This is a genomic window from Arthrobacter sp. 4R501, assembly GCF_002929755.1.
GTDB lineage: Bacteria > Actinomycetota > Actinomycetes > Actinomycetales > Micrococcaceae > Arthrobacter.
The window spans coordinates 1-53,193 of sequence record NZ_PJIW01000007.1 but is presented as its reverse complement, the minus strand read 5'-3'; the positions used below and the strand labels follow the sequence as shown (position 1 = coordinate 53,193).

64 protein-coding genes and 1 riboswitch (1 of these 65 only partly in view) are annotated in these 53,193 nt (G+C 66.1%); of the genes, 36 read left to right on the top strand and 28 right to left on the bottom strand.

Features of this window, described 5'->3' with window-relative positions:
- Window positions 1-843, bottom strand: the 5' portion of a protein-coding gene (locus tag CXR02_RS08465) for a LysR family transcriptional regulator (protein ID WP_104061574.1). It extends 9 nt beyond the left edge of the window; the window shows 843 of its 852 coding nt (coding positions 1-843); its start codon is at window positions 841-843; the stop codon falls past the left edge of the window.
- Window positions 844-928: 85 nt separating this feature from the next.
- On the opposite strand from CXR02_RS08465, the gene CXR02_RS08460 reads away from it, so the two are divergent.
- Entirely contained in the window at window positions 929-1,825 is an 897-nt protein-coding gene (locus CXR02_RS08460; protein ID WP_104061573.1) for a DMT family transporter, read from the top strand.
- Window positions 1,826-1,870: 45 nt separating this feature from the next.
- Here CXR02_RS08460 and CXR02_RS08455 read toward each other — a convergent pair whose 3' ends face one another.
- Complete coding sequence (locus tag CXR02_RS08455) at window positions 1,871-2,872, bottom strand: formimidoylglutamate deiminase (RefSeq protein WP_258060876.1); 1,002 nt, start codon at window positions 2,870-2,872, stop codon at window positions 1,871-1,873.
- A gap of 24 nt (window positions 2,873-2,896) precedes the next feature.
- Between CXR02_RS08455 and CXR02_RS08450 the strand changes: the two genes are divergently transcribed.
- From CXR02_RS08450 to CXR02_RS08435, 4 genes are all read left to right on the top strand, one after another.
- A complete protein-coding gene (locus CXR02_RS08450; protein ID WP_104061711.1) occupies window positions 2,897-4,366 on the top strand; it encodes an aromatic amino acid lyase in 1,470 nt (489 codons plus the stop codon).
- Window positions 4,367-4,489: 123 nt separating this feature from the next.
- The gene (locus tag CXR02_RS08445) at window positions 4,490-4,963 is read left to right on the top strand and encodes a sensor histidine kinase (RefSeq protein ID WP_104061572.1); all 474 of its coding nucleotides are present in this window, start codon (window positions 4,490-4,492) and stop codon (window positions 4,961-4,963) included.
- Window positions 4,964-5,484: 521 nt separating this feature from the next.
- Window positions 5,485-5,619: a hypothetical protein gene (locus CXR02_RS22865; protein ID WP_256468737.1), complete on the top strand. Its 135-nt coding sequence runs from the start codon at window positions 5,485-5,487 to the stop codon at window positions 5,617-5,619.
- A gap of 147 nt (window positions 5,620-5,766) precedes the next feature.
- The gene (locus CXR02_RS08435; protein WP_104061571.1) at window positions 5,767-6,426 is read left to right on the top strand and encodes an SRPBCC family protein; all 660 of its coding nucleotides are present in this window, start codon (window positions 5,767-5,769) and stop codon (window positions 6,424-6,426) included.
- Between the two features lie 172 nt (window positions 6,427-6,598).
- Here CXR02_RS08435 and CXR02_RS08430 read toward each other — a convergent pair whose 3' ends face one another.
- Window positions 6,599-7,546, bottom strand: coding sequence for an SMP-30/gluconolactonase/LRE family protein (locus CXR02_RS08430; protein ID WP_258060875.1), 948 nt, complete (start codon window positions 7,544-7,546; stop codon window positions 6,599-6,601).
- Window positions 7,547-7,757: 211 nt separating this feature from the next.
- Between CXR02_RS08430 and CXR02_RS08425 the strand changes: the two genes are divergently transcribed.
- Both CXR02_RS08425 and CXR02_RS08420 read left to right on the top strand, forming a co-directional pair.
- On the top strand, window positions 7,758-8,096 hold the full coding sequence (locus CXR02_RS08425) for a hypothetical protein (RefSeq protein ID WP_104061570.1): 339 nt from the start codon (window positions 7,758-7,760) through the stop codon (window positions 8,094-8,096).
- 65 nt (window positions 8,097-8,161) lie between these two features.
- Window positions 8,162-8,815, top strand: a complete 654-nt coding sequence (locus tag CXR02_RS08420) for a LysE family translocator (protein WP_104061569.1) — start codon at window positions 8,162-8,164, stop codon at window positions 8,813-8,815.
- A gap of 62 nt (window positions 8,816-8,877) precedes the next feature.
- Here the strand turns inward: CXR02_RS08420 and CXR02_RS08415 are convergent, their stop codons facing one another.
- Window positions 8,878-9,264, bottom strand: a complete 387-nt coding sequence (locus tag CXR02_RS08415) for a hypothetical protein (RefSeq protein WP_104061568.1) — start codon at window positions 9,262-9,264, stop codon at window positions 8,878-8,880.
- A 135-nt stretch (window positions 9,265-9,399) separates the two neighbouring features.
- Between CXR02_RS08415 and CXR02_RS08410 the strand changes: the two genes are divergently transcribed.
- Window positions 9,400-9,996 carry an AAA family ATPase gene (locus tag CXR02_RS08410; protein WP_104061567.1) on the top strand — a complete coding sequence of 199 codons (597 nt, stop codon included), beginning with the start codon at window positions 9,400-9,402 and terminating at the stop codon, window positions 9,994-9,996.
- Window positions 9,997-10,042: 46 nt separating this feature from the next.
- On the opposite strand, the gene CXR02_RS08405 is transcribed toward CXR02_RS08410, so the two are convergent.
- Window positions 10,043-10,441, bottom strand: a complete 399-nt coding sequence (locus CXR02_RS08405) for a cupin domain-containing protein (protein ID WP_056341140.1) — start codon at window positions 10,439-10,441, stop codon at window positions 10,043-10,045.
- A gap of 317 nt (window positions 10,442-10,758) precedes the next feature.
- On the opposite strand from CXR02_RS08405, the gene bcp reads away from it, so the two are divergent.
- Together bcp and CXR02_RS08395 are read left to right on the top strand one after the other, a co-directional pair.
- A complete protein-coding gene (gene bcp, locus CXR02_RS08400; RefSeq protein ID WP_104061566.1) occupies window positions 10,759-11,238 on the top strand; it encodes a thioredoxin-dependent thiol peroxidase in 480 nt (159 codons plus the stop codon).
- Window positions 11,239-11,278: 40 nt separating this feature from the next.
- Entirely contained in the window at window positions 11,279-11,851 is a 573-nt protein-coding gene (locus tag CXR02_RS08395) for a GNAT family N-acetyltransferase (RefSeq protein ID WP_104061565.1), read from the top strand.
- A gap of 246 nt (window positions 11,852-12,097) precedes the next feature.
- Here the strand turns inward: CXR02_RS08395 and CXR02_RS08390 are convergent, their stop codons facing one another.
- Window positions 12,098-12,391, bottom strand: a complete 294-nt coding sequence (locus CXR02_RS08390; RefSeq protein ID WP_146072494.1) for a hypothetical protein — start codon at window positions 12,389-12,391, stop codon at window positions 12,098-12,100.
- A gap of 236 nt (window positions 12,392-12,627) precedes the next feature.
- Between CXR02_RS08390 and CXR02_RS08385 the strand changes: the two genes are divergently transcribed.
- From CXR02_RS08385 to purM, 7 genes are all read left to right on the top strand, one after another.
- Complete coding sequence (locus CXR02_RS08385) at window positions 12,628-13,740, top strand: PP2C family protein-serine/threonine phosphatase (protein WP_104061563.1); 1,113 nt, start codon at window positions 12,628-12,630, stop codon at window positions 13,738-13,740.
- On the top strand, window positions 13,737-15,707 hold the full coding sequence (locus CXR02_RS08380; protein ID WP_104061562.1) for a glycosyltransferase: 1,971 nt from the start codon (window positions 13,737-13,739) through the stop codon (window positions 15,705-15,707). The genes CXR02_RS08385 and CXR02_RS08380 overlap by 4 nt, the downstream gene beginning before the upstream one ends.
- Window positions 15,697-16,029 (top strand): STAS domain-containing protein, encoded by a 333-nt coding sequence (locus tag CXR02_RS08375; protein WP_104061561.1) that lies wholly within the window; start codon window positions 15,697-15,699, stop codon window positions 16,027-16,029. Before CXR02_RS08380 ends, CXR02_RS08375 begins: the two co-directional genes overlap by 11 nt.
- Entirely contained in the window at window positions 16,022-16,447 is a 426-nt protein-coding gene (locus CXR02_RS08370; protein ID WP_104061560.1) for an ATP-binding protein, read from the top strand. The genes CXR02_RS08375 and CXR02_RS08370 overlap by 8 nt, the downstream gene beginning before the upstream one ends.
- 100 nt (window positions 16,448-16,547) lie before the next feature.
- Window positions 16,548-16,862 (top strand): hypothetical protein, encoded by a 315-nt coding sequence (locus tag CXR02_RS08365; protein ID WP_104061559.1) that lies wholly within the window; start codon window positions 16,548-16,550, stop codon window positions 16,860-16,862.
- Between the two features lie 86 nt (window positions 16,863-16,948).
- The gene (gene purF / locus CXR02_RS08360) at window positions 16,949-18,628 is read left to right on the top strand and encodes an amidophosphoribosyltransferase (RefSeq protein ID WP_104061558.1); all 1,680 of its coding nucleotides are present in this window, start codon (window positions 16,949-16,951) and stop codon (window positions 18,626-18,628) included.
- Window positions 18,625-19,785: a phosphoribosylformylglycinamidine cyclo-ligase gene (purM, locus tag CXR02_RS08355; RefSeq protein WP_104061557.1), complete on the top strand. Its 1,161-nt coding sequence runs from the start codon at window positions 18,625-18,627 to the stop codon at window positions 19,783-19,785. Before purF ends, purM begins: the two co-directional genes overlap by 4 nt.
- Window positions 19,786-19,840: 55 nt before the next feature.
- Here purM and CXR02_RS08350 read toward each other — a convergent pair whose 3' ends face one another.
- Both CXR02_RS08350 and CXR02_RS08345 read right to left on the bottom strand, forming a co-directional pair.
- Window positions 19,841-20,620, bottom strand: coding sequence for a VOC family protein (locus tag CXR02_RS08350; protein WP_104061556.1), 780 nt, complete (start codon window positions 20,618-20,620; stop codon window positions 19,841-19,843).
- 230 nt (window positions 20,621-20,850) lie between these two features.
- Entirely contained in the window at window positions 20,851-21,084 is a 234-nt protein-coding gene (locus tag CXR02_RS08345; RefSeq protein WP_056341155.1) for a DUF3073 domain-containing protein, read from the bottom strand.
- A gap of 275 nt (window positions 21,085-21,359) precedes the next feature.
- Between CXR02_RS08345 and CXR02_RS08340 the strand changes: the two genes are divergently transcribed.
- Complete coding sequence (locus tag CXR02_RS08340; protein WP_104061555.1) at window positions 21,360-22,001, top strand: septum formation family protein; 642 nt, start codon at window positions 21,360-21,362, stop codon at window positions 21,999-22,001.
- Window positions 22,002-22,018: 17 nt separating this feature from the next.
- Complete coding sequence (locus tag CXR02_RS08335; RefSeq protein WP_104061554.1) at window positions 22,019-22,705, top strand: SDR family NAD(P)-dependent oxidoreductase; 687 nt, start codon at window positions 22,019-22,021, stop codon at window positions 22,703-22,705.
- A 530-nt stretch (window positions 22,706-23,235) separates the two neighbouring features.
- Here CXR02_RS08335 and CXR02_RS08330 read toward each other — a convergent pair.
- The 4 genes from CXR02_RS08330 to CXR02_RS08315 all read right to left on the bottom strand — a co-directional run bounded on the left by CXR02_RS08330 (window position 23,236) and on the right by CXR02_RS08315 (window position 25,173).
- Window positions 23,236-23,697: an ATP-binding protein gene (locus CXR02_RS08330; RefSeq protein WP_219816396.1), complete on the bottom strand. Its 462-nt coding sequence runs from the start codon at window positions 23,695-23,697 to the stop codon at window positions 23,236-23,238.
- Window positions 23,698-23,760: 63 nt separating this feature from the next.
- Window positions 23,761-23,997, bottom strand: coding sequence for a hypothetical protein (locus tag CXR02_RS08325; RefSeq protein ID WP_146072493.1), 237 nt, complete (start codon window positions 23,995-23,997; stop codon window positions 23,761-23,763).
- A gap of 86 nt (window positions 23,998-24,083) precedes the next feature.
- Window positions 24,084-24,602: a hypothetical protein gene (locus tag CXR02_RS08320; protein WP_146072492.1), complete on the bottom strand. Its 519-nt coding sequence runs from the start codon at window positions 24,600-24,602 to the stop codon at window positions 24,084-24,086.
- Between the two features lie 97 nt (window positions 24,603-24,699).
- On the bottom strand, window positions 24,700-25,173 hold the full coding sequence (locus CXR02_RS08315; RefSeq protein ID WP_104061550.1) for a DUF1990 family protein: 474 nt from the start codon (window positions 25,171-25,173) through the stop codon (window positions 24,700-24,702).
- Between the two features lie 406 nt (window positions 25,174-25,579).
- Here CXR02_RS08315 and CXR02_RS08310 point away from each other — a divergent pair, with 406 nt between their 5' ends.
- A complete protein-coding gene (locus CXR02_RS08310; protein ID WP_308470670.1) occupies window positions 25,580-26,002 on the top strand; it encodes a DUF664 domain-containing protein in 423 nt (140 codons plus the stop codon).
- Window positions 26,003-26,046: 44 nt separating this feature from the next.
- Window positions 26,047-26,439, top strand: coding sequence for a hypothetical protein (locus CXR02_RS08305; protein WP_104061549.1), 393 nt, complete (start codon window positions 26,047-26,049; stop codon window positions 26,437-26,439).
- Window positions 26,440-26,529: 90 nt separating this feature from the next.
- Here the strand turns inward: CXR02_RS08305 and CXR02_RS08300 are convergent, their stop codons facing one another.
- On the bottom strand, window positions 26,530-27,048 hold the full coding sequence (locus tag CXR02_RS08300) for a GNAT family N-acetyltransferase (RefSeq protein ID WP_104061548.1): 519 nt from the start codon (window positions 27,046-27,048) through the stop codon (window positions 26,530-26,532).
- A 68-nt stretch (window positions 27,049-27,116) separates the two neighbouring features.
- Here CXR02_RS08300 and CXR02_RS08295 point away from each other — a divergent pair, with 68 nt between their 5' ends.
- The gene (locus tag CXR02_RS08295; protein WP_104061547.1) at window positions 27,117-27,266 is read left to right on the top strand and encodes a CopG family transcriptional regulator; all 150 of its coding nucleotides are present in this window, start codon (window positions 27,117-27,119) and stop codon (window positions 27,264-27,266) included.
- The gene (locus CXR02_RS08290; RefSeq protein WP_104061546.1) at window positions 27,263-27,658 is read left to right on the top strand and encodes a VOC family protein; all 396 of its coding nucleotides are present in this window, start codon (window positions 27,263-27,265) and stop codon (window positions 27,656-27,658) included. The genes CXR02_RS08295 and CXR02_RS08290 overlap by 4 nt, the downstream gene beginning before the upstream one ends.
- A 27-nt stretch (window positions 27,659-27,685) precedes the next feature.
- Here CXR02_RS08290 and clpB read toward each other — a convergent pair whose 3' ends face one another.
- Window positions 27,686-30,343, bottom strand: a complete 2,658-nt coding sequence (gene clpB / locus CXR02_RS08285; protein WP_104061545.1) for an ATP-dependent chaperone ClpB — start codon at window positions 30,341-30,343, stop codon at window positions 27,686-27,688.
- A 63-nt stretch (window positions 30,344-30,406) separates the two neighbouring features.
- On the opposite strand from clpB, the gene CXR02_RS22345 reads away from it, so the two are divergent.
- Complete coding sequence (locus tag CXR02_RS22345; RefSeq protein WP_181037168.1) at window positions 30,407-30,664, top strand: YciI family protein; 258 nt, start codon at window positions 30,407-30,409, stop codon at window positions 30,662-30,664.
- 76 nt (window positions 30,665-30,740) lie between these two features.
- Here the strand turns inward: CXR02_RS22345 and CXR02_RS08275 are convergent, their stop codons facing one another.
- From CXR02_RS08275 to CXR02_RS08250, 6 genes are all read right to left on the bottom strand, one after another.
- Window positions 30,741-31,493, bottom strand: coding sequence for a trypsin-like serine protease (locus tag CXR02_RS08275; protein WP_104061543.1), 753 nt, complete (start codon window positions 31,491-31,493; stop codon window positions 30,741-30,743).
- A gap of 185 nt (window positions 31,494-31,678) precedes the next feature.
- Window positions 31,679-32,344, bottom strand: coding sequence for a hypothetical protein (locus tag CXR02_RS08270; RefSeq protein WP_104061542.1), 666 nt, complete (start codon window positions 32,342-32,344; stop codon window positions 31,679-31,681).
- Window positions 32,345-32,412: 68 nt separating this feature from the next.
- A complete protein-coding gene (locus CXR02_RS08265) occupies window positions 32,413-33,474 on the bottom strand; it encodes a sulfate/molybdate ABC transporter ATP-binding protein (RefSeq protein ID WP_104061541.1) in 1,062 nt (353 codons plus the stop codon).
- Complete coding sequence (locus tag CXR02_RS08260; RefSeq protein WP_104061540.1) at window positions 33,471-34,334, bottom strand: ABC transporter permease; 864 nt, start codon at window positions 34,332-34,334, stop codon at window positions 33,471-33,473. The genes CXR02_RS08265 and CXR02_RS08260 overlap by 4 nt, the downstream gene beginning before the upstream one ends.
- A 22-nt stretch (window positions 34,335-34,356) precedes the next feature.
- Window positions 34,357-35,166 (bottom strand): molybdate ABC transporter substrate-binding protein, encoded by an 810-nt coding sequence (gene modA / locus CXR02_RS08255; RefSeq protein WP_258060874.1) that lies wholly within the window; start codon window positions 35,164-35,166, stop codon window positions 34,357-34,359.
- The gene (locus tag CXR02_RS08250; protein WP_104061539.1) at window positions 35,163-35,573 is read right to left on the bottom strand and encodes a molybdopterin-binding protein; all 411 of its coding nucleotides are present in this window, start codon (window positions 35,571-35,573) and stop codon (window positions 35,163-35,165) included. The genes modA and CXR02_RS08250 overlap by 4 nt, the downstream gene beginning before the upstream one ends.
- Window positions 35,574-35,754: 181 nt before the next feature.
- On the opposite strand from CXR02_RS08250, the gene CXR02_RS08245 reads away from it, so the two are divergent.
- Genes CXR02_RS08245 through CXR02_RS08235 form a run of 3 tightly spaced genes read left to right on the top strand, consistent with a single transcriptional unit; the run spans window position 35,755 to window position 38,511 of the window.
- A complete protein-coding gene (locus CXR02_RS08245; protein ID WP_104061538.1) occupies window positions 35,755-37,089 on the top strand; it encodes an FAD-binding oxidoreductase in 1,335 nt (444 codons plus the stop codon).
- A gap of 58 nt (window positions 37,090-37,147) precedes the next feature.
- The gene (locus CXR02_RS08240) at window positions 37,148-38,017 is read left to right on the top strand and encodes a DUF4031 domain-containing protein (protein WP_104061537.1); all 870 of its coding nucleotides are present in this window, start codon (window positions 37,148-37,150) and stop codon (window positions 38,015-38,017) included.
- A 59-nt stretch (window positions 38,018-38,076) separates the two neighbouring features.
- Window positions 38,077-38,511 (top strand): VOC family protein, encoded by a 435-nt coding sequence (locus tag CXR02_RS08235; RefSeq protein ID WP_104061536.1) that lies wholly within the window; start codon window positions 38,077-38,079, stop codon window positions 38,509-38,511.
- Here the strand turns inward: CXR02_RS08235 and CXR02_RS08230 are convergent.
- The 3 genes from CXR02_RS08230 to CXR02_RS08220 all read right to left on the bottom strand — a co-directional run bounded on the left by CXR02_RS08230 (window position 38,508) and on the right by CXR02_RS08220 (window position 40,543).
- Window positions 38,508-38,909, bottom strand: coding sequence for a YccF domain-containing protein (locus tag CXR02_RS08230; RefSeq protein WP_104061535.1), 402 nt, complete (start codon window positions 38,907-38,909; stop codon window positions 38,508-38,510). The two genes, CXR02_RS08235 and CXR02_RS08230, sit on opposite strands and share 4 nt — an antisense overlap.
- Before the next feature lie 104 nt (window positions 38,910-39,013).
- Window positions 39,014-39,613: a phosphoribosylanthranilate isomerase gene (locus CXR02_RS08225; RefSeq protein WP_104061534.1), complete on the bottom strand. Its 600-nt coding sequence runs from the start codon at window positions 39,611-39,613 to the stop codon at window positions 39,014-39,016.
- A 90-nt stretch (window positions 39,614-39,703) separates the two neighbouring features.
- A complete protein-coding gene (locus tag CXR02_RS08220; RefSeq protein ID WP_104061533.1) occupies window positions 39,704-40,543 on the bottom strand; it encodes an aminoglycoside phosphotransferase family protein in 840 nt (279 codons plus the stop codon).
- Window positions 40,544-40,616: 73 nt separating this feature from the next.
- Between CXR02_RS08220 and CXR02_RS08215 the strand changes: the two genes are divergently transcribed.
- The 7 genes from CXR02_RS08215 to CXR02_RS08185 all read left to right on the top strand — a co-directional run bounded on the left by CXR02_RS08215 (window position 40,617) and on the right by CXR02_RS08185 (window position 45,237).
- Complete coding sequence (locus CXR02_RS08215) at window positions 40,617-41,285, top strand: HutD family protein (protein ID WP_104061532.1); 669 nt, start codon at window positions 40,617-40,619, stop codon at window positions 41,283-41,285.
- Between the two features lie 66 nt (window positions 41,286-41,351).
- Window positions 41,352-41,882, top strand: coding sequence for a ferritin (locus CXR02_RS08210; RefSeq protein WP_104061531.1), 531 nt, complete (start codon window positions 41,352-41,354; stop codon window positions 41,880-41,882).
- 74 nt (window positions 41,883-41,956) lie between these two features.
- Window positions 41,957-42,022: riboswitch (guanidine-III (ykkC-III) riboswitch) on the top strand.
- Between the two features lie 9 nt (window positions 42,023-42,031).
- Entirely contained in the window at window positions 42,032-42,355 is a 324-nt protein-coding gene (locus CXR02_RS08205; RefSeq protein ID WP_104061530.1) for a multidrug efflux SMR transporter, read from the top strand.
- Window positions 42,355-42,759: a multidrug efflux SMR transporter gene (locus CXR02_RS08200; RefSeq protein ID WP_104061529.1), complete on the top strand. Its 405-nt coding sequence runs from the start codon at window positions 42,355-42,357 to the stop codon at window positions 42,757-42,759. Before CXR02_RS08205 ends, CXR02_RS08200 begins: the two co-directional genes overlap by 1 nt.
- Before the next feature lie 95 nt (window positions 42,760-42,854).
- Window positions 42,855-43,514, top strand: a complete 660-nt coding sequence (locus CXR02_RS08195; RefSeq protein WP_104061528.1) for a nucleoside/nucleotide kinase family protein — start codon at window positions 42,855-42,857, stop codon at window positions 43,512-43,514.
- 66 nt (window positions 43,515-43,580) lie between these two features.
- On the top strand, window positions 43,581-44,576 hold the full coding sequence (locus CXR02_RS08190) for an aldo/keto reductase (protein WP_104061527.1): 996 nt from the start codon (window positions 43,581-43,583) through the stop codon (window positions 44,574-44,576).
- Between the two features lie 10 nt (window positions 44,577-44,586).
- Complete coding sequence (locus CXR02_RS08185) at window positions 44,587-45,237, top strand: MBL fold metallo-hydrolase (RefSeq protein ID WP_104061526.1); 651 nt, start codon at window positions 44,587-44,589, stop codon at window positions 45,235-45,237.
- 133 nt (window positions 45,238-45,370) lie between these two features.
- Here CXR02_RS08185 and CXR02_RS08180 read toward each other — a convergent pair whose 3' ends face one another.
- The 3 genes from CXR02_RS08180 to CXR02_RS22575 form a co-directional block, all read right to left on the bottom strand.
- A complete protein-coding gene (locus tag CXR02_RS08180; RefSeq protein ID WP_104061525.1) occupies window positions 45,371-47,338 on the bottom strand; it encodes a DEAD/DEAH box helicase in 1,968 nt (655 codons plus the stop codon).
- Between the two features lie 304 nt (window positions 47,339-47,642).
- On the bottom strand, window positions 47,643-48,518 hold the full coding sequence (locus CXR02_RS08175; RefSeq protein WP_219816395.1) for a transposase family protein: 876 nt from the start codon (window positions 48,516-48,518) through the stop codon (window positions 47,643-47,645).
- Between the two features lie 33 nt (window positions 48,519-48,551).
- On the bottom strand, window positions 48,552-48,860 hold the full coding sequence (locus CXR02_RS22575) for a hypothetical protein (RefSeq protein ID WP_219816394.1): 309 nt from the start codon (window positions 48,858-48,860) through the stop codon (window positions 48,552-48,554).
- 167 nt (window positions 48,861-49,027) lie between these two features.
- Here CXR02_RS22575 and CXR02_RS08170 point away from each other — a divergent pair, with 167 nt between their 5' ends.
- Window positions 49,028-49,753 carry a cyclopropane-fatty-acyl-phospholipid synthase family protein gene (locus CXR02_RS08170; RefSeq protein ID WP_104061524.1) on the top strand — a complete coding sequence of 242 codons (726 nt, stop codon included), beginning with the start codon at window positions 49,028-49,030 and terminating at the stop codon, window positions 49,751-49,753.
- A gap of 66 nt (window positions 49,754-49,819) precedes the next feature.
- Here the strand turns inward: CXR02_RS08170 and CXR02_RS08165 are convergent, their stop codons facing one another.
- Window positions 49,820-51,196 (bottom strand): MFS transporter, encoded by a 1,377-nt coding sequence (locus tag CXR02_RS08165; protein ID WP_104061523.1) that lies wholly within the window; start codon window positions 51,194-51,196, stop codon window positions 49,820-49,822.
- 1 nt (window position 51,197) lies between these two features.
- Window positions 51,198-52,529: an MFS transporter gene (locus tag CXR02_RS08160; protein ID WP_258060873.1), complete on the bottom strand. Its 1,332-nt coding sequence runs from the start codon at window positions 52,527-52,529 to the stop codon at window positions 51,198-51,200.
- 173 nt (window positions 52,530-52,702) lie between these two features.
- Between CXR02_RS08160 and CXR02_RS08155 the strand changes: the two genes are divergently transcribed.
- Window positions 52,703-53,098 carry a hypothetical protein gene (locus CXR02_RS08155; RefSeq protein ID WP_104061521.1) on the top strand — a complete coding sequence of 132 codons (396 nt, stop codon included), beginning with the start codon at window positions 52,703-52,705 and terminating at the stop codon, window positions 53,096-53,098.
- Window positions 53,099-53,193: the final 95 nt, after the last annotated feature.

The window sequence follows — 53,193 nt, the reverse complement described above, 5'->3', positions numbered from 1 at the left end:
GAGCGCCGCGAGCAGCTCGACGACGCCCTGCGTCCCCGCAGGCGGGTCGGTCTTGGACCAGGCGACGTAAACGGGGACCGGGGCGGCATCACGCACGTGCCGGTACACAACACCCTTGCGCCGGTACTGATGCGCCGTTGATTCCGCAGTGATGCCCCGCGCCTTGCCGCTGCCGATCACGGTCAGCCAATCGTCGACGTCGTCCGTGGCGATAGTGCGCTGGGGCTGCTGTCCTTCCGGCCACAGGTCCAGGCGCGTGCTTCCGGTGCGCCGGTCCAGGGCAATCGGTTTGGTCGCGGCTTCGGCGAGGGTAATGCTTCGCTTGCCTGAAAGCGCGTCATCGGCGGCCATGGCGCAGAAGCGGCTCTCCAGTCCGATGAGGACAAGGCTGATGGCCGCCGTGTCGGGGACCCGCCGCAGGATGGCGAAGTCGCTGTTTCCTTCCGCCAGTCCCGCCGTCGGGGTGTTGGTCCGGATGAGGCGCAGCTCGGTGTTGGGGAACGTGTCCGCCCACCTGCGCTGGAATTCCGTGGTGTGCCGGCCCAGCGCGGACCAAGCGTAGCCGATCCGGACTGTGCCGCCGCCGTCAGCCGCCTCGTGCTGGATGGCCTCCAGAATCGAGAGAACACGGCGCGCATGCCGGACGGTCCGGTCGCCGGCGGCCGTGAATTCAATGCTCCTGGTGGTGCGGTGCATGAGTCGCACGCCCAGGGCGCGCTCCAGCGCAGCGATGTTGCGTGACACCGCCGCCTGCGACATGCCCAGCTCAATGGCGGCGTCAGTAAACGTGCCCGCTTCGGCCACCCCAACGAGGCACCGCAGGTGCCGTAGCTCCATGTCCATAAGCTCATTCTATTCATACGCTGGACGCATAAGAGAGCCTGTCTATGCATTTTGGACGAACCCGTTGCGGCCCCACACTCCAAGGATGGACAACACATTAACTGCCGGCCGAGGCCGGGCTGGCGCCATCCTGGTGGCGAGCGCGCTCTCCAACCAGCTGGGTGCGGCCAGCGGTTCACTGGCCTTCCCCGCAATCGGCCCGGTGGGCGTGGTCGCAGCGCGGCAGCTCATTGCTGCGGCGGTGCTGCTGCCCGTTGTCCGGCCACGCATCTTCTCCTTCACCCGCCACCAGTGGTGGCCCGTTCTTCTGCTGGCGTTGGTGTTCGGGACGATGAACCTCTCCCTGTACGCGGCCGTGGAGCGAATCGGGTTGGGCCTCGCGGTCACGCTCGAATTCCTGGGCCCCCTCGCCCTCGCCCTGATCGGTTCACGGACCAAAGTGAGCGCCGCCTGCGCCCTCCTTGCCGCTGCCGGGGTTGTGGCCATCACACAGCCGGAGGCGTCCACGGACTATGTGGGCATCGGCCTGGCGCTGGTTGCCGCCTGTAGCTGGGCCGCCTACATTCTCCTGAACAGGACCGTGGGCAAGCGGATCCCGGGCATCCAGGGGACGGCCGCCGCAACCGGCCTCTCCGCCGCGCTCTTCCTCCCCGTGGGGCTGGTGACGTTCATCAACCATCCGCCGGACGCGTTCACCGTCCTCTGCGCAGCAGGCGCCGGCGTGCTGGCGTCCGTGGTCCCGTACGTCGCGGACGTGATCACCCTGCGCCGCATCCCCACCAGCCTGTTCGGTGTCCTGATGAGCATCAACCCCGTCTTTGCGGCATTGGTCGGGGCGCTGGCTCTGGGTGAAGCGCTGGGGATCGTGCAGTGGGCCGGCATTTTCCTGATCGCAGCGGCAAACGCGGCACTGACTGCCGGGGCCGGGCGGCGCCCACCAGTGCCGCAGATGCCGGCGGCAAACGGAACCCCCACGTTGTGACCAGAGCCCCTGAACCAATGGACGAGAGCAGCTAGGAGTCCCCGGTCAGGAGAAGTGCTTCAGGGCTGCCGTCAGCAGGCTCCCAGGCGCTCCCAGGCGGTGATGCACGCCGTCGGACGCCACCAATTCCCCGTTGATGACCACCGATGTGACGTCGGCGGCGGTGGCGCTCAACGGGAGCTGCTGCGGCTTCGATCCTGCGGTCCGTGCCGAACCGGTGGACACAGCCACCAGATCGCAGACAGCACCAACCCGCAAGGCCTCCGGCGCCACCGGCGTGGCCATGGATCGGACTGCCCCCTCCGTGGCGGCGTGGAGCAGCTCCTCCGGAGAGAATCGGCCGCGCTCTCCGGAGCCCAGGCGTTCCCCGTGCTCCAGGGCCCGCATCTCGATCCAGGGGTCGATCACGGCATGCTGGTCAGTCCCCAGCGCGATCGAGGCCCCGGCGTCGGCCAGCGCCCGGGCGGGCCCGATGCCGTCGGCCAGGTCCGCCTCGGTGGTGGGACAGATGACCACTGTTGCCCCGGCGTTTCCGAGCAAGGTGATGTCTTCAGCCGTCAGGTGCGTGCAATGGACTGCAGACAGGCGCCGGCTGAGCAGGCCGTGCCGGGCAAGGAGTCCTGTGGGCGTGAGCCTGTGCGCTGCCAGGCACGCCGCGTTTTCGGCGGGCTGCTCGCTCAGGTGGATGTGCAGCGGCAGGTCGTGCGGCAGCTGTTCGGCCACCACGGCCAGGTCCGCCTTCGGTACCCCTCGGACGGAATGGAGCGCCGCCCCCACACTGACCATGCCCGGCGGGAAGGTCCCGGCGATGTGGGTCCGAAGGGAGGCCAGCCGGTCAAGCCACGCGTGTACGTCAGCGTCACCGAACCTTGCCTGCTCCTGGCTCAGCGGCATGCCAATGCCGCCGGCCAGGTACAGGGTGTCCAGGAGCGTCAGCCGGATCCCGGCGGCAACAGCAGCCTTGGCCAGGGCAAGCTCCATGGCATGCGGTTCCGCGTACGGCTGGGCGACTGTTGTCGAAATCCCGGTTTCGACAAGCTCAACCACCGGCCCCAGAGAAAGAATCAGTCCATGATCCAAATCGACGGCACACGGCTGCGTCTGGCCGATATCACCAAGGTGGCTGCCGGGGGCACCCGGGTGACGCTGGCGCCGTCGGCCGTTGAACGGATGGTTGCATCCCAGCGGTCGGCGCGGGCAACCGCCCGAGCCCGGCCCGTTTATGGGCGTTCCACTGGGGTCGGCGCCAACCGCTCCGTCAACCTGGATCCAACGGATACAGGGATGGACCTGCATGGGCTGAACCTCCTGCGCAGCCATGCGGTGGATGCCGGGCGGGCCCTCGACCGTGAAACCGTGCGGGCGATGCTGGTGATCAGGCTCTCCCAACTGGCGGCAGGTGCCTCCGGCATCAACCCGGCCATAGCAGAAGCGCTCGTGGAGATGTTGAACGGTGATGCTTTGCCGGAGGTGCGGGAATTCGGCGGCATCGGGACGGCCGACCTGCCGGCTTTGGCCGGGACCGCACTGACACTCCTGGGCGAGCGGCCAACCATGGGCGGCGGCATCATCCCCGAAGCGCTCGACGGCTGGGGCACGGAGGACGCCCTGCCATTCATCAGTTCCAGCGCGCTCACCGTTGTCCAAGCTGTGCTGGGCCATCAGAAACTTGCCGTCCTCATGGACAACCTCACGCTGGTGAGTGCTCTATCCTTCACCGCGATGTCAGGCAATCCGGAAGCGTTCAGCCCTGAGGTGGCCCGGGCGTCCGATTCGCCTGCCGTGGGGGAAATGGCGACGACACTTCACGGGCTGGTGGCCGGTACCGGTGTGGCCGCCCGGATCCAGGATCCGTACTGTCTGCGCACTTTGCCGCAGGTCCTCGGGGCGGTCACGGAGGAGCTTGCCTCGCTTGAATTGCTCCTGAACCGGCTTGTGGTTGCCGGCCACGAGAACCCGATGGTCTTCGGCTCTGAGACCGACGGGACCAACGGGGTGGCCCATCACGGCCTCTTCCAGATGACAACCCTTGCCAGGCGGATAGACGCACTGCATTTGGCCCTGGGGACGGCCTGCGCCACCAACCTCCGCCGGATAGACCTGCTCTGCGACCCCGCGTTCACGGGTCTCAACCGGTTCGTGGCAGCCGACGATTCGGGCCAATCCGGCGTCATGATGCTCGAATACGTTGCTGCAGCCGCCGCGGGGCTTGTACGCGCCAACGCCCAGCCCGCGAGCCTGCAGACGGTGGTCCTGTCCCGCGGCGCCGAGGAAGACGCCAGCTTCGCCAGCCTGGCGGCATCCCGGCTGGACTCTACCGTCCAGGCGCTGGCGACCGTGACGGCCGTTGAATTAGTGTGTTCAGCGCGGGCACTGCGGATGCAGGGACGCAAAACGTCCGAGTTCAGCAGTCCACTGCTCAGGAGAACCCTCGAAACCGGATTCACGCTACCGGCGGCCAGCCAGGACCGCGACCTCCGCCCCGACGTCGATGTGGCGTTGAAACTCGTCCGGCTGCCGGCCTTGGGACGACACCGGTAAAACAACACGGAATCTTCCCCGAAAAATTGATCCAACCTTGAGCCAACCCTTGGCAACTCATGCAGTTCGCGGTCCACGCTGGATTTATCACCACAAGAGAACGGCGGGGAAGCAGGAAGATTCATGGGGAAGGAATCAGCTCTGGACGAGGTCGTCGCGGTGGGAGGACTGATCACTGATCACCACCCGCTCGACTTCCACACCTTGGGGCTGGCCGGTTGCATTGACCGGCTGACCGGACCCCTCCGTCAGCAAGGAACGGCAGTCCGCTGGGATACTCCGCACTGGGGCATCGAGATCCCGGCGGACTGCGCGTCCCTCCTCTACCAATCGGCCCGCGAAGCGCTGAGCAACGCCTTCAAGTACTCCGACGCCGCCGCGCTCACCGTCCAGTTGTCCGCCGTTGACCACGGCATCCGTCTTGTAGTGTCCGACGACGGCACGGGCTTTGACTGCAACCTCGCGTTAAGCGGCAAGAACCACGGCTATGGGCTGCGGCTGATGTCCGTGGCAGTACACGAGGCCGGCGGCACCGTCAGCGTCTGTTCGAAGCCAGGGGAGGGCACCACCGTGACGGTCACCCTTCCCCTGGACTGACGCCGTAACTTACCGGGACAGCTTCTCCGGGTCCGGCTCGAGGTCACCGATGTGGCCCGGGGCGTTCGCTGCCAGCACGCGCTCCACGAACGCGGCATATTCCTCCATGTAGTGACGCAGGAACTTGGCTGTGCCTTCATCCCGGAACTCGCCGTCGTCGCCGAAGACGCCCCGGTTCGAACGAGACGTAGGCTTCCGGGGCGTTCAATTGGGGGCGTCCAGGAAGCTCAGCACACTCCGCATGGAGGACTGCATCATAGCCGTGCGGAAAATCGGCGTCGTAGTCGTAGCTGTAGAGGGGCAGGTCCTTCAATAGGGATCTCGGTGAGATTGTTCCTTCCCAACAGCCGGCAGAACCGGCTGGCCGTAGAGCTTTACAGGATGAGGCGGGCACAGTGCGTCCCCAGTCCAGCACAGAACACGTGCCGCGGCCAGAGCGCTGGAATGGATATTGACACCCCGCTTCGGGAGGCGCTGAATGATGGTTGAGGCACATTCCACACACCATAGGAGCGGTTGAGATGAAGGAAAAACCAGTCGTGGCGCAGCGCATCCACAGCGAGGCTCCGGCCGAAGGGGACGAGTTGGCGGACCCCACCGACATCCGAGTGCACTCCCAGGAACCCGCCGAAGGCGCCGACACTGACGACGACTAACCGCCGCCTCCCTCCCCTCTGGCTCGCCCCGCCCCTGAAGCCTTGCCGCTGACGCCTTGCCTCTGACGCCTTGCCCGCAACGGCGATAGGTAAGCATACTGACTGTATTCAGTTTGTCATCAGACCGTTCCAGTCAAAGGAGACCTTGTGAGCAGCAAAGTCGAGAAGCGGATTGTGGTTGACGTGCCGGTCAGCACCGCCTACAACCAGTGGACCCAGTTCGAGGATTTTCCGCAGTTCATGGGTGGAGTGGAGAGCGTGACCCAGCTCAGTGCCGACCGCCTGAAGTGGGTGGCCCATATCGCCGGGGTCCGCCGTCAGTGGGAAGCCACCATCGTGGAGCAGATCCCGGACCGCAGGATCGAGTGGGCGTCCACCGAAGGGGCCACGAACTCCGGTGCCGTGGAATTCTCCGACGCCGGCGGCAACAGGACCGAGCTCTCCCTCACGCTGGAGTACCAGCCGGAGGGCATGGTGGAGAAGGTGGGCGACCTGCTCCACGTCGTGGCCCGCCAGGCGGAGCACGACCTGAAGAAGTTCAAGGAATTCATCGAACACGAGGGCCATGCCACGGGCGCCTGGCGGGAATCCGTCCCCACGGGCGAGCCGTCGGCGTACAACCGGTACACGCACCCGTTCGACCAGACCGGCGGGAGGGTCGATCTTGAGGGCGAGTCGGACGGCTCGGCAGAGGGCGAGATCCGCAGCGCCGCCCAACGCAAGGTCAAGAAACCGGACGACGGCGGCACCCTCCCGCCGCTCGACGGCACCCTCCCGCCGCTCGGCGGTACCCTGGGCGACCGCTGACTGGCGGAGGCGCAGACTGGCGGAGTCGAACCTAAGGTGCCGCCCGCCGTCGTACGTTGCAACAGCAGTACGCGGCATCAGCTGCCCTGCCCCATACAAGCTGCCCTGCCCCGCACGAGCGGTGCTGCCCCGGACCGCTCAAGCGGGGCAGCACCGTCCCTACGTGATTCGCCTAATTGCGGGCCGCCGGCACCAGCACCACTTCGTGGGGGCTGGTCGGCCGCATGAACTGCGCATTCACGGCAGCCAGCGTGTTCCCGAAGCGCGCCACCGTCGTGGGGACATCGAAAGCGGGGCTGGTGATGGTGTCCTCGATCTCGCCGGACGAGAGATCGTCGGAGAGGTCGATCCGGACGATCTGGTTCAGGAAGTTCTGCACCGCCCAGACTGTGTGGCCCCGGACCAGGATGCCGTCAACATTCGGTACATCCACATCCTCTATCAAGGCGCTGTCGCCGGTCTCCGGGTCGACGGTGTAGAGGGCCCTGTTGTTCGAATGAGCCACAATCAGTACCCGGTCGCCGTTGGCGGCAGCAATGCCGTTGAGGTTGAAGGGTCCGGTCAGCCCGGCGGCAGGCCCGCACAGCGGAAGGGTCTCAACATCGCCCAGTTCGCCGTGCCTGCCCACGGGGAGGAAGTAGAGCTCGCCAGCGGCCGAGTTCGTGAACCAGGCGCCGTCCCGCGTCAGGGCGACGTCATTAATGAACCCCGGAGCCAGCGTGAAATCATCCACCGGCTCGCCTGATTCAGTGTCATAGACGAAGGCCTTGCCGGTCGCGCCGCCCGCTACAAACAGCAGATCGTTGCGGGTATCGGCCTTCATACCGACGGCGGCCCTGGGCTGCGAATCAAAGTCCGATACGTCGATGAACAACCGCGCTTTGTCTGTACGGATGTCGCCGCGGTAAATGTCTCCAAGTGCCAGGTCCCCGGCGTAGAAGGTGGTTCCGCTGCCGGCGGCGATCCCCTCGGCGGAGGTGGCGCCCTTGAGCACAATGACTGAGTCTTCCGGCGGCGACGCCGAGGCCGGGAGGACAGGTGCCAACAGCCCCATCAGTGCAATGAACCCAATGGCGGTACGGCGCTGTACTTTTCCTGAATTCTGGGTTGTGCGGGCCATGATTCTTCCTTGAATTTAGGTGATCCGCACGGGCCAACCTGCGGCAGGCCCGCACGATTGTCCTGCCAGTCTATGCACCCTGAGAACCGGACCGCCAGAGTCCGGGGCCCCCTCTCTGCCGGGTCACACTCCGCCCTCCGGAGCCCCCGGAGCGGCAAGGCGCCGCGGTCTCTGCTTACAATCGAAGCCTCAATCAACTACTGAGGGACCCATGAAGAAACTCGCCACCGCCCTGATCGCTGCCGGCCTCGTACTGTCCGCTTCTGCGTGCACCACGCCCACCAAACTTTCCACCCCCGAAACCTGCGACCGCGTCAAGGCTGTCCTGGCGAACCCCGCGAACAACGTGGGCAAGACCGGCCTGGTGCGTCTCTCCAACCAGATCCGGCCCACCGAAGTTGTGGCATCGGATGACCTCAAGCCTGCGCTCCGATCCATCATCGAGTACACGGACGAGTCCGCCAAGGAAGCCCCGGACGAGGCCAAGCTCGCCGAACTGGAGCCCAAGTACCGTGAAGCCGGCGCCGCCTTCACGAAGCACTGCAGCTAAGACGCCTCCCGCGTTAACGTTCGACGGCGGCCGGTTGGCCGCCGTCGTTGGCTTATCCTTGGCTCGTGGATCTCTATCAGTCACTGCTCTCGTTCGGCCTTGTGGCCGGACTCCTGACGCTGGTTCCGGGCATCGACACTGCGCTGGTGCTCCGTTCGTCCCTCGCCAGGACGCGCAGTTTCGCCTTCGCCACGGCCCTGGGCATCTCCACCGGACTGATGGTGTGGGGAATCGCGGCGGCTGTGGGCGTCTCGGCGCTGCTGGCAGCATCTGAACTGGCCTACCGGGCGCTCACCATCGCCGGTGCCGCCTACATGGTCTGGCTTGGCGCTTCCCTGCTGTGGAAGAGCCGGGCCAAGGACCTGTCGTCCGACTCGCCCGATGCCGAGGTTGGAGTGCCCGCAGCTTCCCGACATCAACTGTTCCAGGGCTGGCTGACCGGAACAGGCACTAATCTGCTCAATCCGAAGGTCGGCGTTTTCTACATCGCCACGATTCCCCAGTTCATCCCGCCAGGGACACCTCCGCTGCTGATGGGAATTTTGCTGGCCGGCGTCCACTGCGTCCTGGGCCTTGCGTGGCTGACCTTCCTGATTTTCGGAACAGGTTTCGCCTCCAAATGGCTGAAAAGCGCCCGCAGCATCCGGATCATCGACCGCATCACCGGCACCGTCCTGATCGGATTCGGGCTGCGGCTCGCCCTCGAACCACAGCACTGATACGAGTCACCTGAGACCGGCTCCCCTGGCACGGGTCCCTGTGGCCGGTCCGCGTGCCGACCTTAGTTCAGGGACAGGGCCAGGTAGAGGGCCGTCAGGATCACCACTGTGGGAGTCATGACCAGGCGCTCCGGTTTGCTGCGGGAGATGCCGTTCAGCACGATGCCCACCGCGAAATAGGCCGTCAGCACCCAACAGAAGACGTCCGTGAAGCCTTGGTTCACCAGCGGGGCCGCCATGCCGGCCTTGGACAGGGCAACATAGGCGAAGAGGACGTAAAGGATGATCGAGGTGGCGCTGCCGATCCGCAGCTTGGTGGGCAGGACGTTGTGCTGGCCTCCCCACGCGAACCGTCCCAGTGGTGCTCCCGCCATCAGGGCGGCCTGAAAAACCGCGAGCGCGGCCAAAAGTACACACGCGGCAATCGCGGCTAGCTGGGCTAACTGCATCGAATATCCCCATTCCCCGTGGTGGCCGCCGGCCTGTTGCAGGCACCGTCCGGACGTAAGCTTAATGTGACCTCCGCCTCATGATGGGACGATCACGCTGTCCCTTCCGTTAAACCATTGGCGAAAGGAGGCCAAGTGCTTATTGTCTTAACCGGAATCGACGGCTCGGGAAAATCCACGGCCGCCCGCGCCTTGGTAGATGCGGCCCAGGCTGACGGCGAAAACGCCCTGCTACTCAGCAACCATGCCGGCAGGCGGAGCATGTCCGTGCTGGCTGAACGGCTGGGCATCCGATGGCCCCGCCGCCTGGCCGACGCCGTGGAAACCACCCTCCGCGTGGCCAACGTGCTGGTGTCCCATGCCCGGGCAAGCCGCGTCGACGGACTGGTGGTGATGGACCGGCACCTCCACTGCCAGCTGGCCCTGCGCGCGGCCAAAGGACTGCGGCGTGGCCGCCTGCTCCCCTGGCTGATTTCGTCCCTGCCGGTGCCTGACGCCGTGGTGCACCTGGACGTTGAGCCTGTGTTGGCACACGATCGCATTATGGCCCGCGGCACCGATTCGGAGACCCTGGCTGATCTGGTGGACTTGCGCGACGCCTACCGCGCCATGCCGGAATACGCGGCTTTCGTACAGCTCGACGCCGACTGCCCGCCGGCCGAGGTTGTGGCCAGGCTTAAGCGGATCGTGCACAAGCGGCTCGTGCGCGCGGAAACTGCCGTGGCTGTATAGCCCCACCCAAGCCCCGGCAGGCCAGCTCCGGCTCAAATCAGCAGGCTCAAATCAGCGCGTGCGATCCCCTGCTCCGCGGCCGACCGAAGGACGCCGTACCCAGGAATTCAATGGCGACGAACGGCTCGGAGCCAACCACCCACTCATCGTGCCCGGGAGGCAACGCATAGGTGTCATGGGCGCGGATGGTGGACCTCACGCCGTCGGACGTTTGAATCTCCAGGCTCCCGGACACACAGTAACCGAGGTGGTTGTGCTCGCAGAAGTCTGTCAGTTCAGTGGGCTTGGCGGACTCGGACCAGCGCCAGCCTGGAGCGAGGATGAGGCGGGCCACCGAGTAGTCGTCAACGGTGACGAGATCGAACTCGGCCTTGTCCGGACACCGTTTCTTGTCCGGGATGTCAAGGGATTTTACGGCCAGTGCTCTAATGAAATTTGCGGTCATGGGGAAACAGCCTTGGGATCATTTGCGGTGGGCGCTTAGGGCTGGGACCAAGCGGTTGTGCGTGGATGCCGGCTAGCGGCTACGTAGTGCGGATCACGTACTGCGGAGACCAGAAGTGCGTACCTCTAACCGTATCCATCCGGCGCCTCAAGTCAATGGACCGCCGGACATTCACGGGGCCGAAAAGGGCCCCCTGCACAGGTCCCGGCCCCGGACCAGCCGGAATACTTCAAATGACGCCGGAGTTGTTGATTAAACTGGAAAGCCGATTCACTGGTTTCCTGTCTTTTGCCATCAGAGTCTCCCGAAGGAACGCCATGAGCCCCCAACTGATCATCAAACTTCAGCCAGGTACCCAGGCCCCCGAGTTCACGCTGCAGGACGCCGACGGCAAGGAAACCTCACTGGCCAACTACCGCGGCAAGAACGTCATCGTGTACTTCTACCCGGAGGCGGCAACCCCCGGGTGTACCACCGAGGCCTGCGATTTCCGCGACAGCCTCTCATCCCTGCAGGGCTCAGGTTATGAAGTCCTGGGCATCTCCCCCGACGCCCCGGAGAAGCTGGCTAATTTCACCGGCGACTTCAACCTGACCTTCCCGCTGCTCTCCGACGAGGACCACGCAGTTGCCCTGGCCTACGGCGCGTGGGGCGAGAAGCTGGTCGACGGCGAGATCGTCGAAGGCCTCGTCCGCTCCACCGTGGTGGTGGACCCCGACGGCAACGTGTCGCTGGCCCAGTACCAGGTCAAGGCGCAGGGCCACGTGGCAGCCCTCCGGGAGTCCTTGGGGGTCTAGTCTGGCGGGGCACAGGAAGCCCACCAATCGGGAGTCAGGCATGGCGATCGAAGTCCGTCCGGGAACGCTGTTCGAAGACGTCAAAACGCTGGTTGGACCCAAGCGGCCCGATGCCAACGTGTGCTGGTGCCTGAGCTACCGCATCCCGTCCAAGCAGAACCTTGGGCTGCGCGGAACGGCCCGCGGCGACCTGGTGAAGGAGCTGGTGGCGCAGGATCCGCCGCCAGGGGTTCTGGCGTACGACGGCGACGTAGTAGTCGGGTGGGCAGCTGTCCATCCGCGCGCCGACACCAGCTTTGCCCGCAACCGCAGGATTCCGCACGTGGACGACCTCGATGTTTGGTCCGTGTGGTGCATCCGGGTCCGGCCCGGTTACCGCGGCAAAGGGATCTCCCATCACCTGCTCAAAGGTGCCGTGGAGCTGGCCCGCGGATACGGCGCGCCCGCCATTGAGGGGTACCCGGTGGACAACGGCGGCAGCAAAGTGGACCTCACCATGGCGTACGTGGGCACACGCAGACTCTTTGAGAAGGCCGGGTTCGTCAAGGCCGCTGATACGGATTCGGTGCTCAACGGGTTCCCGCGCGTCTTGATGCGCCTGGACCTGCGCTGATCAGGGTTGCGCCGACGTCTGGATGTGGCTGACGCAGACTGCGCTAAATCAGGGTTTCTTCCGCCAGCTGCTGGGCCAGTCGTTGTCTATGAACCACAAGGCCAGCAGCAGCGCGTCCACGGTCAGAAGCCCAGCTAAAAGATAAGCCCACCCTGTGTACCAATGCACGGCAATCTCCTGACCTGGTATCCCCCAGCCACTTGATTGTCCTCAAAGTGTGGCACGGAAAAGGTCAGCAGGGAACGGCTACTTTGCGAGCGCCGTCAGGCGGCCGTGAACTTCGGTTTCACGGTTGAGGAGGCGGGTCAGCTGCTCGACTTTTTCCGAGAGCTCGACGCCGACCTCCAGCCGGTCCCCCGGCCAGCTCGAGGCCTCCCAGGACTCCCCCAGGGCTTGGGCCAGCGAGCGGGACAGCGAGCGGAGCTTCCAGGAATGGCTCAGGTAGTGAACGGTGCTGCGCGGGCGGCGGCCCTGCTTCAAGAGCCGCCGCCACCAGTGCCCCAGCCCGCCCGGCAGTCTGACGGATTCCGTTGGTTCCATGAGTCCTGCACCGTCCTCCGGCAATCCGCACATTCCTTCAAAGCTGGTCCTTCGAGTGTGGCCAAGGAGCCTCAAGGTCCCATCAAGGGAGGGCAAGTATTCGGGCAAGTCTGGGCCACGCCAAGCCGGTCAATGGGCCCACCGCCCCGGAGTGTCGGGTGCTGCACCCGACATGCAACCCTCGTTGTCAGGTCTATGACATGCTTCACGGGCCCTAATACTGTAGAAGTAGAGGCATGCCTTCCAAGCCCGAACCGCGCCGTGCCGTTGTGATTGAGGACGATCCGGACATCCGAGGCCTCCTTGTCCGGATCCTGACCAAGCAGGGTTTCGAGGTCACCCACGCTGAAGCCGGCCTGCCCGGTGTGGAGGAGGTCCGCCGCGCCAAGCCGGATCTCATCACACTGGACGTGAACCTCCCGGACGTGGACGGGCTGGAAGTCTGCAAACTCCTCCGTGAATTCTCTGATGCCTTCATCGTGATGCTCACCGCCCGTGCCGACGAACTGGACAAGCTCACGGGCTTGGACAACGGCGCCGATGACTACATCAGCAAGCCATTCAGCCCGCGCGAACTCCAATCCAGGATCAACGCCCTGTTCCGCCGCCGGCAGCCGTCCGCCGCGGACACAGCTGTGGTGAGCGAGCTGGAGCGCGCCACCGAGGTCCAGCAGAGCCTGCTGCCCCAGGAGGACGTCCGGGTGGACGGGTACGACGTCGCCGGCGTCTTCCGCCCCTCCCGCAGCGTCGGCGGTGACTTCTACGATTGGTACCGCACGCCGGAGGGCCTGCACCTGACGTTCGCCGATGCCATGGGCAAGGGCATGGGCGCCGCCCTCATCGCGGCCACCGTCCGGGCCGTCATGCGGTCCACGGGACAGCGCCAGGACCTGGACGCCGCCTTCGCCTCCGCCAGTACCACCATCGCGGCGGACCTGGATTCCTCCAACTCATTTGTCACCCTCTTCCACGCCCGCCTGGACGCGGCATCCGGCGTCGTCAGCTATGTCGACGCCGGCCACGGACTAGCGCTGCATGTCACCGCCGAGGGGTCGGCGCACCGTCTTCCCAGCGGCGGTCCGCCCGTGGGCGCCTGGGCCGGATCCGCCTGGCCGCAGTCCGCCGTCGGCCTGGCCCCGGGAGACTCCCTGGTGGTGGCCAGCGACGGCGTGCTGGACGTTTTTGACTCGGTGGAGCAATTCACCGAGGCGGTGCTCGCCGCAGCCCATGGCCAGGTTTCCGCGCAGTCCGCCAGCGACGCCATCATGGCACTGGCTCCGGCCGAAACCGCCGAGGATGACGTCACCGTAGTGGTGGTGCGCCGCCTGCCTGAGCCAGCCACGGCATGACGCGCTTCTGGACCCGCCTGGTGGTGGTCCTGACGGTCATCTTCGGCCTGAACTATGTGGGCTGGCGCTGGGCGTCGTCGCTGAACTGGGATGCCTGGTGGATCGCCGTGCCCCTGGTGGTGGCTGAGACCTACAGCCTGGTCGACGTGATGCTGTTCGGGATGACCGTGTGGCAGCTCAAGATCCGCAAGGGAGCACCGGCGCCGCCCCACGATGCCACGGTGGACGTCTTCATCACCACGTACAACGAAGACCTGGACATGGTCATGACCACGGCCCTGGCGGCCCAGAAAATCCGGCACCCGCACAGCACGTGGATTCTCGACGACGGCGCCCGCCCCGAGCTGAAGGCCCTCGCCGACGAGCACGGGCTGGGTTATGTGACGCGCAGCGAGGACTGGACCGCCAAGGTGCCGCGCCACGCCAAAGCGGGCAACCTGAACAACGCCCTGATGGTCACTCACGGCGAATTCCTGCTGATCCTGGACGCCGACCAGATCCCCGAGCCGGACATCCTGGAAAAAACCCTGGGCTACTTCAACAACCGCCGGGTGGCCCTGGTCCAGACGCCGCAGTACTTCAGCAATGTGCCCGCCCACGATCCCCTCGGCAGCCAGGCGCCCCTGTTCTACGGGCCCATCCAGCAGGGCAAGGACGGCTGGAACGCGGCGTTCTTCTGCGGCTCCAACGCCATCCTCCGCCGCGAGGCCCTGATGCAGCTGGGCCTGGTGGGCTACGTCAAGGAGACCGAAAAGAGCATCCGCCGCGCCCTCACCGCTTCCCGCTCCGCCATCCGCCAGGCGCGCAAGTCCGCGGACGTGATCACCCCGCTCGTGGCCGAAGTGCTGGACGCGGTGGAGGCCGCCACCCGCGAAGCCCAGGAACAGCTGGCGGCCGGCGAGGCCATGAGCGAGATCACCTACCGGGTCCGCCGCCGCGTGGACGCGGCGGTCCAGACGCTGGTCCAGGCCGACATGACCGCCCTGCAGGCCGACCTCGAAGAAATCGCCGCCATGGAACTCGCCCACGTGGGTGACGCCGGCGTCCCGGTGGTGGCCGACGATGCCGTCCAGCGTATGTCGGCCCGCGACTGGTCGCCGCTGGGCGCGCTGGAATCCGTGCAGGCTGTCCTGGATGCCCTGAACGTGGAGCGGAACGACGAAGCCCAGCCGGTCATGCCGCTGGCCACCATCTCCGTCACCGAGGACATGGCCACGGCCATGCGCATGCATGCCATGGGCTGGGAAAGTGTCTACCACCACGAGATCCTGGCTTACGGCTTGGCGCCCGAGGACCTCAAGACCATGCTGACCCAGCGCCTCCGCTGGGCGCAGGGGACCATGCAGGTGCTGCTCCGCGAGAACCCGCTGGTGCAGAAGGGCCTGAAGATCGGCCAGCGGCTGATGTACTTCGCCACGATGTGGACCTACCTGAGCGGTTATGCGGCGGTCATCTACTTCGCCGCCCCCATCATCTACCTGCTGCTGGGAGTCCTGCCCGTGTCCAGCCTCAGCTGGGACTTCTTCCTGCGGTTCATTCCGTTTATGGTCGCCAACCAGCTGCTGTTCGCGGTGGCAGGCCGCGGAATCCCCACCTGGCGCGGCCAGCAGTACAGCCTGGCACTGTTCCCCACCTGGATCAAGGCGTGTTCGACGGCGGCCCGGAACGTCTGGTTCGGCCGCCCCCTCGGGTTCGCCGTCACCCCCAAAGCCCGCCAGACCGGCGGCCCCAGCTGGAGCCTCATCCGGCCCCAGATTGTGGTGAGTGTGCTGCTGGCGGTGGCCTCCGTCGTCGGGATTATCCGGTTGGCCGCGGGACTGGCCGAGCCGCTTGGCACGCTGGTGAACGTTGGCTGGGTTATTTTTGACCTGGTGGTCATGAGCATCCTGGTCCGGGCTGTTTTGTACAAGGGCTACCTCCCCGCTGTGGACGTTGATGCTGGAGAGAGGAAAGCCGATGGAGTTTAGTTACGAGGTCAAGGATTCGTACGCGGAGGTGAAGGCTGACGGGCGGCTGAACATGGTGTCCGCGCCCAAGCTGCGCGAATTCGTCACCGATGTGATCGCCGGCGGTTCCTCGCGGATCGTGGTGAACCTGGAGAACACCGCGTTTATGGATTCCTCCGGCCTCGGCGCGCTGATCGGCTGCCTCAAGGCCGCCCGACAGGCCGGCGGGGACCTGCGCATCGCGGCGGTCCAGCCGCAGGTGAAAATGGTGCTTGAGCTGACCAGCATGGACCGGGTGCTGACTTCCTACGCCTCTGCCGATGAGGCGTTCCGCAATGACTGAGGTCCTGGCCCGGCGGAGCTTCCGCGGACTGTCCACGGTCGAGGCCATCGACTCCGTCCACAACGAACTGGACAAGCTCTGGGCGGACGCCCCGTTCGTCCAGGCCATGGACCAGATGACGTTCACCACGGCGGTGATCGAGTCCGCGTCCAACATCGTCCAGCACGCGCAGCCGGCCAAAGCGCAGAAACCGGTGGAGCTGGGAGTGGACATCAGTGTCCAGCCTTCCCTTCTGCAGGCCCGGGTCAGCGCGTTCTTCGCCAAGCCCCCCTTCGGCCCCCTGGAGCCTGGGACCCCGGACGACGATTCGGAGTCCGGCCGCGGCCTGGCACTCATCGAGGCGCTGGTCACCACCGTGACCTTCGAACGGCAGGACGGCACCAACACCTGGATCCTGACCCGGACGTCACAGCCCTGACCCTCCCACCCCCGGATGCTCTATCACCTACGGTTCCCATTCGGCTGTTTTGGCAGCCGTACGTGATAGAGCAACGGCAATGATGAGTAGGCTAGAGGGCATGGCTTTTGAAGAAACCCCCGCCGAACGCCGCGAGGTCACCGTCCGCCGGGCACCGAAATATGTGCCGTTCCTCATCCTCGGCGCCCTGGTGGGCGCAGCGGTGGCTGCCGCCGTCGCATACGGTCTCCCCGGTGACGAATCCTTCGAGCGCGGCTCGGTGTTCGGTTTCTTCCTGGTGATGTTCGGCGCCGGCGGCGCGGTGGTGGGCGCCGTGGTGGCCCTGCTGCTGGACCGGCGGAGCGTCAAGCGGCAGAAACGCGCCATCGTGGAAGCCGTCCCGGATTCAGAGCCCGACGACGGCGCGCAGCCCTAGGTTCCAACACCACCGTCCGGCCTCCGGGCACAGTCACAATGCCGGCGGCGGAAAAGTCGTACCGCATCTCGTGAGATAATCGACCAGTGGCACGCGGCGATGGAAAACTTTCTCATGATCTTCTCCCTGGCGAAAAGGGACCTCAGGACGCTTGTGGCGTTTTCGGGGTCTGGGCGCCAGGTGAAGAAGTAGCAAAACTCACCTATTACGGGCTGTATGCATTGCAGCACCGCGGTCAGGAGTCGGCTGGTATAGCTACCAGTGACGGCAAGCGGATCAACGTCTACAAGGACATGGGCCTCGTTTCCCAGGTCTTCGACGAGACCACGCTGAACACCCTGACCGGGCACTTGGCGGTGGGACACTGCCGCTACTCCACCACTGGAGCCAGCCACTGGGCCAACGCCCAGCCCACCCTCGGCGCCACCAGCACCGGCACGGTTGCCCTGGCGCACAACGGCAACCTGACCAACACGGCCGAGCTCAACGCCATGATCATGGAACGCAACGGCGGCCAGCTCAGCGGCGAAATGAAGCAGGGCAACACCTCGGACACCGCCCTGGTCACGGCGCTGCTCGAAGGCGAGGAGGGCAAGACCCTCGAACAGACCGCCATGGAGCTCCTGCCGAAGATCAAGGGCGGCTTCTGCTTCGTGTTTATGGACGAAGGCACCCTCTACGCCGCACGCGATACGTACGGCATCCGCCCGCTGGTTCTGGGCCGGCTGGAGCGCGGCTGGGTGGTTGCCTCCGAGCAGTCCGCCCTGGCCACCGTGGGCGCCAGCTTCATCCGCGAAATCGAGCCGGGCGAATTCATCGCCATCGATGAGGACGGTGTACGTTCCAAGCGCTTCGCGGAGGCGACGCCGGCCGGCTGCGTTTTCGAATACGTTTACCTCGCGCGTCCGGACGCCGCCATCGCGGGACGCTCCGTGTACGAGTCCCGTGTTGAGATGGGCCGCCAGCTGGCCCGCGAAAACACCCAGGACGCGGACATCGTCATTCCGGTTCCGGAGTCCGGCACCCCGGCCGCCGTGGGCTACGCCGAGGAATCCGGCATCCCCTTCGCACACGGCTTCGTCAAGAACTCCTACGTGGGCCGCACGTTCATCCAGCCCTCGCAGACCCTGCGCCAGCTGGGCATCCGGCTCAAGCTGAACGCCCTCGAGTCCGTGATCCGCGGCAAGCGCGTTGTGGTGGTGGATGACTCGATCGTCCGCGGCAACACCCAGCGCGCCATTGTCCGGATGCTCCGCGAGGCCGGCGCCGCGTCCGTCCACATCAAGATCTCGTCCCCGCCGGTCAAATGGCCGTGCTTCTACGGCATCGACTTCGCTTCCCGCGCGGAACTGATTGCCAACGGCGCCACCATCGAGGAAATCTCACAGGCCATCGGCGCCGATTCCCTGGCGTACATTTCCGAAGACGGCATGATCAACGCCACCAGGCAGCCGCGCGAGCGCCTCTGCACCGCCTGCTTCACCGGCACGTACCCCATCGAGCTCCCCGGCGCGGACAAACTGGGCAAGAACCTGCTGGAGCGCACCGACCTCGGCGGCCTCACGCCGTCGCCCTCTGCCCTCCCCGGCGCAACAGCGGCCCTTGCAATCGACGCCGAGGAGGACCCTGCGGAGAAGGCCGGCGCCACCGGCTGCGATCCGGGACCGGACGCCGAGTTCGAGAACCTGCTCACCGAAGAAGACCACGTGCCCGCGATCCACCACGTAGCCACCACCCCCGGCGCTGAAAAGAAAGAGTCCGTATGACTTCCGCAACCCCCGCCGCCGGCAACAGCCCACTGAGCCCCGCAGGCATCACCTACGCCTCCGCCGGTGTTGACGTTGAAGCCGGCGACCGCGCCGTGGAACTGATGAAGGGCGCCGTGAAGGCCACCCACAATTCCTCCGTCATCGGCGGCGTGGGCGGCTTCGCCGGCCTGTACGACGTCTCACGTCTGCTGACGTTCAAGCGTCCGCTGCTGGCCACGTCCACCGACGGCGTGGGCACCAAGGTTGCCATCGCCCAGGCCATGGACATCCACGACACCATCGGCTTTGACCTGGTGGGCATGGTGGTCGACGACATCGTGGTGGTGGGCGCCGAGCCGCTCTTTATGACCGACTACATCGCCTGCGGCAAGGTTGTCCCGGAGCGCATCGCGGACATCGTCCGTGGCATCGCCGCCGCCTGCTCCGTCGCCGGCACCGCCCTGGTGGGCGGCGAAACCGCCGAGCACCCCGGCCTGCTGGGCGAGCACGAATACGACGTTGCCGGTGCCGCCACCGGTGTTGTCGAGGCTTCCGACCTGTTGGGCCCGGACCGCGTCCGCGCGGGCGACGTTGTGATCGGCATGGCATCCTCCGGCCTGCACTCCAACGGCTACTCCCTGGTCCGCCGCGTCATCAACCACGCCGGCTGGGCCCTGGACCGCCAGGTATCCGAACTCGGCCGCACGCTGGGCGAGGAACTACTGGAGCCCACCCGCGTCTACGCTGCAGACTGCCTGGACCTTGCCCGCGCCTTCCCGGTGAACAGCGCCAACGCCGTGCACGGCTTCAGTCACGTCACCGGCGGCGGCCTGGCCGCCAACCTGGCCCGCGTGCTGCCGCAGGGCCTCGTGGCCACCGTGGACCGCGCCACCTGGGAGCTTCCGGCCATCTTCAAGCTGGTCTCCGAGCTGGGCAACGTCCCGCTGGCCGACCTGGAGCGCACGCTGAACCTCGGCGTGGGCATGGTGGCCATCGTGTCCGCCGAAGCCGCCGAAGCCGCCGTGGCCCGCCTCAACGACCGCGGCGTCCCGTCCTGGATCATGGGCACCGTCACGGCGGACTCGGACTCCATCCTCAAGACCGGTCCGGACTACGTCCAGGGTGCCAAGGGTGTTGACGGCGGCGCCGTCCGCCTGGTCAACGCCTACGCCTAAAGCCCGTCCTCGGGTGCCCCGCAACCGCCAACCGGCGGTTGCGGGGCATCCGCGTTTAAACCTCCAGCAGGCTGAACTCACCGCCCTGCGGGTCCCGGAGGGTGGCCGTGGCGCCGGGCGTATCGTCGTCGTCCGGTTCCGGCGCGATCAGCACTTCCGCCCCCGCAGCCACGGCCTTCCGCACGGCCTCGGCCACGTCAGTGACGCCGAAGTAGATCTGCCATCTGGCAGGCGCCTCGGCAGCGACTATCCCTGCCACCTCCGCGCCGTTCACCATCAGCGTGCTGTATGTCCCGCCGTCGTCCTGGGGATACTCGGTCACGTCGTGGCCGAACAGCTGCTGGAAGAACCCGACGGCGGCCCGCGGCTCGGGCGTCAGCAGCTCTGTCCAGGACAGCGCACCGGCCTCGTTGTACCGGCCGGAGCCCGTGTGCGTTCCGGGCTGCCACACGCCGGTGGTCCCGCCGCCGGGAGGATCCACAAACACCATCACGCCGGTGTCCGCCACTTCCTCGGGTCCGAACTGCACTGCGCCGCCGGCGTGGGGAACTTCCTCTGCCAGCGCACCGGCGTCCTCGGCCGCGAAGTAGATGTTCCAATGGGCGTGCGTGCCGAGAGATTCCTGGTGCGGGTTCTGCGGCGCCACCACAGCCACCAGGTCCTCCCCCACGAACGCCTGGGCATAGCTGCGGCCATCGGGCGTGGGCTGGTCCTTGAAGCTCCACCCGAACACCGCCGCGTAGAAGGCCTTCGCTGCCTCCACGTCCCGGGTCTGGACGTCAGCCCAGCACGGTTCACCGTGGCGGTAGCTGGGGGATGAGGAGTTTCCTGGCATGGGAGGTCCTTTCGCGGGCGGCACACGCATCAACGCCTCCAGTCAACACCAAAAAGCCCGCCGCCGGCACCGGGTTCCGGCGCAGGCAACGGGCCTGATAACTGAGGCCAGCACCGCGGGTCCGCTGGGATCCGGGGTGCTGAAAAGAAGCGCTGTACTAACGAACGGTGTCCGAACGTACTGCAGCGTCGCGGGGCCGGGCGCCTTGCGGCGGGGCCGGCGTGCAACAACTAGCCGATCCGACGGGTGTGTACCTCGTCGTCGTCTTCTTCCAAATCGTCCGCGTACTTATCCACATAAGCCGAATAGTCCGGTTCAACCGGGTCATTCGCGAAATGGCTCGTGGCACGACCTTCAGGACCTTTGAGCTCTCGCTGAAGGGCCGAATAGTCAGTGTTCGGGGAATAGTACTTAATATCCCGAGCCTGCTTGGTAGCTTTTGCCTTTTGACGGCCGCGCCCCATGGCGTGACCCCCTTTTGTACTCGGACCGGAGGTGGTCACCTTGGCTATCGGTGAGGCCCCGGAATGTTTGGTCAATTTGTCGTAACACCTAGATTACATGCTTTCCGCGCACGGTGCGCCCCGGCCCGTGCGCGCGGACGCCATGTCGGGTACCCTTTCCGCCGCGACGCGCACGGTTCCCGGCTTTTTTGTTGGATAGAGTCTCTTCATCAGCTGCCGATCCGGGTGCCCGGAGAATCCAGCATCCCGAGGCGAAACCCAGGAGGGGTATCCGGATGGACAACCAGGAACCGCGCCCCGTCCCGCCCAAACCTGCCGCTCCGCCCACCGCCGGATTGCCTCACGTGGCTGTTCCGGCAACTGCGGTGGAGCCCCCGGCACGGAAGCCCCGGCGGGTCGCATCTACGCTCCTGAAGACTGTCTTCGTGGTGGTTCTGCTCGGTGTGGTGGGAGGCCTGGTGTGGCTCGCCGTGTGGCTGGATTCCGGGGCACCGGAAACGACCGGCGACGGCGGCTCCGTGATCGTGGAAACCTCACCCACTCCTCTGGCCACCCCGCTCCCGCTCCCCCGTGATGGTGTGGAGCCAGCAAACTACCGGCTGGGCGACTGCTTCAAGGATTTTGACCCCGAGGCCTTGCGGTCAATGGTGGTGGCCTGCGATACCGGCCACTCGGCCCAGCTTGTGGCCGTCTTCCGCTACCCCGCGGTCGGCTCCTATCCGGGCCGGGAGGCCCTCGCCGCCAAGGCCCTGGAGGCCTGCCAAGCGGCGAAGCTGGCACCGGCAGCGAACGAGTACACGCTGAACCTCCAGCGGGCCTACCCCAGCAGCACCAGTTGGGAATCAGGCGACCGGCGCGTGGACTGCTACGTCACGGCCGACGGCGGGAACGTCATCAACGCGAGTGTGCTGCCGTAGAGACCTAGCCTGATCGGATGAAGAAGCTTGCTGTCGTCACCGGCGCTAACCGAGGGCTGGGACTGTCCCTCGTGAATGAGTTCTCGGAGAGTGGCTGGAGCGTCATCGCCCTTAGACGTTCACCAGAGCCGGACGCCGGGGCCGCCCCATCCGACGTCGTGACCGTGCGGCACGATGTTCGATCCGACCATGCCTCAGAGCTTCTGGAAGTCCTGAACGGCCGCCCCGTCGATTTGCTGATCAATAACGCGGCCCAAGGAGCGCCCCACGGTGAGCTGGGATCCATTCCAGCTGAGGGAGTCTTGAACGGGCTCGATGTAAACGCCGCGGGTCCGCTGCGACTGGTGCAGTTCCTGTTGCCAAACCTCCTGGCGGCCCCGGACCCGATCATCGTCAACGTGACCTCACGCCTGGGATCCCTGTCGGCACAGGCCAGCGGTACCTTCGCGGACCTGACAACAAGTTATGCCTACAAGATCTCCAAGGCGGCGCAGAACATGCTGACCATCGCACTGGCTCAGGACCTTCAGGGGCGCGTCCGCTGCTGGGCAGTGCACCCTGGGAAACTGGCAACGGACATGGGACAGGCTGACGCATCCAAGGATCCTCGCACTGCTGCTGCGCAACTGAGAGAACTCGTCGACTCTGGCGACCCCACCTCGCCGCGATTCTTTTCGCTCGGGGAACAGGATCTCCCCTGGTAGCTAAAGTAGGCGGATGCTCATCATTCGCCGTGCAAGCACCGCTGATACGCCCAGCCTCATCCGTCTGCGGGCCGCGTGGGTTGCAGAGCAAATAGGGGAATCGACTGAGGATCCGGACTTCGAGAGTGACTATCGAGCCTGGCAGGAAAATAACGCGCGCACCATGTTCGTCGCAGAGCTGGGCGGCACCCATATCGGCATGCTGAATCTCATGGTCTTTGAGCGGATGCCTAAGCCCGGCAAGAAGTCGACATGCTGGGTGCATCTCGGAAACGCGTCCGTCGCTGCCGAATATCGCAACCGCGGTCGGAGGCCAGCTCTTGGAGGCGGCAATTCAGTTCTCACAGAGCATCAGGGCAGCACGGATCGTCCTCTCCCCTTCAAACGAATCACAGACCTTCTATGCCAGGCACGGGTTTGCTCCTGCCGAGGAACTGCTCGTCAAACGCTTAGAGTACGAAAGTTAGGACGCCATGCCGGTGCCGATATCTGATGCCGGATCTGATCACACCAACGCTACCGTCGGGCCACTATGAGATAACCGTGAGTGGACCTTCGGCTGCTGTGGGGGCTTCGAAGTGGTCAAAATATTCGGCAGCCAGTTCAGCGCTCAACTGAAAATCATCCGCGTGACCCGCCGTTCGCGCGCGGACGCGGGCAAGGGCGACCTCGCGGGGCGTGGCAAGGTAGATGGTCTCGGGCTCAACACCCAACGGCCGCAGCAGGAGACGGTAGTCCTCCCTCATGCTCTTAGACCAGAAGGAAAAGTCGAGAACAACATCTGCGCCTGACGCGACCAGATCTAGGAGGCGAGCCTGAAGCGCCGCCTCCACCTGGCGCCGGACTCCCTCCTCCAAGGGCATGGTCCGGAGTCCCATCCGCCAGGCCGCTTCGTCAAAGGACAGCCGGACCATCCCTTCGGTCGCTAAGCGACGAGCAACAGCGGACTTGCCGGAGCCCGCCGGCCCGCACATGAAGATAACTCGACTCATACTCACGATCGTACGCAGGGCACGGTCGCCCCGACGGGAACTCAACAGGTCACCGGTGATGCATCAACTCTCCAGCGGCTCCGCCGGTGTCAGCCCGCGGAAGAGTTCGAAGCGGGCCTCGAATTCCTGGCGGTTTTCCGCAGCCAATAGTCCGTTGGCCCCGTAGCTAAACGCCATCGTATTCATCTGGCGCTGAGATCCCTCGGGCGGCCGGAGCCGTTCCTCAAAAGTGCCGTTGGTGTCCTTGGAAAGATCCTGGAACCGGAACGTGAGCCACTGGCCCGCCTTACCTAAGGCCACCCCGGAAACGATCACTTGTTGGTCAGGCGTCACCCCCCCGAGGTCTCTTATGCGGTCTTCCGCCGACCAGGTTTCGAGACCGGTGATTATCGGGGCCCGTAGCCATACCGGTGGGTGACGTCCCCGATAATGGCAATGGCCCGCTGCTTTTCGGCCCACGTTTGCGGCACGGAAGTGCTCTGGGACTCGGGACCGTTCACATTCGTGAGGAGCGACTTGCCTCCGTACTGATTCTCGATTGGCCCGTGAAACGGGCTACGGCTTTGCGCGTCAACTGGTGCCCATTCCTGCCGAAACTCGGCCGAGAGGGCAGCCTTGATCTCGGCGACCATGGTCCGTGCCGTCTCGTTGCCCTCTTCCGGCGTCGGGCCAGCCAAGACCTCCAGGGGGTCGACCCCGGCGACACCCGGGTAATCCCGCCAGTAGATGGTGCGTTCGTTACCATCGGCGCTCGTTGACACCGTTGTCCGCCCAACAGCGTTGCCAACCATGTGGTGGACGACGCCGGCAACGGGAACCGCGGCGATGCCGGCGACAATGAAGATCGCCCCTAGGATCCACCACCGCCGGTGGCGGCGCGACGTGAACTGCGGCATTTCCAGCACCCCCATACTGTTGTTGCCACGACACTACAGGCCACGAACGGCCCCTCGGTCGCATCGAAGCCCTCGGGTCACTTCACGGGCGATCAGTTGACCCAACTCATCGAAGGGCCCGCAGGTATCGCCTCCGCACGACTCGCTGTGCCACCAGAAGGAGCGGGTAGAGCACTCGCCATGGTTGCCGTGCGGCCGCCCGGGTCAGTGAGCGGATGGTGAGGTGCACGTCGTCGCCCCGACGGTGGACGATGAAGGCTTCTTCACCGTCGATGGGGTGCCCCGGCATGGTCCGGTACGAGAACCCAATTCGCTCGGGCTCCTGCACAACAGCCACCACTTCGACCGGCTCTACAACGGTGAAGCCCAACGTGCGCGCCGTAACGACCACACGGTCACCTGGCGACACCGGACCCGCGGTATCAACGTCAAACCCGCTCGCGGTTTTTACCTTCCAACGGAGCACATCGGATGCGGCGCGCTGCCAAACATCGTCGCCACCTCCGACTACGGCTGTGACTTCTGATCGACGGTATTTGCGGTCGCTGGGAGGCCACCGCCGTAGGTCCGGGCTGGTCACGCCGAGCCGTCAGCTCGAGTTGCGTCAGCCTTTTCGGCCTTCCGGGCCGCAATGATTCCGTCCCGCGTCGCCGCCCGGATGACCGCATAAAGAATGTAAAAGAAAGTGGCCGCAAAAACGGCAGCCAAGACAATATCCACGTGTTCTTCCCCCAAGAAGTTGCGGTCCGGTTAGGACATTTAAGAGCCTACGTCAGATAGCCACCATGTTGATTGCGTCCGCAGGCGACACTCTAAGGCAGAGTGAGGGACATGGATCAAAAGGCTGACTTACTTGGATACCTTCGCCGTCGAAGGGCAGATCTTCTCGCGAAACTCGACGGTGTCGGCGAGCACGACATTCGCCGTCCGATGACCCCACGGGTACCAACCTCCTTGGGCTGGTCAAGCACGTCGGTGGCGTGCAATTGGAATACTTCACCGACGTCTTCGGTAGACCCCACGGCAGGGAAGTGCCCTGGTTGTCCGATGCTGGGGCGGTCGACGATGACATGTGGGCAACGGCGGACGAGAGCCGGGCAGACATCATTGACTTCTACCATTTCTCTGCTCGACTGAGCGACGCGACGATAGAGTCACTCAGCCTCGATTCTTCAGGTGAAGTACCTTGGTGGACGCCGGAGCGCCGATGCGTAACCCTTCATCGGATCCTGGTTCACGTGTGCGTCGAGACGGCCCGGCGTGCAGGCCATGCCGACATTTTGCGCGAGTTGATCGACGGCACAGCGGGCAACGGGCCGCAAGATCCGAATTTTCCAAGCCGCACATCTGACGAATGGGCTGCCTATCGGTCCCCGATTGAGGCCGCTGCACGCCAAGCCGGACAATAATGTCAGCGCCTACGAGATACCGGACAGACGATTAGCTGGGAACCATGGAATCAAAGTATGTGCGCTACCAGGCAGGCATGCCCAATGGCCGTGGACGCCAGCCTGGCATCTTCAATCTCGCCAACGGTTTAGCACGCGACGGCAGACTCAGCAGCCAGGACTGGGCTTCCTGGCGGCGCTCAAACGACCATTACGACTCCGCCTACCTGAATCCGTCGACGGTGGATAAATCGATTTACGACCATGCAATCAACCCGACAGCGGAGGCTTGGTTCAAGTGCACAGCCGGGCATTTACTCGTCCGCGTTGAGTTCTACACGGACCTCCTGAGCCGGTATGCCGTTGAGTGGCAAGTACTCCATTCGAACGATCCAGGAAGGCTGTTGTACGAAGACGGCGTCCAGATAATTGTCGCGCCACATGAGATGGGGGAATGAGGGCCCGCAGCCACCACACGTGGATGAACCGGCAAGGCCCTCGGACAAACCCGCGGCCTGGCTGTCCACCACCCGCGGGCACCGCACCGTTCACGTGGAACCCCCACCGGCCAGCTGAACTCCGAAAACCACCCGGGTCGCGATGGTGCCGCCATGATCGTTCTCGATGTGGCTCATGCCAATTTTCTCCGCCACCCGACGAGAAGCCATATTCTCTGGATGAATAATGGCGACGAGCTGCTTGACAGCGAGCTCGTCGCGTGCGAATTCCATGCACGCCGCGGCCGCTTCGGTCGCATAACCCCGGCCCCACGCCTCCGCGCGGATGTGATAACCCACTTCCAACTCCGTGCGACCGTTGACCTGCTGCCAGGTAAGTCCGCAGTCGCCCAGAAACTCGCCATCGAGGGTTTCCACAATCCATAGGCCGTAACCATGCGTGGCGTAGTTCGCTTCATTCCAGGCGATCCACTGCGCGGCCTCTTCCCGCGTCTTGGGTGCTGGGTAATACGCCATGACAGCAGGATCACTCAGAAGCGCAGTCATTTTGTCGAGGTCCACTGAAGCCATCTGCCGGAATCGAAGCCGGGACGTCTTTCCTGGAGTCACCCACGAAGCCTACAGGCCACCCGGATTCCCTCTTGCGGATCGAATGCTAGATTGCTAGCATTCTAGCCATGGCCGACAAAACACAGTTCAACATCTACCTGCCAACGGACCTGGTCAAGCAGGTCAAACACGCAGCAATCGAACGCGGACTATCACTGTCGTCGTTCGTCGAAGAAACGCTTACCCAGGCCCTCGACAAGGAAGGTTCCACCAAATGAGAGTTACTCCGATCCGCTTCGTGCGGAACATCGAGCTCGCCAACAAGTTTTATTCCACCCTTGGGTTGAACGAGAACGCTGCAGCAACAAGCGGAACCTGGGCAGACCTGCACGGCAACGGCGGGCAACTTGGGCTCCACATTGCCGAAGCGGGAACCACACACTCAGATGCGGGCGCGGTCGCACTGCACTTCTCCACCGACGAAAAGCTGGAGCTCACCGCAGAGCGACTAAGAGCAGCCGGATATGCCCCGTCGGACATCATGGACGAAACGTTCGGCCGTTTCATCACTGTCAGTGACCCCGACGGATACCGCATCCAGGTCAACGAAATGGATGCGGACCATCAACACCTCAGCTATGAAATACGGGAATCTGCTGCCCTGAAATAGTGTTCGCCCGAGCCCGCAGGACCCGCCCTACTCCTTCCGCCGCACCACCAGGCCCGTGCCAGCGGGAGCACCGCCGTCGGGTCCTGCGAGAGCCTCCAGCCCTTCGATGGTGAGTTCGTCGACGTCGGCCGCAGTGTCCACCAGAACCGTGTCACCGTCCGCGATGTCGCCGGACAGGATGGCCTTGGCCAGCCGGTCGCCGATTTCCCGCTGCACCAGCCGGCGGAGCGGTCTGGCACCATAGGCGGGATCGTAGCCGGACATCGCCAGCCAGGCGCGGGCACCCTCGGACACCTGCAGGACGAGCCTGCGGTCGTGCAGCCGCTTGCCGAGCTCGGCCACCTGCAGTTCCACGATGTGCGCCAGCTCGTCCACGGTCAGGGCGTCGAACAGCACCACCTCGTCCAGCCGGTTCAGGAACTCCGGCTTGAAGGATGAATTGACGCTGGCCATGACAGCGTTGCGCTTGGCGTCCGCAGAGAGGGTCGCGTCCACCAGGAACTGGCTGCCCAGGTTGGACGTCAGCACCAGGATGGCGTTGCGGAAGTCCACGGTGCGCCCTTGGCCATCGGTGAGGCGGCCGTCGTCGAGCACCTGCAGGAGGATGTCGAAGACCTCCGGATGGGCCTTCTCCACCTCGTCCAGCAGAATCACGGAGTACGGCCGACGGCGGACGGCTTCCGTCAACTGGCCGCCTTCCTCGTAACCGACATACCCCGGAGGGGCGCCCACGAGCCGCGCCACGGAATGCTTCTCGCCGTACTCAGACATGTCGATCCGCACCATGGCGCGTTCGTCGTCGAACAGGAAATCCGCGAGCGCCTTGGCCAGTTCGGTTTTTCCCACACCGGTAGGGCCGAGGAACAGGAACGAGCCGGTGGGCCGGTTGGGATCGCTGATGCCGGCCCGGGCACGGCGCACGGCGTCGGATACCGCGGCCACGGCCTTGGACTGTCCGATCAGGCGCTTGCCCAGTTCCTCTTCCATGTGAAGCAGCTTCTGGCTTTCGCCCTGCAGCATGCGGCCCGCCGGGATGCCGGTCCAGGCGGAGATGACCTCTGCGATGTCGTCCGCGGTGACCTGTTCAGCCACCATCTGGCCCGACTTGTCGGTGTTGGCTTCCTCAGCAGCCGCGGCGGCGTTCAGTTCGCGCTCCAGGGCAGGAATCTCACCGTAGAGCACACGCGACGCAGTCTCCAGGTCGCCTTCCCGCTGCGCCTTGTCAGCGGCTGACCGGAGCTCATCGAGCTTGGCCTTCAGGTCACCCACGCGGTTGAGGCCGGCCTTCTCAGCTTCCCAGCGGGCGTTGAGGGCGGACAGCTCCTCGTTCTTGTCGGCTTTGTCCGCGCGGAGGGCGGCCAGGCGCTCCACCGAGGCGGCGTCCTTCTCGTTCGCGAGGGCCAGCTCCTCCATGGTGAGCCTGTCCACGGAACGGCGCAGCTGGTCGATCTCCTCCGGCGCGGAGTCGATCTCCATCCGCAGCCGGGAGGCGGCCTCATCCATCAGGTCGATGGCCTTGTCCGGCAGTTGGCGGCCGGAAATGTAGCGATTGGACAGGGTTGCGGCGGCCACCAGCGCGGAGTCGGCGATGGTGACTTTGTGGTGCGCCTCGTAGCGTTCCTTGAGGCCGCGGAGGATCCCGATGGTGTCCTCCACGCTGGGTTCTCCCACGTACACCTGCTGGAACCGGCGCTCCAGTGCCGGGTCCTTCTCGATATTCTCGCGGTACTCATCCAGCGTGGTGGCGCCGATCAGCCGCAGCTCACCGCGGGCCAGCATGGGCTTGAGCATGTTGCCGGCATCCATCGAGGACTCGCCCGTAGCACCGGCGCCCACCACGGTGTGGATCTCGTCGATAAACGTGACGATCTGCCCATCCGAATTCTTGATCTCCTCCAGCACGGCCTTGAGGCGTTCCTCGAACTCACCCCGGTACTTGGCGCCGGCCACCATGGACGCGAGGTCCAGGGCGATCAGCGTTTTACCGCGCAGGCTTTCCGGGACATCGCCGGCCACGATCCGCTGGGCCAGCCCCTCGACTACGGCGGTCTTGCCCACCCCCGGCTCACCGATGATCACGGGGTTGTTCTTGGTGCGCCGGCTCAGCACCTGGATGATGCGCCGGATCTCGGTGTCGCGGCCGATCACCGGGTCCAGCTTGCCCGCACGCGCCATCGCGGTGAGGTCCGTGCCGAACTTTTCCAGCGACTGGAAGGTGTTCTCCGGGTCCGGCGTGGTGACCTTTCGGTCGCCGCGGACACCCGGCAGGGCGGCGAGCAGCGCTTCATGGGAGGCACCGGCGTCGCGCATTAACCGCCCGACGGCGTCGCTCCCGGCAGAGAGCCCCAGCAGCAGCACCTCGGTGGAGACATACGTATCGCCCAGCCGGTCCGCTTCGTTCTTGGCGTTCTGGATTGCCAGCAGCGCGGGCCGGGACAACTGGGCCTGCTGCGTGGAGCCGCCTGATGTTGCCGGCAGCGCCTTAATGGCGCCGCTCGCCTGCACGCTGACGGCGTCCGGGTCCGCGCTCGTGGCGCGGAGAAGCGCGACGGCGACGCCCTCCCGCTGATCCATCAGCGCCTTGAGCAGATGGGCAGGTTCCACCTGGGGATTTCCGGCCGTGGAGGCGTTCATGGCTGCTGCCGAAAGAGCCTCCTGGCTCTTGGTGGTGAATTTGACGTCCAAAGAGAGCTCCTTCCGGGGATGCGCATGTTCGCTAAGTTGAGTCTACTACGCTCAACTTTGAGGATGTGCCCTCTACGCCCCATGTTTGCCGACGGCGAACTGCCTGTCCAGAGCCGTCCACTGTCGAGTGGAAATCCGGGCCCGGCACCCCTGCCGCCACGGCCCATTGCCGACGCCGAGGCAACGTTCGGCGGCTACAGCATCATCCAGGCCGACGATCTGGAGGCCGCCGTTGCCCTGATGGAAGGCCATCCGCACTTTATGTCCGGCGAAGACGCCACCATCCAGATCCACGAAACCCTCGACATCCCGGGGATGTAGGTCGCCGGGCTTAACGATCCCGGGCGGGTGGCTCCGTCGAGGAGCCACCCGCCCGGGGGTCTGTCTATGCCCATGATCAGGAGCCGGCAACCCCTGAGACGCTGGTGATCCAGGACAGGTTGCTGGCGATCGAGGCATGGTCGTTGTAGTACCGCGTGTAGTCGGACGGGTTCTGCGGTGGCAGGATGCTGGAGGTGGAAAGCACTCCCACCAGCTTGCCGCTCACAATCAGCGGCCCGCCGGAGTCGCCGCCCAGCGTGTGGCCGGTCTGTGACTGCGTTCGAACGGACGGCCCTCCGTAAGTGTCCACGCCCTGCCCGGCAGCGGTGACGTTGGCCGTCTTGAGGTAGTAGGACATGGTGCCCGCACCTTCGGTCTGGTCACCCCAGCCGTAGACCTTGGCCGAGGAACCCGTCGCAGGGAACGAACTGGATAGCCCGACATACGAGCCGTAGTGCGGGGTTGAAAGTTTCAGGAGCAGAACATCGCCGGTACTGGAGGCATAGCGGGCGGCCACCGTTTTCACCGTTCCGCCGGTTTCCAGGTACGTGGTGCCCAGCCGGACGGACTTCAGTGATGTTGAGTTGCAGTGCTTGGCCGTGATAACCCAGTCCGCGGAAATCTGGCTGCCGGTACAGCCCACGTTCGTCCCGGTGGAATCGAAGGAAATCTGCGCGGCGTACGGGGCCGCGGAAATCGTGGTGGTGGTGCCGCCGGCAATGTCCGGGCTGGCCGAGTCACCGCCGGTGGCGGGTGCGGCGTGGGCAGTCAAGGGGGTCAGCAGCGCAGCGGTTGCCGCGGCCGTGGCCAGCATTCGAGCGATCTTCAAAGCGGGTAGCTCCTTCGCAAGTGGACCCGCAGCCATCAGCGGTCAGCCGTCAGCAGGGTCAGTTCCAGTGGATGGACCGGCCATCGGTGCGGGCGATCCACGGGCGACATTACAGCCGGATGTGAAGCATGTCACGTTAAATGACAAAATCAGTCAACTACATTTCCGCGGGGGGCCATCCGGACTCAGGGATAGCCGGCGGCCGGCTTGGTTTCGATGTAGTTGATCACCAGGAACTCCCCCGCCGGGACGAGTTCCACGTACCAGCGGGTCGGCTTGTCCAGGTCCTCCCAGCTGCCCTGCCCGGCAATCACGGGGCGGTAGACGGCGTCGAACTTCAGGAACGTGCCGCTGTCCGTGGCGCTCGAATCGATCTCCTGCAGCAGCTCAAACGTGCCGCGCCCACCCGTCTCCGGCCCGGCAACGCGGACCGCCGCCAGGTTCTGCTGGTTCATCACCCTCACCGCCGCGAAGTACTCCTGCCACGCGACGTCGCTGTGCGTGGTGAAGAGGGTTCTCGAATAGGCCTCCGCGTTTTTCGCCGCGAGATCGGCGACGCAGTTTTCCGGCACAGCCTTGCCCGGTCTCCACGCCGTGACCAGCTCGGAGCCGGCGTTGAGCCAGCCGCTGTAGGCGTTCAGGACGCTGCCGATGGTTTCGCGCGGCGAGCCCTTGGGGATCCGGACCGGCGGCACGTCGTCCCGGCCCACAAACGGGCACTCCGGAGGAAGCACGGACGCGGGCGTGGCCGGGGCGATGTCCGGCAGCGGCGTCGGCGACGGGAACAGGCTGCACCCGGACAGGCCCGCCAGCAGCGCAAGGACGGCAGCCGCCGTCGTAATTCTATTCATGGTTCTCCCCCAATACCGCCGCCGCGTCCGGACGACGCTGACCAGCCTACCCGCGCATTCCCGCCTCTTCAGCCGGGGTAGATGGCGACGGCGCCGGCCTTGATCACGAAGTACACCTGCATGCCCGGCGCCAGTCCAAGATCAACAGAGGCCGCCGGAGTGATGTCCGCGCTCAGCTGCCCGCTCTCCCCGGCGCGGACCCGGATCCCGTCCCCGCGCGGTTCCAGGTCGGTGATGGTCACGGCGAAGGAGTTCCGCGGGCTGCCATGCGCTTCGGTGAGGAAAACGGAAACGGCCGACGGCGGGAAGACAGCCACGCCCGGCTGCCCGCTAGGGCGCGGGGCGGCTGCGTCGTGGTGGCCATAGAGGTTGAGGGCACCGGCCCGCAGGCCGTGTTCGGTCAGGTGGCCGGCCACAAAGTTGAGCCCGGCGAGCCCGGCCGCGAACCGTCTGCGCGGGCGCTGGAGGATGTCCCGAGTGGGTCCTTCCTCGCTGATCCGCCCGTTTTCGAGGATGACCACCCGGTCGGCCAGCATCAGGGCATCGAGGACGTCGTGCGTGATGATGATGGCCCGCCGGCCGGCCAGCACGCGCTTGAGCAGGCGCCGGAGCATCGGGGCGGCATGGATATCCAACGCGGCCATCGGCTCGTCCAGGAGGAGGAGCCCGGGGTCGGCAGCGAGCGCCCGCGCCACCGCAACGCGCTGCGCCTGGCCGCCGGAGAGCTCGGCCGGTCGGCGGGACTGCAGCTCCGTCGCCTCCACTTCCGCGAGCCAACGCAGGGCGGACTCCCGGGCAGCCTGCTTCGAAGCCCCCGCACTCCGGGGCCCAAAAGCCACGTTCTCCAGCACGCTCAGGTGCGGGAACAGCAGCGGTTCCTGGGCCAGGAGCGCCGTGCCGCGCCGGTGGGGAGCCGTCCACTGGCCGCGCCCGGCGGTGAGGTCAAACAGCGCCCTGCCGTCGAGTTCGGCCGTGCCCGAGTCCGGGTGCAGCAGGCCCGCGATGACGTTCAGCAGGGTGGATTTGCCGGCGCCGTTGGCTCCCATAACGGCCACCGTTTCGGCCGGGCCCAGCGCGAGGGAGACGTCGAACCCGCGGCCGGCCACGGCGGCCTGAACCGAGAACGTCACAGGACTGCACCTCCCTGGGCCGGCGCCGCCGTCGTGCGTTCCCCGCTAAGCGCGGGGGCCCGTTCGGCGGCGCGGGGACTGCGGTACGCGAGCGCCACCACGGCAACGGCCACCGCCACGAGGACCAGGGAAAGCGCGACGGCGGCATCGGCATCCGTTTCCCGCTGCAGGTAGATTTCCAGCGGCAGGGTCCGGGTCACCCCCTGCAGGCTGCCCGCGAACGTGAGGGTGGCGCCGAATTCGCCCAGGCTGCGCGCGAAGGACAGCACCGCGCCGGACGCCAGTCCCGGCAGAACGAGCGGGAGGGTGACCCTGCGGAGCACCGTGGTGGGTCCGGCGCCGAGCGTCGCGGCCACGGCTTCGTACCGGTTCCCGGCGGTCCGCAGGGCGCCTTCGAGGCTGACCACCAGGAACGGAAGGGCCACAAACGTCTGGGCCAGGATGACCGCCGTCGTCGAAAAGGCGATCTGCAGGCCAGCCACTTCCAGCGTCCGGCCCAGCAGCCCCTGCCGCCCGAACGTGTACAGGAGTGCGATGCCGCCCACCACGGGCGGAAGCACCAGCGGGAGCAGGACCAGTGAGCGGAGGAAGCGCTGGCCGGGGAAGCTGCCGCGGGCCAGGACCAGGGCGAGCGGCACACCGAGCACGATGCACAGGAAAGTACTGGCCGCCGACGTGCGCAGGCTCAGCCCAAGGGCCTGCAGCGACGCTTCCGATGTGATCAGCGGGATGAACTGGGCCCAGTTGACCTTGGCCACCATGGCCGCCAGCGGCAGCACCACGAACAGGCCGCCCGCCGCCGCAAGGACGTAAATCCAGCGCGGGACGCCGCCGTATCCGCCGTTCCTGGCCTGTCTCATGGTCTCCTTGGGTGCGGCTTACTTACGGGGCGCCGAAGCCGGCCGCGCTCAGGGTTTTCTGCCCGTCCGCGCCGGTCACCAAGGCGATGAAGGCCGCCGCCAGTTCCTTGTTCCGGCTCGAGCCTACTGTGGCCATGGGATACGTGTTGATGGCCTTGCCCGATTCGTCGAACGGGATCCCCTTGACCTTGCCTCCGGCGCCTTTGACGTCGGTGACGTAGACCAGGCCGGCGTCGGCCTCGCCCGAGGTGACCTTGCCCAGGACGTCCGTTACCGATGACTCCTCACTGACCGGCGAGAGGGTCACGCCCGCGGCTTTTTCCACCGTGTCCGCGGCCGCCCCGCACGGAACCTGGCCGGCACAGACAACCACCCTGACGCCTGGCTTGGCCAGGTCCGCGAAGGACGCGATCGACGCCGGATTGGACGGCGGGACGGCGATCTCCAGGACGTTGGTAGCGAAGTTCTTCGCGGTCCCGTCCAGGAGCTTGGCATCGGCCAGTTTGGTCATGTTTTTGGTGTCGGCGGAGGCAAAAACATCGGCCGGTGCGCCCTGCGTGATCTGGGTGACCAGGTCTGAGGAACCGGCGAAGCTCAACACGATCTTGGTGCCGGGGTTCTTCGCCTCGAAGTCGCTGGCCAGCTGGGTGAATGTGGCCTTGAGCGACGCGGCTGCGAAGACCGTGATGGTCCCGGAGACCTGACCTGCGGCGTCCGGGGACTGCGACGCGGCGGACTGTGTGGCCGTGGGCGTCGTAGCCGTTCCGCACGCGGCGAGGCCCAGCATGAGGGCAGCCATGATGGTGGCGCCGGCGTGTTTGCGGATGCTCAAATGATGCTCTTTCCCTGCGGGGTTTCGATGATGACTGTGGTTGCTTTGACCACCGCGGTGGCCACGGAGCCGAGTTCCAGGCCCAGGTCCCGGACGGCTTCGCTGCTCATCAGCGACACCACCCGGAACGGCCCGCACTGGAGTTCCACCTGGGCCATGACCTTGTCCGCGGTGATGCCCGTGACCAGGCCAACGAACCTGTTGCGCGCCGAACTCCCTGAACGGTGCGGGTCCTCGGGAAGCTGCGCGAGCTTCTGGGCGTGCCGGGCCAGTTCCAGTCCGTCCACGGCCAGCCGGCCGGCGTCGTCCTTGACGGGGGTGAGACTGCCGTTCTCAGTCCAGCGCCGGACGGTGTCGTCACTAACGCCGAGGAACCGGGCGGCTTCGGATACGCGAATAGTGGGCATTTCATGATTCTAGTCCGCATTTGCGGGTTTTCTTAGTATTTTCCACCGCGGATCCGAAGATGACTTTGCTCCTTCTTTCGCTCCCGTTCGAGGCTCCACTTGGGCTGCCTATGGAACGTCCCGGGCCGAAGTTCTACGCTATGGGGAGGGGAGGGGCCGCAGTCGCTGAGGAGCGTTTGTGATGAAGTGGATCAGGCCCGACAGCCCCGACTATGACCCGGCCCGGAAGGTATTTAACGCCAGCATTGACCGGCGGCCGGCGGTGATTGCCCAGTGTTCAAATGACGCGGACGTGGCCGAAGCCCTCCGCTATGGACGGGCAAATTCCCTCGCCATTGCTGTCCGCGCCGGCGGCCACTCAGTGGCCGGAATGTCCATGAACAACGACGGCCTGGTGATCGATGTCCGGCCCATGAAGTCGATCGACGTGGACCCCGAATCCGGCATCGTCACCGCCGGGGCAGGCGTGACCTGGGGCGAGTTCGACCGCGCTACCCAGGAGCATGCCCTGGCGGTCACCGGCGGGAGGGCCTCCACCACCGGCGTGGCCGGCTTCACCCTGGGCGGCGGATCCGGGTGGCTGGAGCGGTCCTTCGGGTTCGCGTGCGATAGTCTCGTCTCGGTGGACCTGGTGACGGCCGACGGCGAGCGCGTCACCGCGAGCGCCCGGGAAAACCCCGAACTCTTCTGGGCCCTCCACGGCGGCGGCGGCAATTTCGGCGTGGCCACGTCCTTCACGTTCCAGGCGCACAGGCTCGGCCCCGTGGTGCACGCCGGGTTTTGGCTGTGGCCCGGGGAGGCGGCAACTGATGTTTCCCGGGCGTTCCGGGACCTGGCCCTGGCCGCCCCTGATGGCGTGGGCCTGGGGCTCCTGTATTTCACGGCGCCGCCGGAGCCATTTGTTCCGGAGCACCTGGTGGGAAAGATGGCCACCCTCATCGCGTACGTCTACGCGGGTGAGCCCGAGGAGGGCTCCGAACATGCCCGGCCGTTCCGCGAGCTCGGGCCGGCCGTTGACCTGGTGGCTGATACACCGTATGCAGAGTTCAACGGCTCCATCGACGATCCGCCGGACCACTACAACTACTGGAGCGCGGACTACCACGACGAACTTCCCGATGCAGCTCTGGACCTCTTTGTTGAGTCGGCCCACAACCTCCCCGATGCCACGTCCCAGCAACTCATCGCCCGCTGGGGCGGCGCGGTGGGCGGAAACGCGGGGGCGGCCACGCCCTTGATCAACCGGAACGCGGCCTGGGTGAGCCACCCCTACGGCATCTCCCCCACACCCGAGGAAGGCGAGCTGGCCAAGGCCTGGGTGAAGGACTTCCGCGGCAAGATTGCGCCCTATGCCTCGGGCGGGGTGTGGCTCAATTTCATCGGCAACGAAGGCCAGGAGCGCATCCGTGCCGCGTTCGGCAACGGGAACTACGCCCGGCTGGCCAGGGTCAAGCGGGACTTCGATCCGCGGAACGTCTTCCAGGGCAACCAGAACATCCTGCCAGCCGGCTCCTGAGCGGGCACGCGGCGGTTGGCGGCTCCGGCGCAGACCACCGCCGCACTAGACTTCCCCCATGGCGATTTACCTGGATCCGCCGCTCTGGCCCGCCCACGGCACGCACTTTTCGCACCTCATCTCGGACACGTCGCTCGCGGAGCTGCACGCCTTCGCCGCCGCGGCCGGCATCCCGGACCGGGCGTTCGACGGCGACCACTACGACGTTGCCGAGCGCCGGTTCGACGACCTCGTCGCCGCGGGCGCCATCGCCGTGGAAGCCCGGATCCTGGTGCGAAAGCTCATCGCCAGCGGGCTGCGCATCCCGGCCCGGCAGCGCAACAAGTCCCTCAAGGTCCCGTTGCTGAACCGCTGGGAAGCCATCATGCCCGGACACGACGCCCTCTTCCTGGACCTGCTGGACCGCTGGAGCGAGGACCACCGCCGGTATCACGGCTGCACGCACCTGCTGGCGGTACTTGAGGCCGTGGACCTGCTCACCGACCCCGCCGATCCGCCGCAGACCGTGCTGCTCGCAGCCTGGTTCCACGATGCCGTGTACCGCGGGATCGCCGGCCAGGACGAGGAGGAATCGGCCCGCCTCGCCCAAGAGCGCCTCACGGATGCGGGGCTTCCGGCCGCCGAAGTCGAGGAGGTGGCGCGGCTGGTCAGGCTGACGTCGGACCACCGCCCGGAACCAGGGGACGACGACGGCGCCCTCCTCTGCGACGCGGACCTGTCAGTCCTCGGCGGCGAACCTGAGCCGTACGCCCGGTATGTGGCCGCCGTCCGGGAAGACTATGCGCACATCGGCGACGCAGACTTCGCGGCCGGCCGTGCCGCCGTCGTCCGTCATCTGCTGGAACTGGACCCCTTGTTCCACAGCGACCGCGCACGGGAACTGTGGCTCGATGCCGCCCGCCGGAACCTGCGGGGCGAGCTGGCCTGACTCTTCGCGCAGCCGCCGGAAGCCTTTACGGGCGCCCCGGCCGGTGCAAGACTGCTCGGATGAACCTGCGCATCCAATCTGTCAGCGTCGACTCCGCCGACCCCAAAGTGCCCGCCGATTTCTGGGAGAAGGCCCTGGGGTGGCGCCGCACGTATGAGGTGGAGGACGAAATCGTACTGGAGCCGCCCGCAGGCAGCCCGGCCGACGGCGTCAGTCCGGACCTGCTGTTCGTGAAGGTGCCGGAGCAGAAGGAGATCAAGAACAGGCTGCACCTGGACCTGCGTCCGGATGACCAGGCCGAGGAGGTGCAGCGGCTGGAAGCCCTTGGCGCGTCGCGTATTTCTGTCGGGCAGGGACCGGAGGTGACCTGGGTGGTCATGGCCGACCCGGACGGCAACGAATTCTGCGTGCTGCGGGCGCTCCGGTCAGAGGAGCTCGAAGCCCAGGGACTGGTCCCCGGGTTTAGCGAAGCCCCGGGGAATGCCGCCGGCTAACGGTACGCGGTAACGAACGGGCTGTTAGTGGGAACGATCTGCTTGCCCAGCGGCATCAGGCTGACCGGGATGAGCTTGAGGTTGGCGATGGCCAGCGGGATGCCGATGATGGTGACCGCCATGGCAAAAGCTGTGACCACGTGGCCGATCGCGATCCAGATGCCCGCCACCACCAGCCAGATGACATTCCCCAGCAGCGGGAACACGCCCGTTCCGCCCGGTTTGTCCACCACCATGCGCCCGAACGGCCAGAGCGTGTACGCCGCAATGCGGAATGACGCGATGCCCCACGGGATGGTGACGATGAGCAGGCAGCAGATGATGCCGGCCAGGAAGTAGCCCAGAGCGAGCCAGAGTCCGCCGAATACCAGCCAGATGATGTTGAGCAGAGTCTTCATCTGTCCATTGTGCCCCGCGGGGTCTGACAAAAACGTAGGGGTCTGCCCTGATTGGCCCCTGATCTTCGGCCCTGGAACTTGGACCTCTACACCTGGACCGGGCCTCAGCCCTTGGCGGCCTTCACGAAGGCCCGGATCTTGTCCAGGTCCTTCACACCACGGGAAACCTCGACGCCGGAGGAGACGTCCACGCCCCAGGCACCTGAGGCTGCGGTTGCCTGCGCCACACTGTCCTGGTCCAGTCCGCCGGCCAGAAGCCACTTGCGGTCCTGGAGCGCCGTCACGTCCACCATCGAGGCGTAGTCCCAGGCCTCTCCGGACCCGGGCACGGCGGCATCAATCAACAGGTGCTCCTCGCCCCAGTCGGCGAACGCGTCTGCAGTGGCTGCCATGGTGACCGCCCTGATCAGCTTCATGCCGGCGTCGTGCACTGTTGTGACGTCTTCGGGGGTGAGGTCCGCATGGAGTTGGACCCATTCGAGTCCGGCGGAACGGGCGATGGCAATGGCATCGGCGACCGGTTCGTGCCGGAAAACGCCGACGGCAACCACCCCTTCCGGCACGTCCGCCAGCAGAGTGGAAACCTGCGACGGCGAGACCACCCGCGGGCTGGCTGTCAGGACAAAGCCGACGGCGTCCGCCCCAGCCTCCACGGCGGCACGGACTGATTCGGGCGTACTGAGACCACAGACTTTGACGAACATTTTCCGGCTCCTTCAGGCTGTCTTCGCATAGTCCCCCCGGAGGAGACTAACAGGCAAGTACCCGCGGCGCCGATGTGGGCCGGTTCCATTTCAGAAGCCGGACAGCACACGCTCCACCATGGCGCGGCCCGTCTGTTCAAACGCGGCGTCGCCCACCTGGTTGGCCCACACCACCGTGCCGATGGCCTGGTTCAGGTTCTCCAGCCGCCACAGGTCAGCCTCCGCCTGGCCCACCGTTTTGCCCAGGCCCGCCTGGAACGCATCCGCCAGATCGGGCCGGTGGACGAACCGCTGATGGCTGAGCCGCACCAGATCGTGCACCCACGGACGCGGTTCAGCCCGGCCGAAGTCGATGACCTTGATCTGACCGTTGTCCTGCAGCCAGTTCCTCGGCTGGTAATCGCCGTGCGTTGCCACCAGCTGCGCCACGCCCGGCCGCAGTGCATCGAGCGCCTCTTCAAAGCTGTAGAGCTGCGATTCGGGCAGCAGCCCGTGGGCACGGTCCATCCACGCACGGGTCTTGGCCGTGAGCGCCGTTGTATAGGTGGATGAGACCCCGGCGGGCCGGTGAATCCTCGCCAGAAGCTCCCCGGCCTGGCGGTAGGTTTCCGGATCGTCCTCGGCCGGCGTCCCCTCCACCAGGACCCCCGGCAGGAATTCCGTCACCAGGATCGCGGCATCCGCCGAGGCATGCCGTAACGCCGGAATCCGCCCGTGAAGCCCTTCGAACCCGCCGGCGTGGGCGGCGATCTCGCGGTGGATATGGTGGCTTGTGGTGCTCGCCTTGACGATGAATTCGCCGCCCGACGGCGTGGCAACGTGGAGGACGTTCGTGTCCTGCAGAGGCCACGAGTAGTCCTTCACCACGCTGAATCCCCCGAGCCAGGACGTCAGCAGCCGGCTCTGTTCCTCGGTGATCCCTTGGCGCATTTGCCCAGCATGCCACGCGTGGCGGGGTCGCCCAAACACTGGAGAGGGCGCCCAAACGAACTAGGCTGGTCCGATGGAGATCATCCGCTTCGCAGAACTCAGGTCCGAACCGTGGCGCAACGGCGGCGGGGTGACCCGGGAGCTTGCCAGCCACCCGAAGGCCGCCTCTTCGCAGGACGGCGCCTGGGACTGGCGGGTCAGCATCGCCGATGTCAGCAAGGCCGGGGATTTCTCGGCGTTCCCGGGCATGGAACGTGTGCTGACCGTGATCGACGGCGAGTTGCTCCTTCTCACGGTGGATGGCGCCGAGCACCCGCTGGAAAAGCACCGGCCGTTCAGGTTCTCCGGCGAAGCTGCCGCGCACGGTGCCCTGCCCACCGGGGACATCCGCGATCTGAACGTCATCACCCGGACGGGGTCGTTCAAGGGCTTCACGTCCATCATCGAGCTCTCCAAAAAGCGCGCGCACCCGGTTTTTGAGGGCCAGCTTGCTGTGCTGCTGCAGGGCCAGGCCACCGTCAGCGCGGGCAACCTCAGCGTCAGCGCGGAAGCCGCGGAAACCGCTGCCGCCTCAGTAGCCGACGGCGACGAAGCCGTCCCTGCCCCCACGGGACCCGAGGCACTCAACCGCTATGACGCCGTCGTCGGCTCCGATACCGGGACCCCCGAAATCCTGGGCCGCGGCTTCCTGGCCGTGGTTTCAATCGACCGCGTGACTGCCTCATCCAGCGCTGCAGGCTAGCCTCGCCTTCGTTATCTGAGCCTTCCCACACTGGTCAGCGGAACGCGGCCCTCCTAGACTCTGGCTATGACTTCCACCCCCTTTAATGCGCTCCTGTCCACCCAGATCGGCAACGAATTCGCGGCCTCGCAGCAGTACATTGCCGTGGCCACCTGGTTCGCCAACCAGGACCTCCCGCAGCTGGCCCGCTACTTCTACCGGCAGTCGGTGGAGGAGCGGAACCACGCCATGATGATGGTGCAGTACATGCTGGACCGCGACATTGAATTCACCATCCCGGGCGTCCCCACCGTGCGCAACGACTTCTCCTCCGTGACCGAGCCGCTGGCCCTGGCGCTGGAGCAGGAGAAGGAAGTGACGGCCGCGATCGAGGCCCTGTTCCGCGCCGCCCGTTCCGAGGACGACGCCCTGGGCGAGCAGTTTATGCTGTGGTTCCTCAAGGAGCAGGTGGAGGAGGTCGCCGCCATGACCACCCTCTATAACATCGCCGAGCGCGCGGACAACCTGTTCGACATCGAGAACTTCATCGCCCGCGAAACGGTGGGCAATGGGGGCCGCGACTCCTCCGCTCCGGAAACAGCCGGCGGCGCGCTCTAAAGGTCCTTGCCCCGCCCGGCGGTGAGGTTGGCCACCAACCCGGCCACCCGCCGTCGGGCGTTGCTATGCTGGAAACAAGGCTCCGCACAGGACCCTCCGGACGACGGTTCAGTACCCGGCACGCGACAAGACTGGCCAAAGGATCTGTCATGTCGTGGTTAATTCTCATTCTTTCCGGGGCGCTGGAAGCCGTCTGGGCCGCAGCTCTGCACCGGACATTCCAGGCATCCGGCCGGCGCCGGCTCGCGCCCGCCCTCCTCTTTCTGGCCTCCGTCGTCGCCAGCATGGCCGGCCTCGCAATCGCTATGCAGTCCATCCCCACCGGCACCGCGTACGCCGTGTGGGTGGGCGTGGGCGTGGTGCTGACGTCCGCCTACGCGATCATCACCAGGGCGGAACGTCCGACGACGGCGCGCCTGCTGCTGCTCACCGGCATCGCCGCGTGCGTGGTTGGCCTGAAGGTGGTGGCGTAATGAATAAGCGTTCCGCTGCGTGGCTGATGCTGCTGGCCTCCGCCGTGCTGGAAGCCGTCTGGGCCACCGCCCTGGGCCAGTCCGACGGTTTCACCCGGCCCCTGCCCACCGTGGTCTTCACGGTAACGGCCACCCTGAGCATGATTGGCCTGGGCCTGGCCATCCGCAGCATCCCGCTCGGGACGGCCTACGCCGTCTGGGTGGGGATCGGCGCTGCCCTGACGGTGGGCTGGGCGATGGCCACCGGCGTCGAACCCTTCAGCGTCCTGAAGGTGCTGTTCATCGGGGGGATAGTGGCCTGCGCGGCGGGATTGAAGGCACTGCCGGCTTCACCTGCCGCGTCCCCCGCTGCCACGTTCGACGCTGCGCCGGACCCTGCGCCCGCTGAGTCTCCCCACCTCTGAGGCCGTCGGACGGCGTGTCCGGGCGGCCCGCTGTCGGAATCCCATTTGCGCGCGCGAAAGCCGGGGAGAACCAGCGGCCGGTTTAGGCTTTTGCCATGGACTCCCCCGAAGTACAGCAGTCACTCGACGCCCTACAGCACAGGCTCGACGGCGGCCGGCGGCTACTCCTGGGCATCACGGGCGCACCCGGCTCCGGCAAGTCCACGTTCGCGGCCCGGCTGCAGCGGGAGTTCGGCCCTGATACCGCCGTCGTGGTGCCGATGGACGGCTTCCACCTGGGCAACGCGATCATTGACGGCACGCCGCTGCGGCAGCGCAAGGGTGCCATGGACACGTTCGACGTCGGCGGCTACCTCTCGCTGTTGCGGCGGCTGGTGCGGCGGGACGAGGCGGTGGTGTACGCGCCCGAGTTCCGGCGGACTTTGGACGAACCGGTGGCCGCGTCCATCGCAGTCCCCGCGTCCGTGCCGCTGGTGATCACCGAAGGAAACTACCTTCTGGCGGAGACGCCTGAGTGGAAGGAGGTCCGGGCACAGCTGGACGAGGTCTGGTTCATGGACACCCCTCCCGCGCTGCGGCTGGCCCGGCTGGTGGACCGGCACGTGGAGTTCGGTATGGAGCGGGCTGCTGCGGAGGCATGGGCGGCGGGCCCGGATGAGGCCAACGCGGTAATGATCGAGGCCACGCGCCGGGGCGCCGACCGGATCATCCCGTGGGGCCAGGCCACCTGCTGGGAATACAGGTCACCTTCCTAGGAATACTGGGGCAAGGACCGGGGTTCTTGGCTGGGACGAGAATCCACAAACAGATGGAGAGCACTCATGACTGCACCATTGGTACACCTCGGCGACGGCCTCACCGTCAGCCCCCTCGGCTTCGGCGGCATGGCCCTCACCCCGGTCTACGGCGAGGTTGACCCGCACGAGGCCCTCAAAACCCTGCACCATGCGGTGGATGCCGGCGTCAGCTTCATTGACACCGCGGACATCTACGGCGGCGGCAGCAACGAGCAACTCATCGCGCAGCTGCTCAGGGACCGGCGGGGTGAAGTGCAGCTCGCCACCAAGTTTTCCCTGGTGGGCTCGCCGGCTGATGGCTACACGGATGTCCGGGGAGATGCCGCCTACGTCCGGCAGGCCGTCGACGCCAGCCTAAGGCGGCTTGGCACGGACGTGATCGACCTCTACTACATGCACCGCCGTGACCTCCGCGTTCCGATTGTGGAAACCGTGGAGGCCATGGCGGGGCTGGTGCAGCAGGGCAAGGTCAAACACCTTGGCCTGTCAGAGGTGACCGCGCAGGAGCTGGCCGAAGCCCACTCCGTGCACCCCATCGCCGCGGTCCAAAGCGAATGGTCCATCTGGAGCCGCGACGTGGAACGCAACGTGGTTCCGGCCGCGGCCAGCCTGGGCGTGGGCTTTGTGCCGTATTCGCCACTGGGCCGGGGATTCCTCACCGGCACGGTGGACGCTTCCAGCCTGGGAGCCAACGACTTCCGACGCCGGATCCCCCGGTTCGCCGCAGACGCCTTTGACGCGAACCAGGGAGTCGTGGCGGCCGTGCGGTCGGTCGCGGCCGAGCTGTCCGCTACGCCCGCCCAGGTTGCACTCGCGTGGCTGCTGGAGCAGGGCAAACGGCGGGGACTGGCCGTGGTCCCCATCCCCGGCACGCGCAAGACGCACCGGATCGACGAAAACCTGGGCGCACTGTCCCTGGACCTGACCCCGGCGCAAATGGAGGCGCTGGACCAGGCCGCGGACGCCGTCGTCGGCTCCCGCTCGGCGGACCCCAACTGGGTGTCCCAGGGCCGTGAATAGACTGAAGCCCATGGACACGCTTATTCACGACCTCCGCGACATCACCATCCGCAGCATCTCCGTCAGCGAGATGAACAACAACGTGTACCTGCTGACCGCGAAGGCCAGCGGCGAACAACTGCTGATAGATGCTGCGGACGACCTTCCGGCCATCCAGGCGATGCTGCAGGACGCCGCTGCGGATACCGCGGCCACAACCAAACTGGCGCAGATTGCAACGACGCACCAGCATTGGGACCACATCCGGGCACTGCCGGCGTTGGTGGAAGCGACCGGCGCCCCAACCGTTGCCGGAAAGGACGACGCCGAGGCGCTTCCGGTACCCGTGGACCGGGCCCTGGAGCATGGGGACACCTGCGCCGTGGACGGCTTCGAGCTCACCGCCGTGCACTTGCGCGGCCATACTCCTGGATCGATCGCGTTTGTGTACCAGGACCCGGAAGGTCCTGCCCACATTTTCAGCGGGGATTCGTTGTTCCCGGGCGGCGTGGGCAACACCCAGAATGATCCTGAGCGGTTCACGTCGCTGCTGGACGATGTCACCGCGCGGTTGTTCGAGGCCTACCCGGATGACACCGTGGTGCACCCGGGCCACGGCAGTCCCACCACCCTCGGCGCGGAACGCCCGCATCTTGAGGAGTGGCGCGCCCGCGGCTGGTAACTTTCGCTACGCTTTCAGGCTGGCGCTGCGCTTCGTGATTTGCGCTACGCGAAATGCCGGTCGCTACGGATATATCCGTCGCGGCCGGCATTCTGCGTATCGCCAGCTACTTTACGTAGCGAAAACACGAATCTTAGCGGCTGCGGCGTTCGTTCGAGGCCGGGGCCGACGCGCGGCGGGGACCGCTGCGTGCCGGACGGCCACCGCCGCCACCATTGCCGCCACCGTTACCGGCGTACGAGCCACCGGACGTGCCCCCGGTGTTGGAGGACCAAACAGCCTTGTTCCCGGCGTTGCCGCCGTTGCCCGTGGAGGCTCCGGCGCGCTGGCCGGATCCACCCGTGCGGGCACCTGCACCGGCGCCTGCGGTGCGGGCACCTGCACCGGCGCCTGCGGTGCGGGCCCCGGCTGCGCGCTGGCCCGTTGCCGGACGTCCGCCGCGCTGTCCGCCGGTGGTAGCCGGGCGGCCCGTTCCGCCACGAGGGGCATCGCTGCGGGTAACGCGTGAATCCGTGCGGCCTTCAGCAGCGCGGCCGTCTGAACCGCGGCCGGCCGCTGCACGGCCACCTGCTGCGGGGACGTCGTTGCGGTGCGTGGAGCCTGTGGCGCCGTGGCCGCGGGAATTGCGGCGAGCAGCAGCTGCTGCAATGGCGCGGTCCTCGTTCTGCTCCGCTACGCGGTCAAATGCTGCCCGTGCCTCGGTGCGGCCTTCGTAGGCAACAGCGCGGCGCTCGGCACGGGGAAGATCGGTGCGGGTCGGCTCAGCGGAGACGCGTCCACGTCCACCACGGCCGCCACGGCCACCGGCAGTGGGGCCTTCCTGGCTGCGGCGGGCGCGCTTGCGCTCGGCGTTGGCGCCCGTGGAGGTGCCGCCACCCTGCTGTGCGGACTTCTTGGCGAGAAGAGCGGCGCGGGTGCGGGGATCGATCTTGTCGGCCATTTCGCCCACGAGCTCAGCAACCAACGGGGAGTTGGCGGTGACGCGCTCGAAGTTGACCTCGACGCCGGCAGCCTTCATGAGCTTCTTGACGTCGGACTGCTGCTCCGGGAGGGTCAGCGTGACAACGGTGCCGTCCGAACCTGCGCGGGCCGTACGGCCTGAGCGGTGGAGGTATGCCTTGTGCTCTGTGGGCGGATCCACGTGGATCACCAGTTCGACGTCGTCCACGTGGACGCCGCGGGCTGCGACGTCGGTGGCCACCAGGACGCGGACGTCACCGGAGGAAAACTCGGCCAGGTTGCGGTCACGGGCGTTCTGCGAGAGGTTACCGTGCAGATCGACGGCGGGGATCCCGGCGTCGGTCAGGGTCTTGGCCAGCTTGCGGGCGTGGTGCTTGGTCCGCATGAAGAGGACGCGGCGGCCGGCGCCAGAGGCGAGCTCAACGATCAGCTGCTTCTTGACGGTCTGGTCATTGACCACCAGGACGTGGTGCTCCATGGTGGTCACGGCGGCCTGTGATTCGTCCACGGCGTGGGTCAGCGGGTTGGACAGGTAGCGCTGGACGATCTTGTCCACGCCGTTGTCCAGGGTGGCGGAGAACAGCAGGCGCTGGCCCTGGCTGGGGGTCATGTCCATGAGCTTCTTGACCACCGGGAGGAAGCCGAGGTCGGCCATATGGTCGGCCTCGTCCAGCACGGTGATCTCGACGCCTTCGAGGGTCAGGATGCGCTGGCGGATCAGGTCCTCCAGGCGGCCCGGGCAGGCGATGACGATGTCGACGCCGGCGCGCAGGGCCTTTTCCTGGCGGGCCTGGGAGATGCCGCCGTAGATCACGGTGGTGGTCAGGCCCATGGCCTTGGCCATCGGCTCGATGGTGGCGTTGATCTGGGTGGCGAGCTCGCGTGTCGGTGCGAGGACCAGGCCCATGGGGCGGCCGGGCTTGCGGAAGTGCTTGGCTTCCCGCTCAGCGAGTCGTGCTACAAGCGGGATGGCGAAAGCGATGGTCTTGCCGGAGCCGGTGCGGCCGCGGCCCAGGACGTCGCGTCCGGCCAGGGTGTCCGGGAGGGTCTTGACCTGGATGGGGAACGGCTCAACAATTCCCTGGGCGGTGAGGGTGTCGGCGAGTTCTTTGGGCGTGCCGAGGGCAGCAAAAGTAGTCATATATTTCATGGTCTTTCAGGCGGTATCCGTGCGGATATCGGCCCCCGATGCCGGTTGGCTCAAGGGTTTCGCCGAAGAAAAGTCAGGTGATCAACCGTGCTGCTGCCCAATTCAGGGCGGCGGCTGGGACCAAATGGAACGCGTTCATCGACGCAGGATGTGCCTCTCACATGAAAAAGCCCGCTTCCCAAATCAAGGGACGAGCGGGCATCACTGCACATCAAGTCCCCTAAGCGTACCATCCCCGCGCCTCGGCCTCTTTCAAGCACGTGTTGCAGGTGGTGCGGGCGCCCGAGGAATCATGTCAAGATGCGCGCGTAGCCTTCTTCGTGGAATCATTCGGAAGTGCGCGCGTGGCGGGCTTGGGTTTGGCCGCTTGCTTGCTGGTCGTGAGCGTCAGTAGCTCGGCGGTGAGTGCCTGGATCTGGCGTTGGATGGCGGCCGGGTTCAGCGGCTGGTTTTCCCGGCCGAGTCTGGTTTTGACCGTTTTGCGGACGGTGCCTTTGTCGGCCAGAACCCGCTGGTAGGGCGTGGCAGGTCGGTCGTACTTCTTCGTGGTCTTCGCGCCGTTGCGCTCCTTGAAGACGAGTTTCTGCTGGGGGCCGAAGTGGTTGGTCAGCAGCCGCTGCAGTTCCCAGATCCGGTTCAGCAGATCCAGTTCGCCGGGGGTGTCGTAGCGGTGGTATCCCACGGTCTGACGGACGATGTGCCAGTTCTTCTGCTCCACGTGGGCGCCGTCGTTCTTATTCCCTGACCGGGACCGGGTGAACGTCAGTTTCTCCTGCTCGCACCAGCGGAACAGCCCCCAGTTGATGAACTCGGACCCGTTGTCCGAATCGATGCCCAGGACCGGAAAGGGAAACTTCGCGGTCGCCTCTTTGATCGCCGCGAACACCCACTTCTGCGCCTTGTTCCGCACTGACACGGTCTCCGTCCAGCCCGTCGCGATGTCAGTGATATCCAGGGTGAAACAGAACTCGCCCTGGGAATTGCCGCCCTCGTGACCGACCAGGTCGATCTCCACGAAACCGGGTCTGGCATCATCCCATTCGGCCCAGGTCCGCATCGGGATGGAGTCCTTCAGCAGCGTTCCCGGCTTCGTATGGGACCGGCCCCGCGGATCCAGTTTGGCCCGGTCCGCCTTGAGCCGGCGGTCAATCGTCGCCGGCGCAATCCGCAACAGCAGCGCCGCCGTCCCGTCCTCGATCTGAAGCTACTCAAACCGGCGCAGACGCGGGACCAGATCAGGCAGGGCCGCCGCCAGCAGCCGCCCGCACGGCGTGCCCTGCACCGCCCAGCAGAACCGCAGCGCGTCGATAACGGAGCTGTCATAGAGCAGCGGTCTCGGCGGGCGGGGACGGACAACCCTGAGCGACAGGACCAGACCCAGCGCCTTGCGGGCATGACTGCGGTGCCAGCCAGTCACCGCGCAGATCTGATCCAGGATCTCGCCCTTCCTGGCCTTGGAAGCACGCCGGTATTCCGTGGCCAGAACCTTCGTGACAGCCCTGCGTTCGCTCATCGTCAGCTCCATAGCAGCAGCCCTACCCCCGCCAGCGAACCGGCAGCCGCAGACACCCCGCTACGCGCGCATTACCAAATGATTCTTCGATACCCACTACGCGCGCATCTTCTACGAGTCAACGCGGGGCGTTGCCTTTGGGTGCCCGGCAGGCGCAGGCTTGAGGCATGACTGAACAGGGTGCGGACCACCACCACACAGCGGACGACGGCGACACGCGGCTTGGGGATGCACCGCAGCGCAGTGCCGCCGAGGCGTGGGACGAAAGCTACCGGAGCAAGCCGAAATTCTGGAGCGGGAAACCCAACCCGCAACTGGTCCGCGAAGGCGCCGGACTGCGGCCGGGCAAGGCGCTGGATCTGGGCTGCGGCGAAGGTGCCGACGCCATCTGGCTCGCCCAGCAGGGCTGGACCGTCACCGCCGTCGACGTTTCCGCCGTCGCCCTGGAACGGGCAGCAACCCACGAAAAGTCGGCCCTGGACCGCGAGAGTGTGCACGCGCAGGGAGCCGGTGAAATCCCCAGCCGCATCCACTGGGAACAGTGTGACCTGGAGGAGTGGCAGCCCGCGGCCACCTACGATCTGGTGTCTTCGCAGTTCCTGCATTCGCCGCACCTGGCGTGGCAAGGTCCGCTCCGGATGGCGGCTGCAGCGGTCAAGCCGGGCGGCACGCTGCTGATCGTGGGCCACCATCCGGACCACCTGCCGCCGTGGGGAAACCACACGAGGCCGGAGATGTTCTACACTCCGGCGCAGCTCGTGGCGGAGCTCGGCCTGGACTCGCCGGACTGGCAGCTGGAGGTCAACACCATTCGCGAGCGGACGGCTTCAGGTCCTGACGGCGAGGAGGCCGTCATCGGCGACACCGTCCTGCGCGCCACCCGGCTGGCTTGAGTTTTTGTCCAGATAACGCGCCTTCCCGGGCGCGCAACTCGGATTATCTGGACAAAAACTCCGGGGTCAACGGGAAACCCGCGGCGCCACCGCAACTGCGGCGACGGCCACCACCGCCGTCAGTGCGAAGACCCCCGCGAACGATTCCGCCGTCGTCGTAAACGCCGCAAACACGATGCCCGTGGCGGCGAGCGCCAGCGCCCCGCCCAACGAGTCCGAAATGGACATCGCCGAGCTGTTGAAGCCTTCGTTTTCCTTGGTGGACATGGCGAGCGTCATCACGCTGAGCCGCGGATACAGCAGCCCCATGCCGCCGCCGGCCAAGAGCCAGCCGGCAATCGCGACGGCGGCCGGCCAGTGGAGCGCCGACGTCGCCAGCGTGAGGAGAATGGCTCCCAGCACCAGCGCTGAGCCGATGCGCACCGCCACCCGGTGCTGCAGCCGGGTGCCGAGGCGGCCCTGGATGGCGGCAGCGGCTGCCCACGACAACGCGCCTCCGGTGAGCGCCAGGCCGGCGAACGTCGGCGGGAACTGGTACTCCTCGATCAGCAGGTACGGCAGGTAGACCTCGGCACCGAAGAATGCGGCAGACGCCAGGCCGCGGGTCAGGATCACGCTGGGCAGGCCGCGGCGCGCGAGCAGCGTTCCACGGGGAACCAGGGGCCGCACGGCCACGAGGGCAATCACGACGGCGGCCACGAGTGCCGGGGCTACGGGAACGCCCGCGATAGTGACTCCGGCGGAGAGGTTCAGCCCCAGCACAGCGAGCGCGGCGAGCGCCGCCCAGGCCAGGCGGCCCAGCGCCCAGGGCGGGACCGTGGCCTGCTCAGAAGGCCGGTCGATGCCGCGGAGCACCGGAACAATCATCACCACGGCGGGCACTACCAGGCCCACCACGCCCAGGAACACCCAGTGCCAGCTCAGGACCTCCGCCACGATGCCGGCCGCGAACGGGCCCACCAGGGACGGGATCACCCATGCGGCCGAGAAGGCGGCAAAAATCCCGGGGTGCAGGACGGCCGGGTAGACGCGGGCCACCACCACGTAGAGCGCAACCGTCAGCGCGCCGCCGCCAAGCCCCTGCACCAGGCGGCCGGCAACCAGCACGGGCATGGACACGGCCGTGCCCGCGATGATCAGGCCCAGCACGAACAACGCCACGGAGGCGTACAACGGGACTGTTGGGCCGCGGCGGTCCGACCAGTTTCCGGCCGCCACCATCCCGATCACGCCGGTGGCCAGCGGCCCGGCGAAGGCCAGCGCGTACAGGCTGGCGCCGTCGAGCTCGCGGCTGACGACAGGCATGATGGTGGTCACGGCGAGCGATTCGAAGGCCGCGAGGAACACCAGGGCACATGCGCCGACGGTCACCCACAGGTACGGTCGCTGCAGGATCCCGGCTGTGGCGGTGGAATGCGTGGCCGGCAGGGCGGGTTCCTGCACGCTAGTGGCCCGACCGGCTGGAGCCGCCGATGTAGCGGTTCCGGCCCGCGCGGTAACCGAACACCGCGGCCAGCGAACCGACCACCAGGAACAGCACCCCGGCGGCCGTGAACGATCCCGTGGCCTCGTGCAGCTGGCCCACCATCAGCGTGCCGGTGGAACCCAGCCCGTAGCCCACGCCCTGCATCATCCCGGACAAGTGCGCGGCAGTGTGGCCGTCGCGCGTCCGCAGCATGATCATGGTCAGGGCCACCGCGGTGAGGCTTCCCTGGCCCAGGCCCAGCAGCGAGGTCCACACCCAGATGAGTTCCAGGGGTCCGAAGATGCTCAGCGCAAACCCGCCGCCGGTCATCAGCGCCACCACCACAGCGATGGCCCGCTGGTCACGGAACCTCGCTGCCAGTGCAGGGGCGAACAGCGAACCCGTCATCTGGAGCACGATTGAAACAGAGACCATCAGTCCGGCCGTGCCGCCGTCCACGCCGCGTTCGCGCAGGATCGGCGCCAGCCACGCAAAAACGCTGAAGGACATCATGGCCTGCAGCACCATAAAGATGGTCACCTGCCACGCCACCGCCGAACGCCACACATTGACGCCAAGGTTGGCGGCCTGGTGCCGGATGGGATGCTGGCGCAGCGCCACCGGAAGGAACAGCAGAAGTACGACGGCGGCAGGAACCGCCCAGAACCACAGCGCCGAGGCCCACTCCCCCGTCGCCGTGAACACCGGGTAGGTAAAGCCGGCTCCGAGGGCAGCCGACGCGCAGATGGCCGTGGTGTACAGGCCGCCCATGAGGCCCAGCCGGTGCGGGAAGTCGCGCTTCACCAGCCCTGGCAGCAACACGTTGCACAGGGCGATGGCGGCACCGCAGGCAGCGGTTCCCGCCAGCAAAGTAGGGAGGTGGCCGGCACCGGGCACCAGGCCGCCGATGTCCGCGGGCCGCAGCAGCAGCCCAGCTGTGAGCACTGCCATGGCGCCGAGCAGGACGCGTTCGGCGCCGAACCGGCGGGCCAGGACAGGGGCCAGCGGCGCGAAGACACCCAGGAGCGTCACGGGCACGGTGGTGAGCACCACGACGGCCCAGCCCGGCAGGCCGGCGTCGGACGTGATCTCCGGAAGAACCGCGGCGAAACTGGAGAACACCGTGCGGAGGTTCAGCCCGATGAGCACCAGGCAGAGGCCCAGGTACACGAGTGCGCGCCTGCTGCCCTGCGGGCTCTCCGGACCGCCGCCCGACTGGCCCGGAAGGCGCGTGGGGGCTGCTGGGGGGACGTCGTCGATTTCGGCGTCGACCAGCAGTCCAGGCACTTCAACGTTGTCAGCACGGGTCACGGGACCCATTCTGTCATTGCGCGTCCTCGAGCCCTGACGCCCGGACTTGCCTTGGCGTCAGCCGGCCCTTGCGAAGTTATCCACATAGGCCAGAAAGGGTCTGGTGACCCGCCTGGAGCGAACCTAGTTTGGGATCAGCAAGCGGTATCCAGCCACAGCATTCGGGAGAAACCATGAGCCTCGCACCGTTGCACGATCCGTCCATTGCGCCAGCCCCGGCCTCGCCGAAGGCCCACGGCAGCGGCGAAGGGACAGCCAGCCTCGCCTTCAGCCTCATTGCGCCCGCCAGTATGTATTTGACTGGGCCTCTCAGCCTATTGGCGGCCCTCTTCACGAGGCCTTCCGAGGGCCCTGGGCGGCTGGACTGGGTTGCACCGTTGGTGCTGTGGAGCTATCCGGCGCTGTTTGGCCTGCTCGCAGTGACGCTCGGCATTGTTGCGCTCCGCGTATTTGTGCGTCGGTCAAACGGTTGGCGGGCTGGTGTGGCTGCGTTGTGGATATCGGCGGCCGAGGTTGCAGTGGGCCTTGTGCTCGTGCTCAGGGACGGGGACTTTATGATCCTCTTCTGAGATTTCATGTCTACCTAGCCCGAATTTTTCATCAGAGTGACGTTGGCCGCCCGGTCCCTGCTTGATTCTGGTGCGGGTTGATTCTTTGGTTTCGG

What these genes read in the sequence shown, in the direction of transcription:
- CXR02_RS08460 (WP_104061573.1), top strand. Translation starts at nt 929, where the DNA reads ATGGACAACACATTAACTGCCGGCCGAGGCCGGGCTGGCGCCATCCTG.
- CXR02_RS08170 (WP_104061524.1), top strand. Translation starts at nt 49,028, where the DNA reads ATGACTGAACAGGGTGCGGACCACCACCACACAGCGGACGACGGCGAC.
- CXR02_RS22865 (WP_256468737.1), top strand. Translation starts at nt 5,485, where the DNA reads ATGAAGGAAAAACCAGTCGTGGCGCAGCGCATCCACAGCGAGGCTCCG.
- CXR02_RS08365 (WP_104061559.1), top strand. Translation starts at nt 16,548, where the DNA reads ATGGCTTTTGAAGAAACCCCCGCCGAACGCCGCGAGGTCACCGTCCGC.
- CXR02_RS08345 (WP_056341155.1), bottom strand. Translation starts at nt 21,084, where the DNA reads ATGGGGCGCGGCCGTCAAAAGGCAAAAGCTACCAAGCAGGCTCGGGAT.
- CXR02_RS08250 (WP_104061539.1), bottom strand. Translation starts at nt 35,573, where the DNA reads ATGCCCACTATTCGCGTATCCGAAGCCGCCCGGTTCCTCGGCGTTAGT.
- CXR02_RS08180 (WP_104061525.1), bottom strand. Translation starts at nt 47,338, where the DNA reads ATGACTACTTTTGCTGCCCTCGGCACGCCCAAAGAACTCGCCGACACC.
- CXR02_RS08395 (WP_104061565.1), top strand. Translation starts at nt 11,279, where the DNA reads ATGGCGATCGAAGTCCGTCCGGGAACGCTGTTCGAAGACGTCAAAACG.
- CXR02_RS08185 (WP_104061526.1), top strand. Translation starts at nt 44,587, where the DNA reads ATGGACACGCTTATTCACGACCTCCGCGACATCACCATCCGCAGCATC.
- CXR02_RS08200 (WP_104061529.1), top strand. Translation starts at nt 42,355, where the DNA reads ATGAATAAGCGTTCCGCTGCGTGGCTGATGCTGCTGGCCTCCGCCGTG.
- CXR02_RS08425 (WP_104061570.1), top strand. Translation starts at nt 7,758, where the DNA reads ATGAAGAAACTCGCCACCGCCCTGATCGCTGCCGGCCTCGTACTGTCC.
- CXR02_RS08380 (WP_104061562.1), top strand. Translation starts at nt 13,737, where the DNA reads ATGACGCGCTTCTGGACCCGCCTGGTGGTGGTCCTGACGGTCATCTTC.
- CXR02_RS22575 (WP_219816394.1), bottom strand. Translation starts at nt 48,860, where the DNA reads ATGAGCGAACGCAGGGCTGTCACGAAGGTTCTGGCCACGGAATACCGG.
- CXR02_RS08155 (WP_104061521.1), top strand. Translation starts at nt 52,703, where the DNA reads ATGAGCCTCGCACCGTTGCACGATCCGTCCATTGCGCCAGCCCCGGCC.
- CXR02_RS08220 (WP_104061533.1), bottom strand. Translation starts at nt 40,543, where the DNA reads ATGCGCCAAGGGATCACCGAGGAACAGAGCCGGCTGCTGACGTCCTGG.
- bcp (WP_104061566.1), top strand. Translation starts at nt 10,759, where the DNA reads ATGAGCCCCCAACTGATCATCAAACTTCAGCCAGGTACCCAGGCCCCC.
- CXR02_RS22345 (WP_181037168.1), top strand. Translation starts at nt 30,407, where the DNA reads ATGTGCCCTCTACGCCCCATGTTTGCCGACGGCGAACTGCCTGTCCAG.
- CXR02_RS08240 (WP_104061537.1), top strand. Translation starts at nt 37,148, where the DNA reads ATGGCGATTTACCTGGATCCGCCGCTCTGGCCCGCCCACGGCACGCAC.
- CXR02_RS08430 (WP_258060875.1), bottom strand. Translation starts at nt 7,546, where the DNA reads ATGGCCCGCACAACCCAGAATTCAGGAAAAGTACAGCGCCGTACCGCC.
- CXR02_RS08335 (WP_104061554.1), top strand. Translation starts at nt 22,019, where the DNA reads ATGAAGAAGCTTGCTGTCGTCACCGGCGCTAACCGAGGGCTGGGACTG.
- CXR02_RS08385 (WP_104061563.1), top strand. Translation starts at nt 12,628, where the DNA reads ATGCCTTCCAAGCCCGAACCGCGCCGTGCCGTTGTGATTGAGGACGAT.
- CXR02_RS08405 (WP_056341140.1), bottom strand. Translation starts at nt 10,441, where the DNA reads ATGACCGCAAATTTCATTAGAGCACTGGCCGTAAAATCCCTTGACATC.
- CXR02_RS08340 (WP_104061555.1), top strand. Translation starts at nt 21,360, where the DNA reads ATGGACAACCAGGAACCGCGCCCCGTCCCGCCCAAACCTGCCGCTCCG.
- CXR02_RS08290 (WP_104061546.1), top strand. Translation starts at nt 27,263, where the DNA reads ATGAGAGTTACTCCGATCCGCTTCGTGCGGAACATCGAGCTCGCCAAC.
- CXR02_RS08450 (WP_104061711.1), top strand. Translation starts at nt 2,897, where the DNA reads ATGATCCAAATCGACGGCACACGGCTGCGTCTGGCCGATATCACCAAG.
- CXR02_RS08295 (WP_104061547.1), top strand. Translation starts at nt 27,117, where the DNA reads ATGGCCGACAAAACACAGTTCAACATCTACCTGCCAACGGACCTGGTC.
- CXR02_RS08330 (WP_219816396.1), bottom strand. Translation starts at nt 23,697, where the DNA reads ATGAGTCGAGTTATCTTCATGTGCGGGCCGGCGGGCTCCGGCAAGTCC.
- CXR02_RS08190 (WP_104061527.1), top strand. Translation starts at nt 43,581, where the DNA reads ATGACTGCACCATTGGTACACCTCGGCGACGGCCTCACCGTCAGCCCC.
- CXR02_RS08390 (WP_146072494.1), bottom strand. Translation starts at nt 12,391, where the DNA reads ATGGAACCAACGGAATCCGTCAGACTGCCGGGCGGGCTGGGGCACTGG.
- CXR02_RS08445 (WP_104061572.1), top strand. Translation starts at nt 4,490, where the DNA reads ATGGGGAAGGAATCAGCTCTGGACGAGGTCGTCGCGGTGGGAGGACTG.
- CXR02_RS08245 (WP_104061538.1), top strand. Translation starts at nt 35,755, where the DNA reads ATGAAGTGGATCAGGCCCGACAGCCCCGACTATGACCCGGCCCGGAAG.
- CXR02_RS08235 (WP_104061536.1), top strand. Translation starts at nt 38,077, where the DNA reads ATGAACCTGCGCATCCAATCTGTCAGCGTCGACTCCGCCGACCCCAAA.
- CXR02_RS08210 (WP_104061531.1), top strand. Translation starts at nt 41,352, where the DNA reads ATGACTTCCACCCCCTTTAATGCGCTCCTGTCCACCCAGATCGGCAAC.
- CXR02_RS08305 (WP_104061549.1), top strand. Translation starts at nt 26,047, where the DNA reads ATGGAATCAAAGTATGTGCGCTACCAGGCAGGCATGCCCAATGGCCGT.
- purM (WP_104061557.1), top strand. Translation starts at nt 18,625, where the DNA reads ATGACTTCCGCAACCCCCGCCGCCGGCAACAGCCCACTGAGCCCCGCA.
- CXR02_RS08215 (WP_104061532.1), top strand. Translation starts at nt 40,617, where the DNA reads ATGGAGATCATCCGCTTCGCAGAACTCAGGTCCGAACCGTGGCGCAAC.
- CXR02_RS08350 (WP_104061556.1), bottom strand. Translation starts at nt 20,620, where the DNA reads ATGCCAGGAAACTCCTCATCCCCCAGCTACCGCCACGGTGAACCGTGC.
- CXR02_RS08205 (WP_104061530.1), top strand. Translation starts at nt 42,032, where the DNA reads ATGTCGTGGTTAATTCTCATTCTTTCCGGGGCGCTGGAAGCCGTCTGG.
- CXR02_RS08375 (WP_104061561.1), top strand. Translation starts at nt 15,697, where the DNA reads ATGGAGTTTAGTTACGAGGTCAAGGATTCGTACGCGGAGGTGAAGGCT.
- CXR02_RS08260 (WP_104061540.1), bottom strand. Translation starts at nt 34,334, where the DNA reads ATGAGACAGGCCAGGAACGGCGGATACGGCGGCGTCCCGCGCTGGATT.
- CXR02_RS08270 (WP_104061542.1), bottom strand. Translation starts at nt 32,344, where the DNA reads ATGAATAGAATTACGACGGCGGCTGCCGTCCTTGCGCTGCTGGCGGGC.
- CXR02_RS08230 (WP_104061535.1), bottom strand. Translation starts at nt 38,909, where the DNA reads ATGAAGACTCTGCTCAACATCATCTGGCTGGTATTCGGCGGACTCTGG.
- CXR02_RS08225 (WP_104061534.1), bottom strand. Translation starts at nt 39,613, where the DNA reads ATGTTCGTCAAAGTCTGTGGTCTCAGTACGCCCGAATCAGTCCGTGCC.
- CXR02_RS08370 (WP_104061560.1), top strand. Translation starts at nt 16,022, where the DNA reads ATGACTGAGGTCCTGGCCCGGCGGAGCTTCCGCGGACTGTCCACGGTC.
- CXR02_RS08195 (WP_104061528.1), top strand. Translation starts at nt 42,855, where the DNA reads ATGGACTCCCCCGAAGTACAGCAGTCACTCGACGCCCTACAGCACAGG.
- CXR02_RS08415 (WP_104061568.1), bottom strand. Translation starts at nt 9,264, where the DNA reads ATGCAGTTAGCCCAGCTAGCCGCGATTGCCGCGTGTGTACTTTTGGCC.